Source organism: Enterobacter sp. 22499 (assembly GCF_052044815.1).
GTDB lineage: Bacteria > Pseudomonadota > Gammaproteobacteria > Enterobacterales > Enterobacteriaceae > Enterobacter > Enterobacter bugandensis.
The window spans coordinates 55,584-113,254 of the sequence record NZ_JBQENR010000004.1 but is presented as its reverse complement, the minus strand read 5'-3'; the positions used below and the strand labels follow the sequence as shown (position 1 = coordinate 113,254).

General features: G+C 56.8%; 49 protein-coding genes, 1 pseudogene and 1 riboswitch (2 of these 51 cut by a window edge). Of the genes and pseudogenes, 22 read left to right on the top strand and 28 right to left on the bottom strand.

Annotated features, from left to right (window positions below):
- Positions 1-1,312, top strand: the 3' portion of a protein-coding gene (gene leuC / locus ACTJI7_RS14040; protein WP_028015498.1) for a 3-isopropylmalate dehydratase large subunit. 89 nt of this gene lie to the left of the window's left edge; 1,312 of the gene's 1,401 nt are visible here — the last part of the coding sequence; the start codon falls outside the window, past its left edge; its stop codon occupies positions 1,310-1,312.
- Between the two features lie 10 nt (positions 1,313-1,322).
- Positions 1,323-1,928 (top strand): 3-isopropylmalate dehydratase small subunit, encoded by a 606-nt coding sequence (leuD, locus tag ACTJI7_RS14035; protein ID WP_028015497.1) that lies wholly within the window; start codon positions 1,323-1,325, stop codon positions 1,926-1,928.
- Between the two features lie 92 nt (positions 1,929-2,020).
- Here leuD and ACTJI7_RS14030 read toward each other — a convergent pair whose 3' ends face one another.
- The 3 genes from ACTJI7_RS14030 to sgrT form a co-directional block, all read right to left on the bottom strand.
- Positions 2,021-2,173: a Hok/Gef family protein gene (locus tag ACTJI7_RS14030; RefSeq protein ID WP_010427008.1), complete on the bottom strand. Its 153-nt coding sequence runs from the start codon at positions 2,171-2,173 to the stop codon at positions 2,021-2,023.
- Between the two features lie 216 nt (positions 2,174-2,389).
- Positions 2,390-3,568, bottom strand: coding sequence for a sugar efflux transporter (locus ACTJI7_RS14025; protein ID WP_440670631.1), 1,179 nt, complete (start codon positions 3,566-3,568; stop codon positions 2,390-2,392).
- A 120-nt stretch (positions 3,569-3,688) separates the two neighbouring features.
- On the bottom strand, positions 3,689-3,841 hold the full coding sequence (gene sgrT, locus ACTJI7_RS14020; RefSeq protein ID WP_045631150.1) for a glucose uptake inhibitor SgrT: 153 nt from the start codon (positions 3,839-3,841) through the stop codon (positions 3,689-3,691).
- An 88-nt stretch (positions 3,842-3,929) separates the two neighbouring features.
- On the opposite strand from sgrT, the gene sgrR reads away from it, so the two are divergent.
- The 4 genes from sgrR to thiQ all read left to right on the top strand — a co-directional run bounded on the left by sgrR (position 3,930) and on the right by thiQ (position 9,008).
- Positions 3,930-5,585 carry an HTH-type transcriptional regulator SgrR gene (gene sgrR, locus ACTJI7_RS14015; RefSeq protein WP_048957875.1) on the top strand — a complete coding sequence of 552 codons (1,656 nt, stop codon included), beginning with the start codon at positions 3,930-3,932 and terminating at the stop codon, positions 5,583-5,585.
- A gap of 36 nt (positions 5,586-5,621) precedes the next feature.
- Positions 5,622-5,722, top strand: a riboswitch (TPP riboswitch).
- A gap of 31 nt (positions 5,723-5,753) precedes the next feature.
- Entirely contained in the window at positions 5,754-6,737 is a 984-nt protein-coding gene (gene thiB / locus ACTJI7_RS14010; RefSeq protein ID WP_048960671.1) for a thiamine ABC transporter substrate binding subunit, read from the top strand.
- Positions 6,713-8,323 (top strand): thiamine/thiamine pyrophosphate ABC transporter permease ThiP, encoded by a 1,611-nt coding sequence (gene thiP / locus ACTJI7_RS14005; RefSeq protein ID WP_100171056.1) that lies wholly within the window; start codon positions 6,713-6,715, stop codon positions 8,321-8,323. The genes thiB and thiP overlap by 25 nt, the downstream gene beginning before the upstream one ends.
- Positions 8,307-9,008: a thiamine ABC transporter ATP-binding protein ThiQ gene (gene thiQ / locus ACTJI7_RS14000; protein ID WP_047367317.1), complete on the top strand. Its 702-nt coding sequence runs from the start codon at positions 8,307-8,309 to the stop codon at positions 9,006-9,008. Before thiP ends, thiQ begins: the two co-directional genes overlap by 17 nt.
- A gap of 37 nt (positions 9,009-9,045) precedes the next feature.
- Here thiQ and ACTJI7_RS13995 read toward each other — a convergent pair whose 3' ends face one another.
- Positions 9,046-9,813, bottom strand: coding sequence for a DedA family protein (locus tag ACTJI7_RS13995; RefSeq protein ID WP_047367316.1), 768 nt, complete (start codon positions 9,811-9,813; stop codon positions 9,046-9,048).
- Between the two features lie 118 nt (positions 9,814-9,931).
- Positions 9,932-10,777, bottom strand: a complete 846-nt coding sequence (araC, locus tag ACTJI7_RS13990; RefSeq protein ID WP_063154821.1) for an arabinose operon transcriptional regulator AraC — start codon at positions 10,775-10,777, stop codon at positions 9,932-9,934.
- Between the two features lie 335 nt (positions 10,778-11,112).
- Here araC and araB point away from each other — a divergent pair, with 335 nt between their 5' ends.
- The 6 genes from araB (at position 11,113) to rluA (ending at position 21,216) form a co-directional block, all read left to right on the top strand.
- Positions 11,113-12,822 carry a ribulokinase gene (araB, locus tag ACTJI7_RS13985; RefSeq protein WP_063154822.1) on the top strand — a complete coding sequence of 570 codons (1,710 nt, stop codon included), beginning with the start codon at positions 11,113-11,115 and terminating at the stop codon, positions 12,820-12,822.
- A gap of 10 nt (positions 12,823-12,832) precedes the next feature.
- Positions 12,833-14,335, top strand: coding sequence for an L-arabinose isomerase (gene araA, locus ACTJI7_RS13980; protein WP_063154823.1), 1,503 nt, complete (start codon positions 12,833-12,835; stop codon positions 14,333-14,335).
- 47 nt (positions 14,336-14,382) lie between these two features.
- Positions 14,383-15,078, top strand: coding sequence for an L-ribulose-5-phosphate 4-epimerase (gene araD / locus ACTJI7_RS13975; protein WP_047367313.1), 696 nt, complete (start codon positions 14,383-14,385; stop codon positions 15,076-15,078).
- A gap of 73 nt (positions 15,079-15,151) precedes the next feature.
- On the top strand, positions 15,152-17,509 hold the full coding sequence (polB, locus tag ACTJI7_RS13970) for a DNA polymerase II (RefSeq protein WP_063154824.1): 2,358 nt from the start codon (positions 15,152-15,154) through the stop codon (positions 17,507-17,509).
- A 128-nt stretch (positions 17,510-17,637) separates the two neighbouring features.
- Positions 17,638-20,544 (top strand): RNA polymerase-associated protein RapA, encoded by a 2,907-nt coding sequence (rapA, locus tag ACTJI7_RS13965; protein WP_440670626.1) that lies wholly within the window; start codon positions 17,638-17,640, stop codon positions 20,542-20,544.
- A gap of 12 nt (positions 20,545-20,556) precedes the next feature.
- On the top strand, positions 20,557-21,216 hold the full coding sequence (rluA, locus tag ACTJI7_RS13960) for a bifunctional tRNA pseudouridine(32) synthase/23S rRNA pseudouridine(746) synthase RluA (RefSeq protein WP_063154826.1): 660 nt from the start codon (positions 20,557-20,559) through the stop codon (positions 21,214-21,216).
- A 30-nt stretch (positions 21,217-21,246) separates the two neighbouring features.
- Here the strand turns inward: rluA and djlA are convergent, their stop codons facing one another.
- Positions 21,247-22,062 carry a co-chaperone DjlA gene (djlA, locus tag ACTJI7_RS13955; protein ID WP_028015483.1) on the bottom strand — a complete coding sequence of 272 codons (816 nt, stop codon included), beginning with the start codon at positions 22,060-22,062 and terminating at the stop codon, positions 21,247-21,249.
- A 239-nt stretch (positions 22,063-22,301) separates the two neighbouring features.
- Here djlA and lptD point away from each other — a divergent pair, with 239 nt between their 5' ends.
- Genes lptD through apaH form a run of 6 tightly spaced genes read left to right on the top strand, consistent with a single transcriptional unit; the run spans position 22,302 to position 29,031 of the window.
- Positions 22,302-24,653, top strand: coding sequence for an LPS assembly protein LptD (lptD, locus tag ACTJI7_RS13950; RefSeq protein WP_048999034.1), 2,352 nt, complete (start codon positions 22,302-22,304; stop codon positions 24,651-24,653).
- A gap of 53 nt (positions 24,654-24,706) precedes the next feature.
- Positions 24,707-25,993 (top strand): peptidylprolyl isomerase SurA, encoded by a 1,287-nt coding sequence (gene surA / locus ACTJI7_RS13945; RefSeq protein ID WP_028015481.1) that lies wholly within the window; start codon positions 24,707-24,709, stop codon positions 25,991-25,993.
- Positions 25,993-26,979, top strand: coding sequence for a 4-hydroxythreonine-4-phosphate dehydrogenase PdxA (gene pdxA / locus ACTJI7_RS13940; RefSeq protein WP_063154827.1), 987 nt, complete (start codon positions 25,993-25,995; stop codon positions 26,977-26,979). Before surA ends, pdxA begins: the two co-directional genes overlap by 1 nt.
- A complete protein-coding gene (gene rsmA, locus ACTJI7_RS13935) occupies positions 26,976-27,797 on the top strand; it encodes a 16S rRNA (adenine(1518)-N(6)/adenine(1519)-N(6))-dimethyltransferase RsmA (protein ID WP_028015479.1) in 822 nt (273 codons plus the stop codon). Before pdxA ends, rsmA begins: the two co-directional genes overlap by 4 nt.
- 3 nt (positions 27,798-27,800) lie before the next feature.
- Entirely contained in the window at positions 27,801-28,178 is a 378-nt protein-coding gene (gene apaG / locus ACTJI7_RS13930) for a Co2+/Mg2+ efflux protein ApaG (RefSeq protein WP_014882505.1), read from the top strand.
- A 4-nt stretch (positions 28,179-28,182) separates the two neighbouring features.
- Positions 28,183-29,031 (top strand): bis(5'-nucleosyl)-tetraphosphatase (symmetrical) ApaH, encoded by an 849-nt coding sequence (gene apaH, locus ACTJI7_RS13925; protein ID WP_047367308.1) that lies wholly within the window; start codon positions 28,183-28,185, stop codon positions 29,029-29,031.
- Positions 29,032-29,066: 35 nt separating this feature from the next.
- Here the strand turns inward: apaH and folA are convergent, their stop codons facing one another.
- The 13 genes and pseudogenes from folA to ACTJI7_RS13860 form a co-directional block, all read right to left on the bottom strand.
- Positions 29,067-29,546 carry a type 3 dihydrofolate reductase gene (gene folA, locus ACTJI7_RS13920; protein ID WP_006173915.1) on the bottom strand — a complete coding sequence of 160 codons (480 nt, stop codon included), beginning with the start codon at positions 29,544-29,546 and terminating at the stop codon, positions 29,067-29,069.
- Between the two features lie 114 nt (positions 29,547-29,660).
- Entirely contained in the window at positions 29,661-31,526 is a 1,866-nt protein-coding gene (gene kefC, locus ACTJI7_RS13915; RefSeq protein ID WP_192978874.1) for a glutathione-regulated potassium-efflux system protein KefC, read from the bottom strand.
- A complete protein-coding gene (gene kefF, locus ACTJI7_RS13910; RefSeq protein ID WP_136486655.1) occupies positions 31,519-32,049 on the bottom strand; it encodes a glutathione-regulated potassium-efflux system oxidoreductase KefF in 531 nt (176 codons plus the stop codon). The genes kefC and kefF overlap by 8 nt, the downstream gene beginning before the upstream one ends.
- Before the next feature lie 103 nt (positions 32,050-32,152).
- Complete coding sequence (locus tag ACTJI7_RS13905) at positions 32,153-32,386, bottom strand: YgdI/YgdR family lipoprotein (RefSeq protein ID WP_003856439.1); 234 nt, start codon at positions 32,384-32,386, stop codon at positions 32,153-32,155.
- Positions 32,387-32,526: 140 nt separating this feature from the next.
- Positions 32,527-35,751, bottom strand: coding sequence for a carbamoyl-phosphate synthase large subunit (carB, locus tag ACTJI7_RS13900; protein WP_192978882.1), 3,225 nt, complete (start codon positions 35,749-35,751; stop codon positions 32,527-32,529).
- Between the two features lie 18 nt (positions 35,752-35,769).
- Entirely contained in the window at positions 35,770-36,918 is a 1,149-nt protein-coding gene (gene carA / locus ACTJI7_RS13895) for a glutamine-hydrolyzing carbamoyl-phosphate synthase small subunit (RefSeq protein WP_063154830.1), read from the bottom strand.
- A 454-nt stretch (positions 36,919-37,372) separates the two neighbouring features.
- Positions 37,373-38,194 carry a 4-hydroxy-tetrahydrodipicolinate reductase gene (gene dapB / locus ACTJI7_RS13890; RefSeq protein ID WP_063154831.1) on the bottom strand — a complete coding sequence of 274 codons (822 nt, stop codon included), beginning with the start codon at positions 38,192-38,194 and terminating at the stop codon, positions 37,373-37,375.
- A 205-nt stretch (positions 38,195-38,399) separates the two neighbouring features.
- A complete protein-coding gene (gene ispH, locus ACTJI7_RS13885) occupies positions 38,400-39,350 on the bottom strand; it encodes a 4-hydroxy-3-methylbut-2-enyl diphosphate reductase (protein WP_028015471.1) in 951 nt (316 codons plus the stop codon).
- A 1-nt stretch (position 39,351) separates the two neighbouring features.
- The gene (fkpB, locus tag ACTJI7_RS13880) at positions 39,352-39,801 is read right to left on the bottom strand and encodes an FKBP-type peptidyl-prolyl cis-trans isomerase (RefSeq protein WP_003856450.1); all 450 of its coding nucleotides are present in this window, start codon (positions 39,799-39,801) and stop codon (positions 39,352-39,354) included.
- Between the two features lie 57 nt (positions 39,802-39,858).
- Entirely contained in the window at positions 39,859-40,359 is a 501-nt protein-coding gene (gene lspA / locus ACTJI7_RS13875) for a signal peptidase II (protein ID WP_028015470.1), read from the bottom strand.
- Complete coding sequence (gene ileS / locus ACTJI7_RS13870) at positions 40,359-43,175, bottom strand: isoleucine--tRNA ligase (RefSeq protein WP_045631133.1); 2,817 nt, start codon at positions 43,173-43,175, stop codon at positions 40,359-40,361. Before ileS ends, lspA begins: the two co-directional genes overlap by 1 nt.
- A 45-nt stretch (positions 43,176-43,220) precedes the next feature.
- A complete protein-coding gene (gene ribF, locus ACTJI7_RS13865; protein WP_028015468.1) occupies positions 43,221-44,147 on the bottom strand; it encodes a bifunctional riboflavin kinase/FAD synthetase in 927 nt (308 codons plus the stop codon).
- Between the two features lie 7 nt (positions 44,148-44,154).
- Positions 44,155-44,373, bottom strand: a pseudogene (locus ACTJI7_RS13860) (DUF2575 domain-containing protein).
- Between the two features lie 101 nt (positions 44,374-44,474).
- On the opposite strand from ACTJI7_RS13860, the gene rpsT reads away from it, so the two are divergent.
- Positions 44,475-44,738 carry a 30S ribosomal protein S20 gene (gene rpsT, locus ACTJI7_RS13855; protein ID WP_003856458.1) on the top strand — a complete coding sequence of 88 codons (264 nt, stop codon included), beginning with the start codon at positions 44,475-44,477 and terminating at the stop codon, positions 44,736-44,738.
- 57 nt (positions 44,739-44,795) lie between these two features.
- Here the strand turns inward: rpsT and nhaR are convergent, their stop codons facing one another.
- The 4 genes from nhaR to dnaK all read right to left on the bottom strand — a co-directional run bounded on the left by nhaR (position 44,796) and on the right by dnaK (position 50,246).
- On the bottom strand, positions 44,796-45,695 hold the full coding sequence (gene nhaR, locus ACTJI7_RS13850; RefSeq protein ID WP_028015467.1) for a transcriptional activator NhaR: 900 nt from the start codon (positions 45,693-45,695) through the stop codon (positions 44,796-44,798).
- Positions 45,696-45,753: 58 nt separating this feature from the next.
- Complete coding sequence (gene nhaA / locus ACTJI7_RS13845; RefSeq protein WP_063154832.1) at positions 45,754-46,929, bottom strand: Na+/H+ antiporter NhaA; 1,176 nt, start codon at positions 46,927-46,929, stop codon at positions 45,754-45,756.
- Between the two features lie 170 nt (positions 46,930-47,099).
- Positions 47,100-48,245, bottom strand: coding sequence for a molecular chaperone DnaJ (gene dnaJ / locus ACTJI7_RS13840; protein WP_008502040.1), 1,146 nt, complete (start codon positions 48,243-48,245; stop codon positions 47,100-47,102).
- Positions 48,246-48,332: 87 nt separating this feature from the next.
- Positions 48,333-50,246, bottom strand: coding sequence for a molecular chaperone DnaK (dnaK, locus tag ACTJI7_RS13835; protein WP_028015465.1), 1,914 nt, complete (start codon positions 50,244-50,246; stop codon positions 48,333-48,335).
- A gap of 299 nt (positions 50,247-50,545) precedes the next feature.
- On the opposite strand from dnaK, the gene satP reads away from it, so the two are divergent.
- Positions 50,546-51,112, top strand: a complete 567-nt coding sequence (satP, locus tag ACTJI7_RS13830; protein ID WP_063154833.1) for an acetate uptake transporter — start codon at positions 50,546-50,548, stop codon at positions 51,110-51,112.
- On the opposite strand, the gene ACTJI7_RS13825 is transcribed toward satP, so the two are convergent.
- The 3 genes from ACTJI7_RS13825 to tal form a co-directional block, all read right to left on the bottom strand.
- Entirely contained in the window at positions 51,093-52,409 is a 1,317-nt protein-coding gene (locus ACTJI7_RS13825) for an MFS transporter (RefSeq protein WP_440705159.1), read from the bottom strand. The two genes, satP and ACTJI7_RS13825, sit on opposite strands and share 20 nt — an antisense overlap.
- Positions 52,410-52,531: 122 nt before the next feature.
- Positions 52,532-53,119 carry a molybdopterin adenylyltransferase gene (gene mog, locus ACTJI7_RS13820; RefSeq protein WP_028015462.1) on the bottom strand — a complete coding sequence of 196 codons (588 nt, stop codon included), beginning with the start codon at positions 53,117-53,119 and terminating at the stop codon, positions 52,532-52,534.
- A 110-nt stretch (positions 53,120-53,229) separates the two neighbouring features.
- Positions 53,230-54,183, bottom strand: coding sequence for a transaldolase (tal, locus tag ACTJI7_RS13815; RefSeq protein ID WP_003856481.1), 954 nt, complete (start codon positions 54,181-54,183; stop codon positions 53,230-53,232).
- A gap of 262 nt (positions 54,184-54,445) precedes the next feature.
- Between tal and ACTJI7_RS13810 the strand changes: the two genes are divergently transcribed.
- Together ACTJI7_RS13810 and yaaA are read left to right on the top strand one after the other, a co-directional pair.
- Positions 54,446-55,876, top strand: coding sequence for an alanine/glycine:cation symporter family protein (locus ACTJI7_RS13810; protein ID WP_063154834.1), 1,431 nt, complete (start codon positions 54,446-54,448; stop codon positions 55,874-55,876).
- Positions 55,877-55,942: 66 nt separating this feature from the next.
- The gene (gene yaaA / locus ACTJI7_RS13805) at positions 55,943-56,716 is read left to right on the top strand and encodes a peroxide stress protein YaaA (RefSeq protein ID WP_045259426.1); all 774 of its coding nucleotides are present in this window, start codon (positions 55,943-55,945) and stop codon (positions 56,714-56,716) included.
- 32 nt (positions 56,717-56,748) lie between these two features.
- Here the strand turns inward: yaaA and ACTJI7_RS13800 are convergent, their stop codons facing one another.
- Complete coding sequence (locus ACTJI7_RS13800) at positions 56,749-57,042, bottom strand: DUF2502 domain-containing protein (RefSeq protein ID WP_028015459.1); 294 nt, start codon at positions 57,040-57,042, stop codon at positions 56,749-56,751.
- Positions 57,043-57,290: 248 nt separating this feature from the next.
- A protein-coding gene (gene thrC, locus ACTJI7_RS13795) for a threonine synthase (RefSeq protein ID WP_045259424.1) crosses the window boundary here: on the bottom strand, positions 57,291-57,671 show its end. Its footprint extends 906 nt past the window's final position; the window shows 381 of its 1,287 coding nt (coding positions 907-1,287); its start codon lies beyond the right edge, outside the window; its stop codon occupies positions 57,291-57,293.

Sequence of the window (57,671 nt, the reverse complement as noted above, 5' to 3'; positions counted from 1 at the left end):
CCTGGTGCACGAAGTGACCTCTCCGCAGGCCTTCGACGGCCTGCGCGCGCACAAGCGTCCGGTGCGCCAGCCGGGTAAAACCTTTGCCACGATGGATCACAACGTCTCTACCCAGACCAAAGACATCAATGCTTCCGGCGAGATGGCGCGCATCCAGATGCAGGAGCTGATCAAGAACTGCAACGAATTTGGCGTGGAGCTGTACGATCTGAACCACCCGTATCAGGGCATCGTCCACGTGATGGGACCTGAGCAGGGTATTACGCTGCCGGGCATGACCATCGTCTGCGGCGACTCCCATACCGCGACCCACGGCGCGTTTGGCGCGCTGGCGTTCGGCATCGGCACATCGGAAGTTGAGCACGTTCTGGCGACGCAAACTCTGAAACAGGGCCGCGCCAAAACCATGAAGATTGAGGTGAAGGGCAAAGCCGCGCCGGGTATCACTGCGAAAGATATCGTGCTGGCGATTATCGGCAAAACCGGCAGCGCAGGCGGTACCGGTCACGTGGTGGAATTCTGCGGTGAAGCCATTCAGGCGCTGAGCATGGAAGGCCGTATGACCCTGTGCAACATGGCGATTGAGATGGGTGCTAAAGCAGGCCTGGTCGCACCGGACGAAACCACCTTCAACTATGTGAAAGGCCGTCTGCACGCGCCGAAAGGTCAGGATTTTGACGACGCGGTCGCGTACTGGAAAACCCTGAAAACTGACGACGGTGCCACCTTTGATACCGTTGTCACGCTGCAGGCGGAAGAGATTGCGCCGCAAGTCACCTGGGGTACCAATCCTGGCCAGGTCATTTCTGTCAACGACAGCATTCCTGACCCGGCTTCCTTCGCCGATCCGGTCGAACGCGCCAGCGCGGAAAAAGCGCTGGCCTATATGGGGCTGAAACCCGGCGTACCGCTGACCGACGTGAACATTGATAAGGTGTTCATCGGCTCCTGCACCAACTCCCGTATCGAGGATTTACGCGCGGCGGCAGAGATTGCCAAAGGTCGCAAAGTGGCGCCGGGCGTGCAGGCGCTGGTGGTTCCAGGCTCCGGTCCGGTGAAAGCCCAGGCGGAAGCGGAAGGACTGGATAAGATCTTTATCGAAGCAGGCTTCGAATGGCGTCTGCCGGGCTGCTCAATGTGTCTGGCGATGAACAACGACCGTCTGAATCCGGGCGAGCGCTGCGCCTCCACCAGTAACCGTAATTTTGAAGGCCGTCAGGGCCGGGGTGGACGCACCCACCTGGTCAGCCCGGCAATGGCCGCCGCTGCGGCAGTCACCGGCCATTTCGCCGATATTCGCAGCCTGAAATAAGGAGACAATCATGGCAGAGAAATTTACCCAACATACGGGCCGTGTTGTCCCGCTGGACGCCGCTAACGTCGATACGGACGCGATCATTCCGAAGCAGTTTTTGCAGAAAGTGACCCGCACTGGTTTTGGCGCACACCTGTTCAACGACTGGCGTTTTCTGGACGACAAAGGCGAAGTGCCAAACCCGGAGTTCGTCCTGAACTTCCCGGAATACAAAGGTGCATCCATTCTTCTGGCGCGAGAAAACTTCGGCTGCGGCTCCTCGCGTGAGCATGCGCCCTGGGCGCTGACCGACTACGGCTTTAAGGTGGTTATCGCCCCGAGCTTCGCGGATATCTTCTACGGCAACAGCTTCAACAACCAGTTGCTGCCGGTGACGCTGAGCGACGAGCAGGTCGATGAACTGTTCGCGCTGGTTAAGGCAAATCCGGGGATGGCATTTGAGGTGGATCTGGAAGCGGAAGTGGTGAAAGCCGGGGATAAGACCTACAGCTTCAGCATTGATGCCTTCCGTCGCCACTGCATGTTGAACGGTCTGGACAGCATTGGCCTGACGCTCCAGCACGAGGATGCCATCTCAGCGTACGAGAAAAAACAGCCTGCGTTTATGGGCTAAAGGCAATGGCCCGCAGGGCGCGGGCCATTGATAAGGGTGCGTTGAGGCTCAACCACTCTGGAGAGGCGGGGACACTTCCCCCGCCAATACCGCTAACGTTTCGCTTCGTAAGCCAACACTGCCGCCAGCTCTGTTTTCTCCTGTCTGAAGTGCAACTCACACAGCGAATCACGCACCATCCAGGTGAAGATCAATAGCGTCGTACAGATCAGAAACAAACCTAACAGCAGAGTACGTTTTGGCATTCCAGCCTCCTTATTGCTTTTCGGCAATGAAGAGACTAACCTCGCAATGTTGGTTGTGAAGTTGGTCTCCCCATCAGTTTTTTGATGTGGGAATCTCCACTGTTTGCCTCTTGCGAAAGCCTGAGGCAAACAGCCTCAAGCACCCGTCACGCACTCTATGCGCCTTCTCTGTATCTGTCAGAAAATCGTTTCATTTCGTGAAGCCGCCTTCCAGAATCAAACATCCTTGACCCGGCAGGTCAGCCCAAGCGTTACCACCGAAATCGCCGCAATCATCCAGTAAACCGAGGCATGACCATAACTTTGCGCCAGCGCGCCCTGAATCACTCCCGCCAGAATAACGCCCGTCGAAATACTGTTGGTAAAAAGCGTAGTCGCAGAGCCGGCGCGGCCGGGCATGAGATCCTGGAACCAGAGCATGCCGATCCCGGCAACGATGCCAATGAACACGGCATTAAACAGCTGCAGCGCCAGCAACGCTTCACGCGAATGGAAAAGGAGCAGCCCCGCGTAGAACAGCACCCCAGCCGCCACGGCAACGATCATCATCCGACGCTTTCCGAAGCGCTTAACGTAATACCCCGCCAGAATCATCGCCGGAATTTCCAGCCCGGCGGCGGTCCCCATTAAGATCCCCGCAAGCTTGTCCGGTAGGTCTAGATCGCTGCTGATCCACAGCGGCATATCAATAATGTACATGGTGTTGCAGGTCCACATCAGCGTGGAGGCGATAAACAGCATCCGCACGTTTTTATCCTGCCAGCCGCTCACCTGAGTGATGGGCTTATCCGTCGTCTGCTCAACCCGGGCGACAGACGGCAGCGCAAAGGCAATCAGAGCCAGACTGATAATAAAAATGCCTGCCGCGATAGAAAACATGACCGTAAAGCCATAGTTCAGCGCCAGCATGAAGGCCAGCGGCGGGCCGATGACCCACGCCAGCGAGAGCTGTGCGCGCATCACCGAGCTGAACATCACTCCCTCTCGCGCCGAGCTGTCGGCGTATTCACGGGCCAGCGCGAACAGCTGCGGCATGGCGGTGTTCGCCAGAGAGGCCAGCAGCACGCCGCAGGTGATGAGCGTCAGGTAATGACGGTTAAAGGCAAAAAGCAGCGCGTTGCCCACGGCCATGGCGCAGCAAAAGAGGATCAGCCTGCGGCGATCGCCCTGGCTGTCGGATCGTTTCGCCAGCCCCAGGCTAACGAGGATCCCGGCAATCGCGTTAACGGTATAAAACAGGCCCACCCAAAACGGCTGCGCCCCCACCTCGCGGCTGAGAAACAGGCTCAGCGTCGGTGCCTGTAGCGCACCGGCCACGCCCATCATGAAGGCCACCAGCATAAAAGCAGCGTACACGCCATTCAGGCGGCGCCCCATCGTCATCAACCACAGCATGCGCAAGTCCTTGTGAAAGCGAATCGAAATTGGGTGAAAGAATAAACGAAAAAAGCCAGCAAAAACATTTTGCTGGCGGGTGATAAACACCAATACTCAGTCACACATGATCGAGGCGAGTTAGCGAGAAGAGGTCGGTTTCGTAACGTCCCACTGCATCAGATCTTCCAGGATTCTCAGCCGTTGCTCTGCACACTGGCGGGCCAGCCAGGACACTCCCTTTGTCGCTGAAAAGTACTGCTGATAAAACTGACGTGCGGTAGACCTCTTCATAATTTACCTCCTCACTTCATCGGGAAGCATTATTGGCTTAATATAGGGATTAATAAATTGCTGATTTTTTGTCAGGAGTTCCTCTTTTATGCCCTCCGGTCGACTGCAACAACAATTCATCCGCCTGTGGCAGTGCTGCGAGGGACAATCGCAGGAGACCACGCTTAACGAGCTGGCAGAACTCCTCAACTGCTCTCGCCGCCATATGCGCACGTTACTCAACACTATGCAGCAGCAGGGCTGGCTAAGCTGGGAGGCCGAGGCGGGACGCGGCAAGCGCTCACGCTTGACCTTCCTGTATACCGGCCTGGCGCTGCAGCAGCAGCGGGCGGAGGATCTGCTGGAGCAGGACCGTATCGATCAGCTGGTCCAGCTGGTGGGCGACAAAGCCGCCGTGCGCCAGATGCTGGTCTCACACCTGGGACGCAGCTTTCGTCAGGGACGCCACATTCTGCGGGTGCTATACTACCGCCCAATGAAAAATCTGTTGCCCGGTACGGCGCTGCGTCGCTCTGAAACCCACATGGCCCGGCAGATATTCAGCGGTCTGACGAAAATAAATGAGGAAAACGGGGAACTGGAAGCGGATATCGCGCACCACTGGCAGCAGCTTTCCCCCCTGCACTGGCGTTTCTTCTTACGCCCGGGCATTCACTTCCACCATGGCCGCGAACTGGAGATGCGTGACGTCATCGCTTCTTTAGAGCGCGCCCGCACGCTGCCGCTCTATTCGCATATCACGCGGATCCACTCCCCAACGGCCTGGACGCTGGATATTGAGCTGTCCCAGCCAGACAACTGGCTGCCGTGGCTTCTGGGCTACGTGCCCTCGATGATCCTGCCTGCCGAGTGGCGATCCCTGAACAATTTTTCCAGCCAGCCGATCGGTACAGGCCCCTACTCCGTTACGCGCAATAACAGCAATCAGCTGAAGATCCGCGCCTTTGATGACTATTTTGGCTATCGGGCGCTGATCGACGAAGTGAACGTCTGGGTGTTACCGGACCTCAACGAAGAACTGAGCGCAGGCCTCACCCTGGAGGGGCCCACAACCAGCGAAAAGGCGTTCGAGAGTCGCCTGGAGGAGGGCTGCTACTATCTTCTTTTTGACAGCCGCAGCCACCGCGGAGCAAACCACGATGTCCGCAAGTGGATCAGCCATATTCTGGCCCCGGCTAACCTGATTTATCACGCTGAAGAGCAATACCAGACCTGGTGGTTTCCGGCCTATGGCCTGCTTCCGCGCTGGCACCATGCTCAGCCGGTACGCAGTGAAAAACCCGCCGGGCTGGAGACCATCACCCTCAGCTACTATCGCGATCACATTGAGCACCGGTTTATCGCGAGGATCATGAGCAAGCTGCTGGCAGCCGAAGGCGTGACGCTGGCGATACAGGAAGTCGATTATGATGAATGGCACCGCGGGGATGTCGTCAGCGATATCTGGCTCAACAGCGCCAACTTTACGCTGCCGCTTGATTTCTCGCTCTTTTCACACCTGTATGAAGTGCCTCTCATTCAGCACTGCATCAGCCGGGACTGGCAGCAGGACGCCGCGAAGTGGCGGGCAGGAGAGATGGATCTGGCCGCGTGGTGCCAGGAGCTCCTGGCCGGGCAGACCATCGTACCGTTGATCCACCACTGGCTGCTGATCCAGGGACAGCGCAGCATGCGCGGCCTGCGGATGAACACCCTGGGCTGGTTTGATTTTAAATCCGCCTGGTTTGCGCCGCCGGAGCCATAACGCTTTCGTAATATTCACCAAATCATTACAATAGCGCCGTTCTCAACGGGGTGCTGCATCACAGATGTGCGCTGAGATAATACCCGTCGAACCTGATCCGGATAACGCCGGCGAAGGGATTTGAGGCTGTTTCTCAAAATCCTTTGCCACTCAACCCTGAGGTGCAAAGTGTTAAAAAACGTTCTTCCTCTGCTGGCGCTGGTTGCGCTGCCTGTTTTTGCTAAGCCTGTTCTGACGGTCTATACCTACGACTCCTTCTCCGCCGACTGGGGCCCCGGCCCGGTGGTTAAAAAAGCCTTTGAAGCCGACTGCAACTGCGAGCTGAAGTTCGTGGCGCTGGAAGATGGCGTGTCGCTGCTTAACCGCCTGCGCATGGAAGGGAAAAACAGCAAGGCCGACGTGGTGCTCGGGCTGGATAACAACCTGCTGGAAGCCGCCACGCAAACCAGACTGTTTGCCAAAAGCGGCGTAGCGGCAGATGCCGTCAACGTGCCGGGCGGCTGGAAAAACGACACCTTCGTTCCCTTCGATTACGGCTACTTTGCGTTCGTCTACGATAAAAACAAGCTGAAGAACCCGCCGAAGAGCCTGAAAGAGCTGGTCGAAAGCGACCAGAAATGGCGCGTGATATACGAAGATCCGCGCACCAGCACGCCGGGTCTGGGCCTGCTGCTGTGGATGCAGAAAGTCTACGGCGACAAAACGCCGGAGGCGTGGCAAAAGCTGGCTGCGAAAACCGTTACGGTCACTAAAGGCTGGAGCGAAGCCTACGGCCTGTTCCTGAAAGGCGAAAGCGATCTGGTGCTGAGCTACACCACCTCTCCGGCCTATCATATTATTGCCGAGAAGAAAGACAACTACGCGGCTGCGAATTTCGCTGAAGGTCACTACCTGCAGGTTGAAGTGGCTGCCCGCACCGCCGCCAGCAAACAGCCGGAACTGGCCGAGAAGTTCCTGAAATTTATGGTCTCCCCGGCATTCCAGAACGCCATTCCGACGGGCAACTGGATGTACCCGGTTACCGACGCGGCGCTGCCGGCAGGCTTTGAGCAGCTGAACAAACCGCAGACCGCGCTGGAATTTACGCCGCAGCAGGTTGCCGCGCAGCGTGCCGCATGGATAAGCGAATGGCAACGCGCCGTCAGCCGCTGATCCCCGGCTGGTTAGTTCCCGGACTGATTGCCGCCATACTGATGGTGGTCGTCAGTCTGGGAGCGTTTCTGGCGCTGTGGTTTAACGCGCCAGAGAGCGATCTGCTCGCGCTCTGGCACGATAGCTATCTCTGGCACGTTATCCGTTTCTCCTTCTGGCAGGCGTTTCTCTCCGCGCTGCTGTCAGTCATCCCGGCCATTTTTCTTGCGCGTGCCCTCTATCGCAGACGTTTCCCCGGCAGGCTGGCCCTGCTGCGCCTGTGCGCCATGACGCTGATCCTGCCCGTGCTGGTGGCCGTTTTTGGCATTCTGAGCGTATACGGTCGCCAGGGCTGGCTGGCCTCGCTCTTCGCGTCTTTAGGCCTGGAATGGACCTTCTCTCCCTACGGGCTGAAGGGCATCCTGCTGGCACACATTTTCTTCAATATGCCGATGGCGACGCGCCTCTTTTTGCAGGCGCTGGAGAACATACCCGGCGAGCAGCGCCAGATTGCGGCCCAGCTCGGCATGCGCGGATGGTCATTCTTCCGCTTTGTCGAATGGCCGTGGCTGCGACGCCAGATTGCCCCGGTGGCCGCGCTGATCTTTATGCTCTGTTTCGCCAGCTTTGCGACCGTGCTTTCTCTCGGCGGCGGCCCGCAGGCCACCACCATTGAGCTGGCGATCTATCAGGCATTAAGCTACGACTACGATCCGGGCCGCGCCGCGTTGCTGGCGATCGTACAGATGGTGTGCTGCCTGGCGCTGGTGTTACTCAGCCAGCGGCTGAGCAAAGCGATCCCCGCAGGAAGCAATAATCTTTCTGGCTGGCGCGATCCGCAGGACAGCCTGCACAGCCGCATCTCGGACGTGATGCTGATCGCGCTGGCGCTCCTGCTTCTGCTGCCGCCGCTGCTGGCCGTGATCGCCGATGGCCTCAACAGGAATGTGGTATCGGTACTTCAACAGCCGGTCCTGTGGCAAGCCACATGGACCTCATTGCGTATCGCGCTGGCAGCCGGGCTAATCTGCGTGACGCTCACCATGATGCTGCTCTGGAGCAGCCGCGAGCTGTACGCGCGACATGCCCGTAAAGCCGGACACGCGCTGGAACTGACGGGCATGCTGATCCTGGCGATGCCGGGCATTGTGCTGGCGACCGGCTTCTTTTTACTGTTTAACAGCACCATCGGCCTGCCGGAAAGCGCCGACGGCATCGTCATTTTTACCAACGCCTTAATGGCCATACCGTACGCGCTGAAGGTGCTGGAAAACCCGATGCGGGATATTAACAGCCGGTACAGCGCCCTGTGCCAGTCCCTTGGCATTATGGGCTGGCGGCGGCTGAAAGTGGTCGAACTACGTGCCCTGAAGCGGCCGCTCGCCCAGGCGATGGCCTTCGCCTGCGTGCTGTCGATTGGGGATTTTGGCGTGGTGGCCCTCTTTGGCAACGAGGATTTCCGCACGCTGCCTTTCTGGCTTTATCAGCAAATTGGCTCCTATCGCAGCCAGGACGGCGCGGTCACGGCACTTTTACTGCTGGTGCTGTGCTTTGCGTTATTTACCGTTATCGAAAAACTCCCGGGGCGTGATGTTAAAACTGACTGATGTAACCTGGCTTTACCAGCATCTGCCGATGCGTTTTACCCTCTCTGTTCGTCAGGGAGAGCGAATTGCGGTGCTTGGCCCAAGCGGGGCCGGTAAAAGTACCCTGCTCAATTTGATTGCCGGTTTTTTGCAGCCTGTCAGCGGGTCGATAGTCATTGATAATGGCGAGTATACCTACGCTCCGCCGTCTAAGCGCCCGGTGTCGATGCTGTTTCAGGAAAACAATCTGTTTAATCACCTTACGGTGTGGCAGAACATCGCGCTGGGAATCGATCCGGGGTTAAAACTCAATGCTGCGCAGCGTCAGAAGCTGGAGGCGATTGCCGAACAAATGGGCCTGTCCGCGTTGATTTCAAGACTGCCCGGTGAGCTTTCCGGCGGCCAGCGTCAGCGCGTGGCGCTGGCACGTTGTCTGGTGCGCGAACAGCCGCTGCTGCTGCTCGACGAACCCTTCTCGGCACTCGACCCGGCCCTGCGCCAGGAGATGCTCTCGCTGGTGGAAGAGGTTTGCCAGCGCCAGCAGATCACGATGCTGATGGTTTCGCACAGCATTGAAGATGCCGCACGCATTGCACCCCGATCGGTAGTGATCGCGGAGGGACGGATTTTGTGGGATGGAGAAACAGAAGAACTTCTGAGTGGTAACGCGGGGGCGTCTTCATTGTTGGGCATTCGTGCGGTCTGACGCCCTCGCCCTCTCCCACGGGGAGAGGGAAAACACCTTAACGGCTCACCACCTTCAGCAGGATCTCGCCGTACACCGGCATCAGCGGGTGACGAATCAGCGCGACCAGCGCCACCACCGCCACGCCCAGCGTCAGCGGGGCCAGCCAGAGCAGGCGCGCGCGGGGGAGATAGCGCGTCAGGCGATCGACGCTGGCTTTCGCGCTGCGCCATAGCCGCCAGCAGAGCCAGACCGCCAGCCACAGCAGCACCGCCGTTCCCAGCAGCAGCCACTTGAACTCACCGCTTTGCATACCGTCAGGGATATCAATGGCCGCACCCGCGAGGATCCCCGGCAGGAAGTAAAACGGCGGCCAGAATACGCAGCCGATAATATTCGGCACCACGAATTTTGCGACGGGGAGGTCCAGCATCCCCGCCACCATCGGCACCAGCGGACGCGTTGGCCCGACAAAGCGGCCTACCAGAATGGTGAACATGCTGTGCTGGTGCAGCGCATGTTCGGTTTTATCCAGCAGCGCTTTGTTCTTTTTCATGAACGACCAGCGGTGCAGCGGCTTCTTAAAGCGCCAGCCCAGCCAGAAGGAGATCCAGTCCCCCAGCAGGCAGCCGATAATCCCGGCCAGCCACGCCTGCCAGAAATTGACCTCACCGCTGCCAATAAGCGCCCCAAGCCCCGCCATCATCACGGTGCCAGGCAGGATCAGCCCGACCAGCGCCAGCGATTCCAGAAACGCCACCAGCGCCACAGCGATGAGCGAATACATAACGGACTGGGTAATAAAGTGTTCCAGCAATGCCTGCATAACTATTCCGGTCAGAAAACGAATCAGCGATTCTGCTTAGCGCCCCGCACCGCGTCAAGGCATCAATTGTCTGAATAGTTTACAGGATGCTCCTGAAGTTCACCTGAATGTTTACCGTTTATTCACATCCCGCGCGGAATTCACTGGGACTGGCGCCGGTGCACTTCTTAAACACGCGAGAGAAATAGAGCTGATCTTCAAAGCCCACGTTGCGTCCGACGGTCGCGATAGGCATCCGGGTGGTACTGAGTAACAGCTTTGCCTGGCTGATGCGCTGATCCTCACGCCAGCTCAGCACGCTCACGCCAAGCTGCTGGCGGAACAGGTGTGACAGGCGGGACGGCGAAAGACAGACGTGCTGGGCGACGCTGGCGATATCAAACTGGCTGTCGGCCAGATGGTCGCTGATGTACTGGCAGGCGTCGCGGACGCGGTTATCCAGCGGTGGGTTAAGCGACTCGTTGATTGCCTCCATGCGGCGCAGCAGCACCTGCTCAAGCAGGTTGATCGCCAGCAGTTCGGCATAGCGCCCGCCCGCCTGCCCCGCCTCAATAATTTGTGCGAACAGTTCACGAAACTGCGCCAGATGCGCCTCATCCGGACGAAAAAAACCGGTTTGCGCGAAAATAGCCGGCCATGAGAGCCACTCCTGCCAGTAGGCACGCGGGCGGAAATAGACCCACTGGTGATACCACTCTTTGGCGTCCGGGTGACGCCCGTAGTGGTGGATCTCCCCCGGCGGGAACAGCAGCATATCGCCCGGGCGGCAAACAAACTGCCGATCGCCGTTTTTGATCACCCCTTCCCCGCGTACGGTCAGGTTCAGAATATACCCTTTCATGCCGAGCGGCCGGTCGACGTAAAAATCGAGATACCCCTCGGCCTCAATTGGCGTCAGCCCCGCCACCAGATGGGCGTTAAATGAGTATCCCGGCAGCAGGGGATCGTTTTGCGGTTCGGCCATAGATTCAGTTCTCCCAAGGGTCCTGAAGGAAACCATTTGTCCATATCGTTAAAAGCAGTATAAAAATGGCCTGCGAAAAGATCCAAAAAGCATCACGCCTCTTTTACGTCCGCCATGTTTCAGCCTTTTCCCCTGATTTTTCTGCCGGCACGGGCAGAGAAGCAGTAACAAAAGTGTCTATAAGTGCGGCAGAAATGTCCACATTGAATATTTGCACGGCGTCACACTTTCCGTTGCTACAGCAATTTAGTCCATAAGATTAGCGGATCCTGCCTGACGATTTTTATCCCCAGTCTCTAATGTTCTTCCATACCTGTTTCGGATGGAGCAACACCATGGCAATTGCAATTGGCCTCGATTTTGGCAGCGACTCGGTTCGCGCGCTGGCAGTGGACTGTACGACTGGCCAGGAGATAGCAACCAGCGTTGAGTGGTATCCGCGCTGGCAAGAGGGGCGCTACTGCGACGCGCCAAACAACCAGTTCCGTCACCACCCGCGCGATTACATTGAATCGATGGAAGCGGCGATCAAAACCGTGCTGGCTGAACTGACTGACGCCCAGCGGGCCGACGTCGTGGGGATTGGTGTCGACAGCACCGGTTCAACGCCAGCCCCGGTGGACGCTGAAGGCCGCGTGCTGGCGCTGCGCCCGGAGTTTGCCGACAACCCGAACGCCATGTTCGTGCTTTGGAAAGACCATACTGCCGTGGAAGAGGCGGAAGCCATCACCCGCTTATGCCATCAGCCGGGAAAAACCGACTACTCGCGCTACATCGGCGGCATCTACTCCAGCGAATGGTTCTGGGCCAAAATCCTGCACGTTACCCGCGCGGACGCTTCGGTCGCCCAGGCCGCGGCATCCTGGATTGAGCTGTGCGACTGGGTTCCCGCCCTGCTCTCCGGCACCACTCGCCCGCAGGATATCCGCCGCGGCCGCTGCAGCGCCGGGCATAAATCCCTGTGGCATGAAGGCTGGGGCGGTCTTCCTCCGGCAGCGTTCTTCGATGAGCTTGACCCGATCATCAACAAAAATCTGAAATACCCGCTTTTTACCGACACCTTCACCGCCGATATTCCGGTCGGCACGCTCTGCGAAGAGTGGGCGACGCGTCTCGGCCTGCCGCAAAGCGTGACCATTTCCGGCGGCGCGTTCGACTGCCACATGGGTGCCGTGGGCGCGGGTGCGCAGCCTAACATGCTGGTGAAAGTGATTGGCACCTCCACCTGCGACATTCTGACGGCAGATAAAGCCAGCGTCGGCGACCGCGCGGTGAAAGGGATCTGCGGCCAGGTTGACGGCAGCGTGGTGCCAGATTTTATCGGCCTCGAAGCGGGGCAGTCCGCGTTTGGCGATATCTACGCCTGGTTTGGCCGGGTGCTCGGCTGGCCGCTGGATCAGCTGGCTGCCGCGCATCCTGAACTGAAAACGCAGATTACCGCGAGCAAAAAACAGCTCCTGCCGCAGCTCACCGAAGCCTGGGCAAAAAATCCGTCTCTCGACCACCTGCCGGTGGTGCTGGACTGGTTTAACGGTCGCCGCACGCCGTTTGCCAACCAGCGCCTGAAGGGGGTGATTACCGATCTCAACCTGGCGACCGATGCCCCGGCGCTGTTCGGCGGTCTGATTGCCGCCACCGCGTTCGGCGCGCGCGCAATTATGGAGTGCTTCACCGAACAGGGCATCGACGTGAACAACGTGATGGCGCTGGGCGGTATCGCCCGTAAAAACCCGGTGATTATGCAGGCCTGCTGCGACGTGCTGAACCGTCCGCTGCAGATTGTGGCCTCCGATCAGTGCTGCGCGCTGGGCGCCGCGATTTTCGCTGCCGTGGCCGCAGGCGTTCATGCGGATATCCCGACCGCGCAGCAGCACATGGCAAGCGCCGTCGAAAACACGCTCCAGCCGCGTGTCCAGCAGGCACAACGCTTTGAACAGCTTTATCAGCGCTACCAGCAATGGGCAAAAAGCGCCGAGCTTCACTATCTCCCTGTCGCCGCCCCGGCCAAAAGCACCGCGGACACTACGGCAACCCTGACCCATTAAGGACACGATGATGACCATTTTTAATAATTATGAAGTGTGGTTTGTGATTGGCAGCCAGCATCTGTACGGACCGGAAGCGCTGCAGCAGGTAACGAAACACGCGGAGCACGTGGTTAACGCGCTGAACGCGGAAGCCAAACTGCCGTGCAAACTGGTGCTAAAGCCGCTGGGGACGACGCCGGACGAAATCACCAACATCTGCCGCGATGCCAACTACGACGACAAATGCGCCGGCCTGGTCGTGTGGCTGCACACCTTCTCACCGGCCAAAATGTGGATCAACGGCCTGGCAATCCTCAACAAACCGCTGCTGCAGTTCCACACTCAGTTCAATGCCTCCCTGCCGTGGGACAGCATCGACATGGACTTCATGAACCTGAACCAGACCGCGCACGGCGGCCGCGAGTTCGGCTTCATCGGCGCGCGCATGCGCCAGCAGCACGCTGTGGTCACCGGCCACTGGCAGGACGGCAAGGCGCAACAGCGTATCGGCTCCTGGATGCGTCAGGCGGTCTCTAAGCAGGATACCCGCCACCTGAAAGTGGTGCGTTTCGGCGACAACATGCGTGAAGTGGCGGTGACCGACGGCGATAAAGTCGCGGCGCAGATCAAGTTCGGCTTCTCCGTGAATACCTGGGCGGTGGGCGACCTGGTGCAGGTGGTGAATGAAATCAGCGACGGCGACGTGAGCGCGCTGGTGGACGAGTACGAAAGCAGCTACCGCCTGACGCCTGCGGCGCAAGTTAACGGCGACAAGCGCCAGAACGTGCTGGATGCCGCACGCATTGAGCTGGGCATGAAGCGTTTTCTGGAACAGGGCGGCTTCCACGCCTTTACCACTACATTTGAAGACCTGCACGGCCTGAAACAGCTGCCGGGTCTGGCAGTACAACGTCTGATGCAGCAGGGTTACGGCTTTGCGGGTGAAGGCGACTGGAAAACTGCCGCTCTGCTTCGCATCATGAAGGTGATGTCGACCGGTCTGCAGGGCGGCACCTCCTTTATGGAGGACTACACCTACCACTTCGAGAACGGCAACGATCTGGTGCTCGGTTCGCACATGCTGGAAGTGTGTCCCTCCATCGCGGTTGAAGAGAAACCGATCCTTGACGTGCAGTACCTCGGCATCGGCGGCAAAGCGGATCCGGCCCGTCTGATCTTCAACACCCGTACCGGTCCGGCCATCAACGCCAGCCTGATCGACCTCGGCGACCGCTTCCGCCTGCTGGTGAACTGTGTCGATGCGGTTGAAACTCCGCACTCTCTGCCGAAGCTGCCGGTCGCCAATGCCCTGTGGAAAGCGCAGCCGGACCTGCCAACCGCGTCAGAGGCGTGGATCCTGGCGGGTGGCGCGCACCACACCGTCTTCAGCCACGCGCTGGACCTGAACGATATGCGCCAGTTTGCCGAGCTGCACGATATTGAGCTGACCGTGATTGATAACGACACCCGTCTGCCAGCCTTTAAAGACGCGCTGCGCTGGAACGAAGTCTATTACGGTTCAAAACGCTAAGTACGTAATGCCCGGTGGCGCTGCGCTCGCCGGGCAGGGAGACAACGATGTTAGAAGATCTCAAACGTCAGGTACTTGAAGCCAACCTGGCGCTGCCAAAACATAACCTGGTGACTCTGACCTGGGGCAACGTCAGCGCCGTTGACCGGGATAAAGGGGTATTCGTGATCAAGCCTTCGGGCGTGGATTACACGGTGATGACCGCAGAGGATATGGTCGTGGTCAGCATCGAAACGGGTGAAGTGGTGGAAGGTAACAAAAAACCGTCATCCGATACGCCCACCCACCGTCTGCTGTATCAGTCCTTCCCGACTATCGGCGGCATCGTGCATACCCACTCGCGTCACGCGACCATCTGGGCGCAGGCGGGCCAGTCCATTCCGGCCACCGGCACCACCCACGCGGACTACTTTTACGGCACCATTCCCTGCACGCGTCTGATGACCGATGCGGAGATTAACGGTGAGTACGAATGGGAAACCGGGAACGTGATCGTCGAAACCTTTGAAAAACAGGGGATCGACGCGGCGCAAATGCCCGGCGTACTGGTGCATTCTCACGGCCCGTTTGCCTGGGGTAAAAACGCGCAAGACGCGGTGCATAACGCAATAGTGCTGGAGGAAATCGCCTATATGGGGATCTTCTGCCGCCAGCTGGCACCGCAGTTGCCGGATATGCAGCAAACCCTGCTGGATAAACACTACCTGCGCAAGCACGGCGCGAAGGCCTATTACGGACAATAAACTGTATATATCCCCAGCATAAAACATTCAACCAGGCTATAATCAGGCCTGGTTTTGTTTTTGGGATAATGGCGTGGCACAGGCGCAAGAAGGCTTTTTACTGACCCGACACTGGCGGGATACCCCTCAGGGCACCGAGGTTGCGTTCTGGCTGGCGACAGATAACGGCCCGCTGCACGTTACGCTTCCTCCTCAGGAATCCGTGGCGTTTATCCCTGAACATTACGTCGAGAAGGTAAAACAACTGCTGCGCGATGAGAACGGCTGGCGCCTCACTCCTCTTGAGCTAAAAGATTTCCATCGTCAGCCGGTGTATGGCCTATACTGCCGCGCCCATCGCCAACTGATGCGCTACGAAAAATTACTACGCGAAGCGGGCGTGACGCTCTACGAAGCGGACATTCGTCCGCCGGAACGCTTTCTGATGGAGCGGTTTATTACCGCCCCCGTCTGGGTTGACGGCGCTGAGCAAAACGGCACCCTTATCAACGCTCGCCTGAAGCCTAATCCGCATTATCGCCCCCCGCTAAAGTGGGTTTCCCTGGATATCGAAACCACCCGTCACGGCGAGCTATACTGCATCGGCCTGGAAGGCTGCGGGCAGCGGGTTGTCTATATGCTCGGGCCGCCGAACGGCGATGCGTCCGCGCTCGATTTTCAGCTTGAGTACGTCAACAGCCGACCGCAGCTGCTGGAGAAGCTTAACCAGTGGTTTGCCGAGCACGACCCGGACGTGCTGATCGGCTGGAACGTGGTGCAGTTTGACCTGCGCGTACTGCAAAAACACGCAGAGCGGTATCGCATCCCACTGATGCTCGGGCGCGGAAATACGGAGCTGGAGTGGCGCGAGCACGGCTTTAAGAACGGCGTGTTCTTTGCGCAGGCCAACGGCCGCCTGATTATCGACGGCATCGAGGCGCTGAAATCCGCGTTCTGGAATTTCTCCTCCTTCTCTCTGGAAGCGGTAGCGCAGGAATTGCTCGGTGAAGGCAAATCCATCGACAATCCGTGGGACCGCATGGACGAGATTGACCGGCGCTTCAACGAAGACAAACCGGCGCTCGCCACCTATAACCTGAAAGACTGCGAGCTGGTGACGCAGATATTCCACAAAACCGAGATCATGCCGTTCCTGCTGGAGCGCGCGACGGTAAATGGCCTCGCGGCTGACAGGCACGGCGGCTCGGTAGCCGCCTTTAGCCACCTCTATTTCCCACGAATGCACCGTGCGGGCTATGTTGCGCCCAACCTCGGGGACGTACCGCCGCAGGCCAGCCCCGGCGGCTACGTGATGGACTCCCGCCCAGGACTGTATGACTCGGTTCTGGTGCTGGACTACAAAAGCCTCTACCCGTCAATTATCCGCACTTTCCTTATTGACCCGGTGGGGCTGGTGGAGGGGATGGCGCAGCCAGACGACGCGCACAGCACCGAAGGTTTTCTCGGAGCACGCTTCTCGCGCGAAAAACACTGTCTGCCGGAGATTGTGGGAAACATCTGGCACGGCCGCGACGAGGCGAAACGTCATGGCAACAAGCCGCTCTCGCAGGCCCTGAAAATTATTATGAACGCTTTCTACGGCGTGCTGGGTACCAGCGCCTGTCGCTTCTTCGATCCGCGTCTGGCGTCGTCCATCACCATGCGCGGACACGACATCATGCGTCAGACCAAAGCGCTGATTGAATCCCGGGACTATGACGTTATCTACGGCGACACGGATTCAACCTTTGTGTGGCTTAAGGGCGCACATTCAGAAGACGACGCCTCACGAATCGGCAAAGAACTGGTGGCCTTCGTAAACGACTGGTGGCAGGAACATTTGCAAAAAGAGCGGTTAACCAGCGCATTAGAACTGGAATTTGAAACCCATTTTGCCCGCTTTTTAATGCCCACCATCCGCGGTACTGACCAGGGCAGCAAGAAGCGCTACGCCGGGCTGATCCAGGAGGGTGAAAAGCAGAGAATGGTGTTTAAGGGGCTGGAGACGGTGCGCACTGACTGGACGCCGCTGGCCCAGCAGTTCCAGAAGACGCTCTATCTGCGGATCTTCCGCAACGAGCCCTATCAGGACTACATCCGCGAAACCATCGCCAGCCTGATGGCCGGCGAACTGGATGACCAGCTGGTATATCGCAAGCGCCTGCGCCGCCCGCTGGCGGAGTACCAGCGCAACGTCCCGCCCCACGTGCGCGCCGCGCGCCTGGCGGACGAAGAGAATGTACGCCGGGGCCGCGCGCCGCAGTATCAGAACCGGGGGACGATAAAATACGTCTGGACAACGAACGGGCCGGAGCCCGTTGATTACCAGCAGTCGCCTCTCGATTACGATCACTACCTGACCCGCCAGCTTCAGCCGGTTGCGGAGGGAATTTTACCGTTCATCGACGACGATTTTGCTACACTTGTGACAGGGCAACTTGGCCTATTTTGACGCGTGACGAAATGGCTGCCATCCAGTACCATAGCGCCCTTTCCATTCCCGGACCCATTTTTCGATGACCGTCTTTTTTGACGGGGGTCGAACTATTGCCTGCAATTAAAGATTAGAGCCGAACAACTATGCCTTTTACACTTGGTCAACGCTGGATCAGCGATACAGAAAGCGAACTTGGATTAGGAACCGTCGTTGCCGTTGATGCGCGCATGGTTACCCTCCTCTTCCCTGCTACCGGTGAAAACCGCCTGTACGCTCGCAATGACTCCCCTGTGACCCGCGTAATGTTCAATCCGGGCGACACCGTGACCAGCCACGAAGGCTGGCAGCTAAAGGTTGAAGACGTAAAAGAAGAGAATGGACTGCTCGCCTACATCGGAACGCGTCTTGATACCGACGAGACGAACGTCATCCTGCGTGAAGTGCTGCTCGACAGCAAACTGGTGTTCAGCAAGCCGCAGGACCGCCTGTTTGCCGGGCAAATCGACCGTATGGATCGCTTCTCCCTGCGCTACCGCGCGCGTAAGTTCCAGAGCGAACAGTACCGCATGCCGTGGAGTGGCCTGCGCGGCCAGCGCACCAGCCTGATCCCCCACCAGCTGAATATCGCCCATGACGTGGGCCGTCGTCATGCGCCCCGCGTGCTGCTTGCCGACGAAGTGGGCCTGGGTAAAACCATCGAAGCGGGCATGATCCTGCACCAGCAGCTGCTCTCCGGCGCTGCCGAGCGCGTGCTGATTGTCGTGCCGGAAACCCTCCAGCACCAGTGGCTGGTGGAGATGCTGCGCCGCTTTAACCTGCGCTTCTCCCTGTTCGACGACGAGCGCTATGCCGAAGCGCAGCACGACGCGGACAACCCGTTTGAAACCGAACAGCTGGTAATCTGCTCGCTGGATTTCGTGCGCCGCAGCAAGCAGCGTCTTGAGCATCTGTGCGATGCCGAATGGGACCTGATGGTCGTCGACGAAGCACACCACCTGGTGTGGAGCGAAGATGCCCCAAGCCGCGAATATATGGCGATTGAGCAGCTTGCCGAGCGCGTGCCCGGCGTCCTGCTGCTGACCGCAACGCCGGAGCAGCTCGGTCTGGAGAGTCACTTCGCCCGTCTGCGCCTGCTCGATCCAAACCGTTTCCACGACTTCGCTCAGTTCGTGGAAGAGCAGAACAACTACCGTCCGGTTGCGGATGCCGTCGCGCTGCTGCTGGCGGGTAAACGTCTCTCAAACGATGAACTCAACACCCTGAGCGATCTGATTGGCGAGCAGGATATCGAACCGCTTCTGCAGGCTGCGAACAGCGACAGCGAGAATGCGGGATCCGCGCGTAAAGAGCTGATCGACATGCTGATGGACCGTCACGGCACCAGCCGCGTGCTGTTCCGCAACACCCGTAACGGCGTGAAAGGGTTCCCGAAACGCGAACTGCACACCATCAAGCTCCCGCTGCCGACGCAGTATCAGACGGCGATTAAAGTCTCCGGCATTATGGGCGCGCGCAAAACTCAGGAAGAGCGCGCGCGTGACATGCTCTACCCGGAACAGATTTATCAGGAATTTGAAGGCGATACCGGCACCTGGTGGAACTTCGACCCGCGCGTGGAGTGGCTGATGGGCTACCTGACCGCGCACCGCTCCCAGAAAGTGCTGGTGATCTGCGCCAAAGCCGCCACCGCTCTGCAGCTGGAACAGGTTCTGCGCGAGCGCGAAGGCATTCGTGCCGCCGTGTTCCACGAAGGCATGTCCATCGTCGAGCGCGACCGCGCGGCGGCGTGGTTCAGTGAAGAGGACAGCGGCGCGCAGGTGATGCTGTGCTCCGAAATCGGTTCTGAAGGTCGTAACTTCCAGTTCGCCAGCAATCTGGTGATGTTCGATCTGCCGTTCAACCCGGATCTGCTGGAGCAGCGTATCGGCCGTCTGGATCGTATCGGCCAGGCGCATGATATTCAGATCCACGTGCCGTACCTGGAAAAAACCGCTCAGTCGGTACTGGTGCGCTGGTTCCACGAAGGTCTGGATGCGTTTGAGCATACCTGCCCAACGGGCCGCACCATTTATGACCAGGTACACGGCGATCTGATCGGTTACCTGGCCGCGCCGGAAAATACCGACGGTTTTGACGATCTGATTAAATCCTGCCGCGAGAAATATGAAGCGCTGAAGGCGCAGCTTGAACAGGGGCGCGACCGCCTGCTGGAGATCCACTCCAACGGTGGCGAAAAAGCGCAGGCGCTTGCCGAGAGCATTGAAGAACAAGATGACGACACCAGCCTGATCGGCTTCTCCATGAACCTGTTCGACATTGTCGGGATTAACCAGGACGATCGTGGCGAGAACCTGATCGTGTTAACCCCATCAGACCACATGCTGGTGCCCGATTTCCCAGGCCTGCCGGAAGATGGCTGTACCATCACCTTCGAGCGTGACGTGGCGCTGTCCCGCGAAGATGCTCAGTTCATCACCTGGGAACACCCGCTGATCCGCAACGGGCTGGATCTGATCCTCTCCGGAGATACCGGCAGCAGCACCATCTCCCTGCTGAAAAACAAGGCGCTGCCCGTAGGCACGCTGCTGCTGGAGCTGATCTATGTTGTGGAAGCGCAGGCGCCGAAACAGCTGCAGCTCAACCGCTTCCTGCCGCCAACGCCGGTGCGTTTGCTGCTGGATAAAAACGGTACGAACCTGGCAGGACAGGTGGAGTTCGAAAGCTTCAACCGCCAGCTGAGCGCGGTGAACCGCCATACCGGCAGCAAGCTGGTGAACGCGGTGCAGCAGGACGTGCACGCCATTCTCCAGCAGGGCGAAATCCAGATTGAAAAAGCGGCCCGAGACCTGATTGACGCCGCGCGCAATGAAGCCGACGAGAAACTGTCTGCCGAACTGTCCCGTCTGGAAGCGTTAAAATCGGTCAACCCGAACATCCGCGACGACGAACTGGCGGCAATTGAAAGCAACCGTCAGCAGGTGCTGGAAAGCCTGAATCAGGCAGGCTGGCGTCTGGATGCCCTGCGTCTTATCGTTGTGACGCATCAGTAAACGGAGCGCAAGATGGTGATGGAGCCGTATAATCCGCCGCAGGATCCCTGGCTGGTCATTCTGTATCAGGATGAACACATTATGGTGGTCAACAAGCCCAGCGGGCTGTTGTCCGTGCCGGGCCGTCTGGATGAGCACAAGGACAGCGTGATGACGCGCATTCAGCGCGATTATCCGCAGTCCGAGTCCGTCCATCGCCTGGACATGGCCACCAGCGGCGTGATTGTGGTGGCGCTGAATAAAGCGGCGGAGCGCGAGCTGAAGCGTCAGTTCCGCGAGCGCGAGCCGAAGAAGCAGTATGTTGCCCGCGTCTGGGGCCACCCGGCGCAGGCGGAAGGGCTGGTGGATTTACCGCTGATTTGCGACTGGCCGAACAGGCCAAAGCAGAAGGTGTGTTATGAAACCGGCAAGGCCGCGCAAACCGAATATGAAGTGCTGGATTACGCGCCGGATAACACCGCGCGCGTCCTGCTTAAGCCAATTACCGGACGTTCACACCAGCTGCGCGTGCATATGCTTGCGCTGGGTCACCCGATTCTGGGTGACCGCTTCTACGCCCCGCCAGAGGCCCTGGCGTTAGCGCCACGCCTGCAGCTCCATGCGCAGACGCTCACCATCACCCACCCTACTTTCGGTAACGCGATGACGTTTAAAGCCCCGGTGGACTTCTGAAAAAAAAGCCCGACATTGTCGGGCTTTTTTTTATTTGAAACCTTTCTTCTCTTTAATGAGCTCGTACGCCTTCTGGATTTCCTGCGCTTTTTGCTTCGCCATCTCCATCATTTCCGGCGGTAAACCTTTCGCCACCAGCTTGTCAGGATGATGCTCGCTCATCAGCTTACGGTAGGCACGTTTAATCGTGGTTTGATCGTCCGTGGGCTTCACGCCAAGCACGTTGCAGGCATCTTCCAGCGTCGGGCCACGCTGCGCCTGCTGCCATGCACCGCCGGAAGACTGCTGGTGATAGCCGCCGCCAAACTGGGCACCGCCCTGCATCATGCGCAGGAACTGGTCAAACTGCATACGGGAGATACCCAGCTCTTCCGCAATAACGTACAGGACATCACGTTCATTGGGATGAAGCGAGCCGTCGGCAAACGCCGCCTGGATTTGGATTTCCAGAAACATCCGAATTAAATCAAAACGTCCGAAGCAGATGCTGCGGAACTGGCGCATCTTTTCACGCAGCGGATAGTTATCCGATTTACCGATGCGAAACGCATTCTGCGCCGCCAGGCGGGACTCACCATGCAGGTTCATGCGATCCATAAAAACGCTGGCAATCTGAATATCCGCTTCGGTCACGCGGCCTTTGGATTTGGTTAAGTGCCCCATGACCTCAAAGGTGGTGGAGAAAAAGAGCGACTGGCGCTCGCGCTGATTGGCAAACCAGGCCATTTTGCGGCTGCGTGCTTTATCAAACATATGGCCAATGATAAGCCCAAGCACAATTCCCCAGAACCCGGCACCCATGATGATGGCGAACGCAACGCCGATTATTTTACCCCAATACTGCATATACTCCCCGGATAGTCATATTCCCTGCCGACGCAACGTCATCATCACAGTGTTCAAGCCACGGTCAATTGAAGGACATCGCCTATAATTTGCTTTATCATACTCGTCATTCGATAGCGAGCCTAACACTCTGGCGCGCAAACGGGCAGGATTAACGCTGGTACTGCGCTGATGAGTAAGATAGTCTCTGAGCGTTTGTAAGCCGTAGCCACTGATGACGGAACAATAAAATATAACGTATGAAAAAACGTATCCCCACCCTCCTGGCCACAATGATTGGCTCCGCCCTGTACAGTCAACAGGGGCTGGCGGCCGATCTCGCCTCGCAGTGTATGCTTGGCGTCCCAAGTTATAATCGCCCGCTGGTGGAGGGCGATACAAATAGCTTGCCGGTAACCATTACTGCCGATAGCTCCAAAGGTACTTATCCTGACAATGCCACGTTTACGGGCAATGTGGATATTAACCAGGGCAATAGCCGCCTGCAGGCTGATGAAGTGCAGTTGCACCAGAAGCAGCCGGAAGGCGCGGTCGAGCCGGTACGAACGGTGGATGCGCTGGGTAATGTGCACTATGACGACAATCAGGTCATCCTGAAAGGTCCGAAAGCCTGGTCAAACCTGAATACCAAAGATACTAACGTCTGGGAAGGTGATTACCAGATGGTGGGTCGCCAGGGACGCGGTAAAGCGGACCTGATGAAACAGCGCGGTGAAAACCGCTATACGATTCTGGAGAATGGCTCCTTTACATCATGTCTGCCGGGTTCAAATACCTGGAGCGTGGTCGGGAGCGAAGTTATCCATGACCGTGAAGAGCAGGTCGCAGAGATCTGGAACGCACGCTTTAAGCTGGGTCCGGTGCCGGTATTCTACAGCCCTTATCTCCAGCTTCCCGTAGGTGACAAGCGTCGCTCGGGCTTCCTGATCCCGAATGCCAAATACAGCACCACGAACTACTTTGAGTTCTACCTGCCGTATTACTGGAACATCGCGCCCAACATGGACGCCACGATCACGCCGCACTATATCCACAAGCGCGGCAACATCATGTGGGAGAACGAGTTCCGCTATCTGACTCAGGCCGGTGCTGGCCTGATGGAGCTGGATTATCTGCCGTCGGATAAGGTCTTCCAGGATGAGCACCCTACAGAAGGCGATAAACACCGCTGGCTATTCTACTGGCAGCATGCCGGAGTGATGGATCAGGTGTGGCGCTTTAACGTTGACTATACCAAAGTTAGCGACTCATCTTATTTTAACGACTTTTCGTCTAAATACGGTTCGAGCACGGATGGCTATGCCACGCAGAAGTTCAGCGTAGGCTATGCGGTGCAGAACTTTGATGCAACCGTCTCAACCAAACAGTTCCAGGTATTCTCTGACCAGTCCACGCCTACCTATGGTGCAGAGCCGCAGCTGGACGTTAACTGGTATCAGAATAATGTAGGTCCATTCGACACCCGGGTTTACGCTCAGGCGGTACATTTCGTGAACACGGATTCGGACATGCCGGAAGCTACGCGTGTTCACCTGGAGCCGACGATCAATCTGCCGTGGTCTAACAACTGGGCAAGCCTGAATACCGAAGCCAAGCTGATGGCGACGCACTATCAGCAAAAAAATGTTGATAATTACAACACCACGAACAATGCGCATCTGGAAGAGTCGGTTAACCGAACGCTCCCGCAGTTCAAAATGGACGGGAAGCTGATCTTCGAGCGTGATATGGGCCTGCTGGCGGATGGTTATACCCAGACGCTTGAGCCGCGTATGCAGTATTTGTACGTGCCATATCGCGATCAGAGCAAGATTCAGAACTACGACTCGTCTTTACTGCAGTCTGACTACAGCGGCCTGTTCCGCGATCGTACTTACGGCGGTCTGGACCGTATCGCATCCGCTAACCAGTTAACGACCGGCGTCACAACACGCGTTTATGATGATGCCGCCGTTGAACGTTTTAACGTTTCTGTTGGTCAAATCTACTATTTCACCGAGTCACGTACCGGTGATGACAACATTCAGTGGGAGAAAGACAACAAAACTGGATCGCTGGTATGGGCGGGAGACACGTACTGGCGCATGACTGACCGTTGGGGCCTGCGCGGTGGTGTGCAATATGACACTCGCCTCGATAATATCGCCACAAGCAGTGCCGCTATTGAGTACCGTCGCGATGAAGACCGCATGGTACAGTTGACGTATCGTTATGCCAGCCCGGAATATATTCAGGCAACATTGCCTTCTTATGCAGGCGCAGAACAGTATAAAGACGGCATCTCGCAGGTTGGTGGTGCAGCAAGCTGGCCTATCGCCGACCGCTGGTCAATCGTAGGCGCTTACTACTTTGACACCAACGCGAATAAGCCAGCGGACCAGATGGTAGGTCTGCAATATAACTCCTGCTGTTACGCGCTGCGCGTCGGTTACGAGCGTAAGCTTAACGGCTGGGACACTGTAAACAATCAGAGCAAATACGATAACGTGATTGGCTTTAATGTCGAACTGCGCGGCCTGAGCTCCAACTACGGCCTGGGCACGCATCAGATGCTGCGTTCGAACATTCTGCCGTACAGTAGTTCTTTGTAATGTGCTTGATTTACAACGTAATCCGCTTTGCGGTTAATTGAAATGGAAAAAGTATGAAGAACTGGAAAACGCTGCTGCTTGGTGTCGCTATGGTTGCGAATACCAGCTTCGCGGCCCCCCAGGTTGTTGATAAGGTCGCCGCTGTCGTTAACAACGGCGTCGTGCTCGAAAGTGACGTTGATGGTCTGATGAAATCCGTGAAGCTCAATTCGGGCGAAGCGGGTCAGCAACTTCCGGATGACGCCACGCTGCGCCACCAGATCCTGGAGCGTCTGATCATGGATCAGATTATCCTGCAGATGGGTCAGAAAATGGGCGTGAAGGTGACCGACGAGCAGCTTGATCAGGCTATCGCTAACATTGCAAAGCAGAACAACATGTCGCCGGACCAGATGCGCAGCCGTCTGGCCTATGACGGCATCAGCTACGCTACCTACCGTAACCAGATCCGTAAAGAGATGCTGATTTCAGAAGTGCGTAATAATGAAGTCCGTCGCCGCGTCACCATCCTGCCTCAGGAAGTGGATGCGCTGGCAAAACAGGTGGGCAACCAGAACGATGCGAGCACAGAGCTGAACCTGAGCCACATTCTGATCCCACTGCCAGAGAACCCAACGTCAGATCAGGCTGCTGAAGCAGAAAGTCAGGCACGTTCAATTGTCGACCAGGCGCGTAACGGCGGCGACTTTGGCAAGCTGGCTATCACCTACTCTGCTGACCAACAGGCCCTGAAAGGCGGTCAGATGGGCTGGGGACGTATCCAGGAGCTGCCATCTATCTTTGCTCAGGCGCTGAGCACGGCGAAGAAAGGCGATATCGTCGGTCCAATCCGTTCAGGGGTGGGCTTCCACATTCTGAAAGTGAACGATCTGCGCGGTCAGAGCCAGAATATCTCCGTGACTGAAGTTCACGCCCGCCACATTCTGCTGAAGCCGTCACCGATCATGACTGACGATCAGGCGCGTGCGAAGCTGGAGCAAATTGCCGCAGATATTAAGAGCGGTAAAACGTCGTTTGCCAATGCAGCGAAAGAGTTCTCTCAGGATCCTGGCTCTGCGAACCAGGGCGGCGATCTGGGCTGGGCGGCTGCGGACATTTACGATCCTGCCTTCCGCGATGCGCTGATGAAGCTGAATAAAGGCCAGATCAGTGCCCCGGTTCACTCTTCATTTGGCTGGCATCTGATCGAGCTGATGGACACCCGCAACGTGGACAAAACGGATGCGGCGCAGAAAGACAGAGCCTATCGTATGCTGTTTAACCGTAAGTTCTCCGAAGAAGCGGCAACCTGGATGCAGGAACAGCGCGCCAGTGCTTACGTGAAAGTCCTGAGCAACTAATGAAACAGCATCGTGTTGTTATCACTCCCGGCGAACCTGCCGGGATTGGGCCTGACCTCGTTGTCCAGCTCGCCCAGCGCAGCTGGCCAGTAGAATTGGTTGTCTGCGCGGATGCAACACTGTTACAAGACCGGGCGAATCTGCTCGGTCTGCCCTTAACGCTCATCCCTTACGTTGAAGGCCAACAGCCCGCACCACAGCAGGCCGGTACGCTCACTCTTCTTTCTGTTCCCCTTCGTACACCCGTTGTTCCAGGCCAGCTCAGCACGGAAAATGGCCACTACGTCGTGGAAACCCTTGCCCGCGCCTGCGACGGTTGCCTGAAGGGCGAATTTGCCGCTCTGATCACCGGCCCCGTGCATAAGGGCGTCATCAACGAAGCGGGCATCCCTTTTACCGGGCATACGGAGTTCTTCGAAGAGCGCTCGCACAGCCCGAAAGTGGTGATGATGCTGGCGACGGAAGCGATGCGCGTTGCTCTCGTGACCACCCATTTACCGATCAAGGCCATTCCTGATGCCATCACCCCGGAACTGCTGCGGGAGATCATCGGGATCCTGCATCACGACCTGCAAACGAAGTTCGGCATCAAGCGGCCGCACGTTCTGGTCTGCGGCCTAAATCCGCACGCGGGTGAAGGGGGTCATATGGGCACCGAAGAGATCGACACCATTATTCCGGTGCTTGAAGAAATGCGCGCCAAAGGGATGAATCTCAGCGGGCCGCTGCCTGCGGACACCCTTTTCCAGCCAAAATACCTGGATAATGCCGACGCCGTCCTCGCGATGTACCACGATCAGGGTCTGCCCGTGCTAAAATACCAGGGCTTTGGCCGCGGGGTGAATATCACCCTCGGTTTACCCTTTATTCGAACGTCCGTTGACCACGGCACTGCGCTGGATCTGGCAGGCCAGGGGAAAGCGGATGTCGGCAGTTTTATTACGGCGCTTAATCTCGCCATCAAAATGATTGTTAATACTCAATGACTAATCGAGTCCATCAGGGCCACTTAGCCCGTAAACGCTTCGGGCAAAACTTTCTCAACGATCAATTCGTGATCGACAGCATCGTCTCTGCTATTAATCCGCAGAAGGGTCAGGCTATGGTCGAAATCGGCCCGGGCCTTGCCGCACTGACCGAGCCGGTAGGCGAACGCCTCGACGAGCTGACCGTTATCGAACTGGACCGCGACCTTGCCGCACGCCTGCAAACGCACCCGTTCCTCGGACCAAAGCTGACCATCTATCAGCAGGATGCCATGACCATGAATTTTGGCGAACTGTCGGAAAAAATGGGCCAGCCGCTGCGCGTGTTCGGCAACCTGCCGTATAACATCTCCACGCCGCTAATGTTCCACCTCTTTAGCTATACTGATGCCATTGCCGACATGCACTTCATGTTGCAAAAAGAGGTTGTTAACCGTCTGGTTGCAGGGCCGAACAGTAAAGCGTATGGTCGTTTAAGCGTGATGGCACAATATTACTGCAACGTGATCCCGGTACTCGAAGTACCGCCATCAGCGTTCACGCCGCCACCGAAAGTAGATTCTGCGGTTGTGCGCCTTGTGCCGCACAAAACGAAACCGTATCCGGTTAAAGATCTGCGTGTACTCAGCCGCATCACCACGGAAGCCTTTAACCAGCGCCGTAAAACGATCCGTAACAGTCTGAGCAATTCGTTTACCGTTGAGGTGTTAGCAGAGCTGGGGATCGACCCGGCAATGCGTGCGGAAAACATTTCCGTAGAGCAGTACTGCAAGCTGGCTAATTACATCAGCGAAAATGCGCCGCCGAAGGAGAGTTAAGCCATGATTGATTCGCCCCGCGTATGTGTCCATGTACAAAGCGTCTATGTTGAATCGCAATCCTCGCCGGATGAAGAGCGTTTTGTCTTTGCTTACACCGTGACCATTCGCAATCTGGGGCGGATGCCCGTGCAGCTGCGCGGGCGCTACTGGCTTATCACCAACGGCAATGGCCGCGAAATTGAAGTTCAGGGTGAAGGAGTGGTCGGTGAACAGCCCCACATCGCCCCTGGCGAAGAGTATCAGTACACCAGCGGCGCGGTAATTGAAACGCCGCTGGGTACCATGCAAGGCCATTATGAAATGGTCGACGTCGATGGCAATGTGTTCCGCGTTGCTATTCCTGTGTTCCGTCTCGCCGTAACCACACTCATTCATTAATCTAATGTCTACATATCTGATTGGCGACGTTCACGGTTGCTACGATGAACTGATCGCATTGTTAAAACAGGTCGACTTTACGCCAGGACAGGACACGCTCTGGCTGACGGGCGATTTAGTCGCGCGTGGTCCGGGCTCGCTTGAGGTTTTACGTTTCGTCAAATCTCTGGGCGACAGCGTGCGCATGGTGCTGGGCAATCACGATCTTCACCTGTTGGCCGTATTTGCCGGGATCAGCCGCAACAAACCTAAAGATCGCCTCTCTCCCCTGCTGGATGCGCCAGACGCGGACGACCTGATTAACTGGCTGCGCCGCCAGCCTTTACTGCAGGTCGATGAGGAGAAAAAGCTGGTCATGGCTCATGCCGGGATCACCCCGCAATGGGATCTTGAGACGGCTAAAACCTGCGCGCGTGACGTTGAGGCGGTGCTGGCGAGCGACTCGTACCCCTTCTTCCTTGATGCCATGTACGGCGATATGCCGAATCACTGGAGCGAGGATCTCAGCGGTCTGGCCCGCCTGCGCTTTATTACCAACGCTTTTACGCGCATGCGTTTCTGCTTCCCGAACGGGCAGCTGGACATGTATTCCAAAGAGACGCCGGAAAGCGCGCCTGCCCCGCTCAAACCGTGGTTTGCCATTCCTGGACCCGTGACAAGCGAGTACAACGTCGTCTTTGGCCACTGGGCTGCGCTGGAAGGAAAAGGCACGCCGGACGGGATCTACGGTCTGGATACCGGATGCTGCTGGGGCGGAGAGTTGACCTGCTTACGCTGGGAAGATAAAACTTACTTTGTTCAGCCGTCCAACCGACAGCTGGACTTAGGGGGAAGTGAGGCCGTTGCCTCCTGAATCATTCCCTCTCCCGGGCGGGAGAGGGACATCACTTAACGACGTTCCAGAATCTCGAAGCAGTAGCTGTGGGAGTTCTGTGCATCCGCGTCGTGGAACTCGCTGAATACCGATTCCCACTCGTCCGGATCGTAATCCGGGAAATGGGTGTCCCCTTCCACTTCCGCATCAATGTGGGTCAGATACAGCTTCTGCGCCTTAGGCAGGAACTGCTCATACACGCGGCCGCCGCCGATCACCATGATCTCTTCGGCGTCACCGCAGGCGGCAATCGCTTCATCAACGGACTTAACCCATTCGACGCGATCGTCAGTGCCCGGCTGGCTACTGATAACGATATTCTTACGGCCCGGCAATGGACGACCAATCGACTCCCAGGTCAGGCGGCCCATCACTACCGGCTTGTTTAACGTAGTACGTTTAAACCATGCGAGATCGGCAGGCAGGTTCCACGGCATGGCATTTTCCATACCGATAACGCGGTCCACCGCCAGCGCTGCAATCAGACTGATCATTGAAAATTTCCCGGATGCAAAAAATTGCCGCCACTATACGGAAAGCTTAATCTTTCGTCGACTGGCGGCAGAGTAAAGATACAGAAATTTTTTATTATTGCTGGCAACTCCACTTCACGCGGAAGGTTTACTCTCGGGCTCGTCAGCTGGATCGCCGGTATGTTTGCCCTCTTCCGTGCCCTGCCAGCCATGGCGCTGGATCAGCGACAGGTGGTTACGGTCCTCGTTAATGATTTCCGTCAGCATGGCGCTGGTGCGTTTAAACACCGCCGCACGCTCCGTGGCCGTACTGCCGGCCATCGCCGCCATCTCTTCCACCATCCCGGTGTTAAAGCGGCGGAACAGGTCCGCACGTTCGCGCGCTTCATACGCGCCGAGCCCCAGATTCTCCAGCGCCATGCGGCCAGACTTCAGCGCGCCTTCGAACGTTTCACGCTCCGGCGCCTCTACGCCCGCCTGACGCAGCCGGATGTAATGATCCACATCGCGCGCGCGGGAGATAATGGTCAGCCCTGGAAAATGCTCTTTTACCAGCTCCACCATCTGCATGCTGGTCTCAGGATCGTCAATGGCGTTAATCAATACCTCAGCTTTTGCCGCCCCGGCGGATTCCAGCAGATCGACGCGAGTCGCATCGCCGTAAAACACCTTCATATCAAATTTACGCAGGGTATCGACATGGTCAGGATCGTGATCGAGAATCACCATTTTCACCCCGCTTGACAGCAGTAAACGCCCGACGATCTGCCCGTAGCGACCAAATCCGGCGATGATGACGCGCGGCTGCTCCTCATCGATCTCGTCGGCTTCGCGCTCCTGCTCGCTGCCTGATTTTTCCAGACGCGTCAGCACCACCAGTAGAACAGGCGTTGCCGCCATCGACAGCGCGACCGCCAGCGTCAGCGCTTTCGCCCACTCGGGATCGAGCACGTTTGCCATCTGCGCGGCACCAAAGACCACGAATGCAAATTCGCTCCCCTGACCCAGCAGTACGGCAAACCAGCGGCGCTGCTTGTTCGGCACCTTCAATGGACGCGCAATCAGCCACAGCATCACCATTTTAATCACCAGGAAACCGACGAGCAGGATGACGATCCGCAGCGGGTGCGTGACCAGCGTGCCGAAGTCGACGGACATCCCCACGCCGATGAAAAACAGCCCCAGCAGCAGCCCTTTGAACGGCTCGATATCGCTTTCCAGCGCGTGGCGATATTCAGAGCTCGCCAGCAGAACGCCTGCAAGGAACGCCCCCATCGCCATCGACAGCCCGGCTTCCTCCAGCAGCAAACCAAAGCCAAACACCAGGAACAGCGCCACGGCGCTGAACACTTCGCGCAGGCCTGAACGGGCAACAAACCGCAGTAACGGGCGGGTCACGTAGCGGCCAAGCAGGACCACCAGCGCCAGCGCCCCCACGACTTTTAATGCCGACAGCGCAAACGCCCCCAGCGTCGTGGATGAGCCGCTTGCCGCCAGCAACGGGATCATCGCCACCAGCGGAATAGCGGCGATATCCTGGAACAGCAGCACCGAGAACGCGCTGCGTCCCATCTGCGAGACCGTCAGATTTCGCTCGTTCATCGCCTGCATGGCGATGGCCGTCGAGGAGAGCGCAAGCGTCATGCCGATAAGCTCCGCCACTTTCCAGTTCATGCCCAACAGGATGCAGAACCCACCGATCAGCAGGCCGCAGGCCACCATCTGCAGCGCGCCTCCGCCAAATACCGAGGCGCGAAGTTTCCATAACCTCTGCGGATCCAGCTCCAGACCAATCACAAACAGCATCAGCACGACGCCAATTTCAGCGAAATGGAGGATCGCCTCCGCATCCGTTACCAGTCGAAAGCCCCAGGGCCCAATGACGCAGCCCGCAATCAGGTAGCCGAGAACCGACCCCAGCCCCAGACGTACCGCCACCGGCACAATCAGCGCCGCCGCGCCGAGATAAATCAGCGCCTGTATCAGCGTATGGCTATCCATGATGCGTCTCCTGCCACTCGAGTAAGCGTTGTTTATAATGGCGAGCCTGCGCCTGCAGCGTTTCATCGTCGCAAACAAAGGTGCAATGCATCGCAAAAGGCGGGAGCCAGTTCAGCCCGCAGTAAAGCGCCGTAGCCTGCAGCGGCTGCGCCAGGACGTCAAACCCCGGGAAGGAACCGATATCAAAGTGACTTTCTCCTCCGCCCGTAGTGACCGCCCACATCAGACTTTTGCCTTTTAGCGCATGGCCGTTGTGGCCATACGCCCAGCCGTGAGAGAAGACCTTATCGATCCACAGTTTCAGGAGCGGGGGCGTACTGTACCACTGCATAGGATGTTGCCAGATAATCAGATCGGCACGGGTGAGCGCCTCCTGTTCGGCGGCGATATCGATATTAAAATCGGGATAGAGTTGATAGAGGGAACGTATCTCTACGTTATCCAGCGTCCTTACCTGCTCAAGCATCCGCTTATTCGCATGCGAGTGCTGCGGATAGGGATGGGCATAAATTATAAGAATCATTGATTAGCCTGTTGTTACTGCCTTCTTTTAACAAAAGAGTGTAGTCAGTAATTCAACAGGCTAATAGTGAATATTATTGACGGGCTTACGTCAGAATTCTGAATTAGTTATCCAGCTCGCCCATGGATTTCACCTGGTCGCGATTAATCTGTTCAGTTTGACCGGTTTCGGCGTTTTTGTACGACACCAGGCCGGTATCGTCATCCACCTGCGGTTTCCCGTCGGTGACAATCGTTTTGCCATCGGTGGTTTTTACGGCCTGATTGGACGAACAGCCCGCGACGGTAAACATTGCGGTGGCAGCCAGAACGGAAGCGATCAGTAATTTATTTTGCATGGTGTTTTCCCCTGCTCTCAGTTGAATTTTCGTTATCGACCTAACTATTTTAGGCTAACTGACTGAAAGCGGATGAAAAACCAGAAGGTTCTTAAGATGGGAAAATTGCCCGGTAACCGAACGGTACCGGGCAATGGGGGTTACTTGCTAATCTGCGCGTGCATTTCCTGCACCGAAATCACCTTCTCGGTAGCATCCGCATTCAGCGCCATCGCTGTTGCGAAACCGCCGTTCAGGGTGGTGTCGTAGTGCACTTTGTATTGCAGCGCGCTGCGGCGAATCAGCTTGGAGTCTTCAATCGCCTGGCGTCCTGCGGTGGTGTTGATGATGTAGGTATATTCGCCATTCTTGATACGATCCTGAATGTGCGGACGACCTTCATGCACCTTGTTCACCAGACGCGGGTTAATACCGGCTTCACCCAGCACAATCGCCGTACCGTGGGTTGCGTCCAGCTCAAAGCCTTGTTTCAGCAGCTTGGCGGCCAGGTCAACCACGCGCTCTTTATCGCCTTCGCGAACGGAGAGCAGCGCACGGCCCGATTTTCTCATGGTAGAGCTGCTGCCCAGCTGCGCCTTGGCAAACGCTTCTGCGAAGGTGCGGCCCACGCCCATTACTTCCCCGGTCGAGCGCATCTCTGGCCCTAACAGCGGGTCAACGCCCGGGAATTTGTTGAACGGCAGCACCACCTCTTTCACCGAGTAATACGGCGGGATGATCTCTTTTGTCACGCCCTGGTGAGCCAGCGTCTGGCCAGCCATCACGCGCGCCGCCACTTTCGCCAGCGGAATACCGGTCGCTTTAGAGACGAACGGGACGGTACGCGCCGCACGCGGGTTGACTTCAATCAGATAAACTTCGTTGTCTTTCACCGCGAACTGAACGTTCATCAGGCCACGAACCTGCAGCTCAAAGGCCAGCTTCTGCACCTGCTGGCGCATCACGTCCTGAATTTCCTGGCTCAGCGTGTAGGCTGGCAGAGAACAGGCGGAGTCGCCGGAGTGCACGCCCGCCTGCTCGATGTGCTCCATGATGCCGCCAATCAGCACCATTTCGCCGTCGCAGATGGCGTCAACGTCCACCTCAACCGCGTCGTCGAGGAAGCGGTCAAGCAGTACTGGCGCATCGTTGGAAACGCTCACCGCCGTCTGGAAGTAGCGGCGCAGGTCGGCTTCGTCGTAGACGATTTCCATCGCGCGGCCGCCCAGCACGTAGGAAGGGCGCACCACCAGCGGGTAGCCAATCTCCTTCGCCTTCTCAACGGCCATTTCAATGGCGGTCACCGTGGCGTTCGCCGGCTGCTTCAGCTTCAGACGGTCAACCGCCTGCTGGAAACGCTCACGGTCTTCCGCGCGGTCAATCGCGTCCGGGCTGGTACCGATAACCGGTACGCCTGCCGCTTCCAGCGCGCGCGCCAGCTTCAGCGGGGTCTGACCGCCGTACTGCACGATAACGCCTTTTGGCTTCTCGATGCGCACGATTTCCAGCACGTCTTCCAGGGTAACCGGCTCGAAGTAGAGGCGATCGGAGGTGTCGTAGTCGGTAGAAACGGTTTCCGGGTTACAGTTGACCATGATGGTCTCGTACCCGTCTTCGCGCAGCGCCAGCGAGGCGTGCACGCAGCAGTAGTCGAACTCAATGCCCTGGCCGATACGGTTTGGACCGCCGCCCAGCACCATAATCTTGTCGCGGTCGACGGACGGATTCGCTTCGCACTCGTCTTCATAGGTGGAGTACATGTACGCGGTATCGGTCGAGAACTCGGCCGCGCAGGTGTCCACGCGCTTGTATACCGGGTGCAGGTCATACTGGTCGCGCAGCTTGCGGATTTCCGCTTCGCGCACGCCCGCCAGCTTAGCCAGACGCGCATCGGCGAAGCCTTTACGCTTCAGCATGCGCAGGAAATCTGCGTCCAGGCCGTTGATGCCCAGCTCCGCCACTTTCTCTTCCAGACGCACCAGCTCTTCAATCTGCACCAGGAACCAGCGGTCGATGTTGGTCAGGTTAAATACGCCGTCGACGGACAGGCCCGCGCGGAAGGCATCGGCGATGTACCAGATACGCTCTGCGCCCGCGTCTTTCAGCTCGCGGCGGATTTTGGTCAGCGCTTCCGGGTCGTCCAGGCTCACTTTCGGGTCAAAGCCGGTGGCGCCCACTTCCAGACCGCGCAGCGCTTTTTGCAGGGATTCCTGCTGCGTGCGGCCAATCGCCATCACTTCACCCACAGATTTCATCTGGGTCGTCAGACGGTCGTTCGCGCCCGCGAATTTCTCGAAGTTAAAGCGAGGAATTTTAGTCACAACGTAGTCGATGGACGGCTCGAAGGACGCAGGCGTGCGGCCACCGGTGATGTCGTTCATCAGCTCGTCGAGGGTGTAACCCACTGCCAGCTTCGCCGCCACTTTCGCAATCGGGAAGCCGGTGGCTTTGGAGGCCAGCGCGGAGGAGCGGGACACGCGCGGGTTCATTTCGATAACAATCAGACGGCCGGTTTTCGGGTTCACCGAGAACTGCACGTTAGAACCGCCGGTTTCCACGCCGATTTCACGCAGTACCGCCATCGAGGCGTTACGCATGATTTGATACTCTTTGTCGGTCAGCGTCTGGGCTGGCGCAACGGTGATGGAGTCGCCGGTGTGTATACCCATCGCATCGAAGTTTTCGATGGAGCAGACGATGATGCAGTTGTCGTTTTTATCACGCACCACTTCCATCTCGTACTCTTTCCAGCCAATCAGCGATTCATCAATCAGCAGCTCTTTGGTTGGGGATAGATCCAGACCGCGCTCGCAAATCTCTTCGAACTCTTCGCGGTTGTAGGCGATACCGCCACCGGTGCCGCCCATGGTGAACGATGGACGGATGATGCACGGATAGCCCACTTCTGCCGCAACGGCCAGCGCCTCTTCCATGTTATGCGCAATACCGGAGCGCGCGGTGTCGAGGCCGATTTTCTTCATCGCCACGTCGAAGCGGCGACGGTCTTCTGCTTTATCAATCGCGTCGGCGGTGGCACCAATCATGGTGACGCCAAATTCAGCCAGCACGCCCTGACGCTCCAGCTCCAGCGCACAGTTCAGCGCCGTCTGGCCGCCCATGGTTGGCAGCACCGCGTCCGGGCGCTCTTTTTCGATGATTTTACGCACCACTTCCCAGTGAATCGGCTCGATGTAGGTGGCATCCGCCATTTCCGGGTCGGTCATGATGGTCGCCGGGTTAGAGTTCACCAGGATAACGCGGTAACCCTCTTCGCGCAGCGCTTTACACGCCTGCGCGCCGGAGTAGTCGAATTCGCAGGCCTGGCCGATGACGATCGGGCCAGCGCCAAGGATCAGGATGCTTTTTATGTCTGTACGTTTTGGCATGGTCTTCTCGGCTCCTGATTATTTAGCGGTCTTACGGTATTGCTCGATAAGTTCGATGAAGTGATCGAACAGCGGCGCGGCGTCGTGCGGGCCCGGGCTGGCTTCCGGGTGGCCCTGGAAGCTGAACGCTGGCTTATCGGTACGGTGGATACCCTGCAGGGTGCCATCGAACAGTGATTTGTGCGTCACGCGCAGGTTAGCCGGCATTGAGGCTTCATCGACGGCGAAACCGTGGTTCTGCGCGGTAATCATCACCGTATTGTTATCAATGTCTTTCACCGGGTGGTTACCACCGTGGTGGCCGAACTTCATCTTGACGGTGTTCGCACCGCTCGCCAGCGCCAGCAGCTGATGGCCGAGGCAGATGCCGAATACCGGGATGTCGGTTTCCAGGAAGGACTTGATGGCGTCGATAGCGTAATCGCACGGTGCCGGGTCGCCTGGGCCGTTAGAGAGGAAGATGCCGTCCGGGTTCATCTTCAGTACGTCTTCAGCGGAGGTTTTCGCCGGTACCACCGTCAGGCGGCAGCCACGGTCAACCAGCATGCGCAGGATGTTGCGCTTGGCACCAAAATCATAGGCCACCACGTGGAACGGCAGTTCGCTCTCTTTTTTCGCTTCCGGCAGGTCGCCTTCCAGCGTCCAGCTCCCCTGCGTCCAGCTGTAGGCTTCGGCGGTAGTCACTTCTTTCGCGAGGTCCATACCGTTCAGGCCCGGGAAGGCTTTCGCTTTTTCCAGCGCCAGGGCCGCATCGAGGTTATCCCCTGCGATGATGCAGCCGTTCTGTGCGCCCTTCTCGCGCAGCAGACGCGTCAGCTTACGGGTATCGATATCGGCAATCGCCACGATGTTATGGCGCTTCAGATAAGAAGAGAGGTCTTCAGTGTTGCGGAAGTTGCTGGCAATTAGCGGCAGGTCGCGAATGACCAGGCCTTGCGCATGTACCTGAGAGGATTCTTCGTCAGCCGCATTGGTGCCGACATTGCCGATATGAGGATAAGTAAGAGTAACGATTTGGCGAGAATAGGAAGGATCAGTGAGGATTTCTTGATAACCGGTCATTGAAGTATTGAAAACGACTTCCCCAACCGCCGAACCCGTTGCCCCTATGGCCCGACCGATAAACTGGGTTCCGTCTTCCAGAACCAATAGCGCTGACTTAATCAAAACACCCTCCAGAGAATATTCACTCACTTTATTTGCATATTAATTCATGACTATGTCATAGATCAATGCAAATGTGTTGCCAGCGGATTTTTGGCAAACGGCGGCATTCTGGAGATTTGGTGGGTAAAAGTCAACTTAAAACGGATATTTTGTTTATTCTTTTGCGGGACTGGCGGCTTGAATGGGATTTAATGGGCAAAAAGATCAGGTAAATAATCCTGGAAAACGCTTGCGCGGTAGGTTTTATGGAATTTAAGAGATGCGAGCGACAAAAAGTGGACCAAATGGTCAAAATTTACATTCAATTCACATAATAATGGCATAAAACTCAGATTTATGACCATTAACAATCAAAATCCATCTAAAACAAATAAAATAAGAGGGCAATAAATTATTGCCCTATGCAATCAATACATTACGACTGCAATAACCACATCACGATGGGTAATAAAGCTTACAAATTGTTGAGATCCAGCACATCTCGCATATCAAAAAGACCCTTTTCTTTCGATTTCAGCCACAATGCGGAGCGTACTGCGCCATTGGCGAACGTCATGCGGCTTGACGCTTTGTGCGTAATCTCAACACGTTCGCCAATATCGGCGAACATCGCCGTGTGTTCGCCGACGATATCGCCCGCCCGGACGGTTGCGAAACCAATGGTGCCCGGCACGCGTTCTCCGGTATGCCCTTCACGGGAATAGACCGCGATGTCTTTTAAATCTTTATCCATTGCATAAGCAATCGCTTCGCCCATCGCCAGCGCCGTGCCTGATGGAGCATCAACTTTATGGCGGTGGTGCGCTTCAATAATCTCAATGTCGGTGTAGTCGCCCATCACCTTCGCCGCTTTTTCCAGCAGCTTCAGCATGACGTTAACGCCTACGCTAAAGTTCGCGGCAAAGACAATCGCAATGTCGGTGGCTGCATCCTGAATGGCCTGTTTACCCGCATCATCGAAGCCGGTAGTGCCAATCACCATCCCTTTACCGTGCTGGCGGCAAAACGCCAGGTGAGACAGGGTGCCTTCGGGACGGGTAAAGTCGATGAACACGTCAAAGTCATCTTTCACCGCATCAAGGCAGCTCTGAACGGTAACACCTGTCTTGCCCGCGCCGGCCAGTTCACCCGCATCGGATCCCAGCAGGGATGAACCTTCACGCTCCAGCGCCGCGCCGAGTGCCACGCCATCCATTTGTATTGCCGCCTGAATCAGCTGGCGACCCATACGTCCACCCGCGCCCGCAATGGCGACACGGATCTGTGCATCATGCATAGTTATTCTCTTACGTTAAAATGATGTAAACCGTTTTCAGATTAACCAGCCTTCGTAAAGGCTGCCAACTGAAAACACCAATAATTAGAATTTAACGTGAAACCGACTCAGATATCAGTAAAAGACATGATTTTGTCGTCACGATAAAGTCCGGGGCAAAAAAAAGGCCAGCACAGGAGGTGCTGGCCTTTCATCAGAAAAGAAATTATTCAACTTCGCGGGCGTCGATACGCAGCTCTTTCGGCACTTCGAAGACGATATTCTCTTCGCGTCCTTCCAGCGGAACCGCTTCGCCCCCGCCCAGCTCCTGCAGACGAGCAATCACGTTCTGCACCAGGATATCCGGCGCGGAAGCGCCTGCGGTAACGCCAACGCAGGCCGCATTTTTCACCCACGCTTCCTGGATGTCCGTCGCGTCGTCGATTAAAAACGCCGCTTTCCCCATACGCTGCGCCAGTTCGGCCAGACGGTTGGAGTTAGAGGAGTTTTTAGAGCCGACAACCAGCACCACGTCCGCCTGTTCAGCCAGCGCGCGCACCGCTTCCTGACGGTTAGTGGTGGCGTAGCAGATATCATCCTTACGCGGCCCGACGATTTTCGGGAAGCGCTGGCGCAGGGCGTCAATCACGTCTGAGGTGTCGTCTACGGAGAGCGTGGTCTGGGTCATAAACGACAGACGCGCTTCGTTTTTCACGTTCAGCGTCAGGACATCTTCCGGCGACTCCACCAGGTACATTCCCCCTTCCGGGTTGCTGTACTGGCCCATGGTGCCTTCAACTTCCGGGTGACCGGCGTGGCCAATCAGAATCGACTCTTCACCACGGCGGCTGGCGCGCGCCACTTCCATATGCACTTTTGTCACTAATGGGCAGGTGGCATCGAATACGGTCAGATCGCGGCTTTTCGCTTCGTTACGGACCGCCTGAGAGACGCCGTGCGCGGAGAAGATCAGGATCGCACCGTCCGGCACTTCGCTGATCTGCTCGATGAAAATAGCACCGCGCTCGCGCAGGCTGTCGACCACGTAGCGGTTATGCACCACTTCGTGACGCACGTAAATCGGCGCGCCGTAAATCTCCAGCGCGTTTTCAACAATGCTGATAGCGCGGTCTACACCGGCGCAGAAGCCGCGCGGGTTAGCCAACAGGATCTGCATTTCAGGCCTCCAGTGCCGGATCGATCTCCAGCACTTCAACATCAAAATGAACGGTACGCCCGGCAAGCGGATGGTTGAAGTCAACGGTGATAGAGTCGCCGTTAATCTCGCGGATCACGCCAGGCATTTCGCTGCCGTCCATAGCGGTAAAGAGCATAATCGCCCCGATTTCCGGTTCGCCCGCGTCCATAAACTCGCGGCGCGAGAAATACTGAATCAGGTCCGGGCTTGGCACGCCAAACGCGGCATCCGGCTCCAGCGAGAACGCTTTTTTCTCACCCTCTTTCAGGCCCAGGAGCTGCTGCTCAAGACCTTCAGACAGGGAGGTATCGCCGAGACGAAACAGGGCAGGTTTGCCGTTATTGCGGGTGGATTCAGCCGTGGAGCCGTCATCCAGCTTCAGCGTGAAGTGAACGAGAACCGCGCTGTTGCTCTGTACGGATTTAGACATACACATTGCTCTTTAATGTTGTGCCGGGTGGCGCAGCGCATCACCCGGCATTGACAATTACGCCTGCTCTTTCGCTGCGGGTTTAGGCAAGAAGCCTTCCAGCACGATTAACGCCGCACCGATGCAGATGGCGGTGTCGGCCAGGTTAAAGGTCGCGAAGTGCCAGTCGCCGACGTAGAAGTCGATCATATCGACCACAAAGCCGTGCCACAGGCGGTCAAACAGGTTGCCCAGCGCGCCGCCAATGATCAGCGCGTAGGCGATGTTATTCAGCTTTTGCGTGGCCTTCGAGCGGTACATCAGCACAGCCAGTACCACGCAGATACCGAGAGCGATACCCGCGAAGAACCAGCGCTGCCAGCCACCGCTGTCGGCAAGGAAGCTAAACGCCGCGCCGTAGTTGCGCGCATAGTGCAGGTTAAGCGACGGGAACAGCGAAACCGTCTCCCCCAGAGCGAAATTCTGGAGGATCAGGAACTTGCTGCCCAGATCGATAATCAGCACCACCACAACCAGCCACAGCCAGCGCAGTCCTGTTGAACAGAGAGTTTTACTCATCAGGCAAACTTACGTTTTTCGCCGTCACCGGCGACGTTGCTTACACAGCGTCCGCAGATGTCTGCGTGTTCCGCCACCTGGCCGATATCGGTAGTGTAATGCCAGCAGCGCGGGCACTTCTCACCTTCGGCTTTGCTCAGTGCGACTTTCAGGCCTTTGAGCAACTCGCTCTGCTGAGCATCAGCAGAAGCCTCGGCATAATCCGCAACTTTTGCACCAGAGGTCAACAGGACAAATCGCAATTCATCGCCCAGCGCGGTCAGCTTCGCCGCCAGCTCCGGTTCGGCGTACAGGGTCACTGCCGCTTCCAGAGAGCCACCAACTTTCTTATCCGCACGCGCCTGCTCGATAACCTTGTTCACTTCGCCACGCACTTTCAGCAGCTCGTCCCAGAAGGCATCGTTCATTGCTTCGGTGCTGGAGAGATCGAACAGACCTTCATACCACTCGCCGGTGAAGACATACTTCTCACGGTCGCCCGGCAGATAACCCCAGATTTCATCCGCGGTGAAGGACATGATCGGCGCCATCCAGCGTACCAGCGCTTCTGCGATGTGGAACAGCGCGGACTGGCAGCTACGGCGCGCCACGCTGTCCGCCTTCGCGGTGTACTGGCGATCTTTGATGATGTCGAGGTAGAACGAGCCCATCTCGATGGAGCAGAAGCGCATCAGGCGCTGCACCACTTCGTGGAAGTCGTAAGACTCATAGGCTTTCAGGATATCTTCCTGCGCCGCTTTCGCGCAGCCTACCGCCCAGCGGTCCAGCACGACCATCTCTTCCGGTTTCACCATGTCTTTCACTGGATCGAACCCGTTCAGGTTCGCCAGCAGGAAGCGCGCGGTGTTACGGATACGACGATAGCTGTCGGCAGCACGCTTCAGGATCTCGTCAGACACCGCCATTTCGCCAGTGTAGTCGGTTGAGGCTACCCACAGACGCAGGATGTCCGCGCCCAGCTTGTTCATCACGTCCTGCGGCGAAACGGTGTTGCCGATAGATTTAGACATCTTACGGCCCTGACCATCCACGGTGAAGCCGTGGGTCAGTACCTGACGGTAAGGCGCTTTACCTTTCATCGCGGTGGAAATCATCAGAGATGACATGAACCAGCCGCGGTGTTGGTCGGAACCTTCCAGATACATGTCGGCAGCGTGACCGGCAAACTCCGGACGCACGTCAACTACGGAGGCGTGAGTCGACCCGGAGTCAAACCACACGTCCAGGGTGTCTGGCACTTTCTCATAGTTGTCCGCGTCCGCGCCCAGGATGTCGCGGGCGTCGAGATCCCACCACGCCTGAATGCCGTCAACTTCGACGCGCTTCGCCACTTCTTCCATCAGTTCCAGGGTGTTCGGGTGCAGCTCATGCGTCTCTTTATGCACGAACAGCGACATCGGCACGCCCCAGGTACGCTGACGAGAGATACACCAGTCAGGACGGTTAGCCACCATGGATTCGATACGCGCCTGGCCCCAGTCCGGGATCCACTGCACGCCTTTGATCTCTTTCAGAGACTGCTCGCGCAGGCCTTTCTGATCCATGCTGACGAACCACTGCGGGGTCGCACGGAAGATGATCGGCGTCTTGTGGCGCCAGCAGCACGGATAGCTGTGCTGCATTTTCTCAACGTGAAGCAGCGCGCCGCTGGTGCGCAGCATGTCAACGATGATGTCGTTGGCTTTGAAGACGTTGATACCATCCAGCGCCGGATAGGTGCCAGGCAGGTAAGACCCGTCCGGGCCTACCGGGTTGGCAATTTCCAGGCCGTATTTAAGGCTGATGTTGTAGTCGTCAGGACCGTGGCCACCGGCGGTATGTACCGCACCGGTACCCGCGTCCAGCGTGACGTGGTCGCCCAGGATCGCCGGAACGTCAAAGTCCAGGAACGGGTGTTTGAAGCGCATCAGCTCCAGCGCGTCGCCTTTTACGGTGCCCAGCACGGTGTAGTCGGTGATATTCGCGCGTTTCAGCACGCTTTCAACCAGATCTTTCGCCAGGATAACCGCGCGGCCATCAATCTGCACCAGCGCATATTCGAACTCGCCGGAGAGAGAGATTGCACGGTTGGCTGGCAGCGTCCAAGGGGTAGTAGTCCAGATCACCAGAGAGATCGGGCCGCTAACGCCAGGCAGACCGAATTTACCTTTAATGGCATCCTGATCGACCGCTTCGAAGGCCACGTCGATTGAAGGTGAAGTTTTGTCGTAATATTCCACTTCCGCTTCTGCCAGCGCAGAACGGCAGTCCACGCACCAGTGCACAGGCTTTGCGCCTTTATGCAGGTGGCCGTTACCGATGATTTTGCCCAGCGCACGGATGATGTTGGCTTCGGTTTTGAAGTCCATGGTCAGGTACGGGTGCGACCAGTCGCCCAGCACGCCCAGACGGATAAAGTCAGCGCGCTGGCCTTCAACCTGGGTGGCCGCGTATTCGCGGCACTTCGCGCGGAACTCTGCAGCGGTGAACTTCTCACCAGGCTTGCCAAACTCTTGCTCCACTTTCAGCTCGATCGGCAGACCGTGGCAGTCCCAGCCCGGCACGTAAGGCGAGTCAAATCCCGCGAGTCCTTTGGACTTCACGATAATATCTTTCAGAATCTTGTTTACAGAGTGACCAATATGAATGCTGCCATTCGCATATGGAGGGCCATCATGCAGAATGAAGGTTTTTTTACCTTTTTTGGCTGCACGAATGATGCCGTACAGGTCATCATCGGTCCAACGCGCCAGCATTCCCGGTTCACGCTTGGCGAGATCGCCGCGCATCGGGAACCCTGTTTCCGGCAAATTCAGGGTTGATTTATAGTCACTCATCAGATTCTCGGTTCCGTATTTATCACGTAGGCAGTTAAGCCGGTTCTAAAGCCCAAAAAACTCGCGGGCCGTTAATTCATCTCGCGCGATTTGCGCCTTAAGTTCATCCAGCGAAGCAAATCGCTGCTCGTTGCGTATTTTTTTACGCAGTATTACATCTATATGGCGACCATAAAGGTCCATTACAACGTCCAGCAGGTGCACTTCTAGCTGTTGACGCACACCGGCAACGGTAGGACGCGTGCCAATGTTGGCAACGCCGTAAAACGACTTATCGCCCAGTCCTGCCACTTCCACCGCATAGACCCCTTTAACCGGGGAAACCTGACGACGCAGCGGTATATTCGCCGTCGGGAAACCAATCGTGCGGCCCAGCGCATCGCCATGAACCACGCGGCCAGAGATGGTGAACGGATGGCCCAGCAAATTTTCTGCCGTCTCCAGTTCATCATTAGCCAGCGCCTGCCGCACCGCCGTGCTGCTGACGCGCACGCCGCCTTCACAGAAGGTCATCGCGCTGGTGACGTCAAAACCGTACTCCAGACCAGCCTTCTGTAATAGCAAGAAATCGCCCTGACGACCAGCGCCAAAGCGGAAATCATCCCCCACGGCGAGAAACTGAACGCCAAGACGCTTAACCAGCAGGTCGCTGACAAAATTTTGTGCTGTCAGTGCGGCAAAGCGGCGATCGAAACGCACACACAATACGTAGTCCACGCCGGACTCCGCCAGGTAGCGCAACTTTTCGCGCAGGCGAGTGAGGCGAGCGGGAGATTTATCGCCCGCGAACAGCTCCAGCGGCTGTGGCTCGAAAATCATCACCACAACGGGCAGGCCACGGGCCTCCCCTTCTTTACGCAATCCCTGCAACAGCGCCTGATGACCACGATGCACGCCGTCGAAATTACCAATGGTCAGCACGCACCCGTGTGGCGCTCTGCTGAGATTATGTATGCCGCGTATCAGCTTCATGTCTGGCTCAAAACAGTGAAAATCGCCAAAGTATACCTTGTACAGCGGTTAAGGTTAACCGGCGATTGTTCGCGCAAAACAGAAAGCCGTAATGATTTCATCAGGCTGACCTTTCACAGCGAAAAAATCTGCCCGTGAACTGCGATTTTTACGCCGAAAGGCTGTATTCACGAAAGACAAGCTGGTAGAATCCTGCGCCATCACTACGTAACGTAGCGTCGCTAATTAACGGCGCTTATTTGCACAAATCCATTGACAAAAGAAGGCAAAGAGGGCATATTCCTCGGCCTTTGAATTGTCCACATAGAACATATTTGGGAGTTGGACTTGGCTAATATCAAATCAGCTAAGAAACGTGCCGTTCAGTCTGAAAAGGCTCGTAAGCACAACGCAAGCCGTCGCTCTATGATGCGTACTTTCATCAAGAAAGTATACGCAGCAATCGAAGCTGGCGACAAAGCTGCAGCGCAGAACGCATTTAACGAAATGCAACCAATCGTGGATCGTCAGGCTGCTAAAGGTCTGATCCACAAAAACAAAGCAGCGCGTCATAAAGCAAACCTGACCGCGCAGATCAACAAACTGGCTTAATCGCTACTTGTTGTTGCTTGTTTAAAGAACCCGCTTAACGCGGGTTTTTTTATGTCTTCAGAATGCCGGTGGCGTAAACAGCGCCGAGTAGTCACGGTTGCAGATTCGCTGCACCGCCGGGTGTTGAATCATCCTTTCGGCGAATATGGCGTGGTACTCCTCCATCACGTTATCTACTCTGCCAATCTCCGTAATCTTATCGTCTGAATAGAGATCGTGCGCGTAGAGCGTTGGCGCCACGAAGATCGCATTATGCGCTTCGCCAAAGGCTTTCATCAGCGCCGCATCGTCGAACTCACCGAGGATCTCCACGTTCAGCCCCTGCGAATTAAACCAGTTCAGCAGCTTGCGTCCGAGCATGGAACGCCTGCCCGGCACCAGCAGGCGACGCTCTTCCAGACAGGCCGGGAAAGGTTTCTCCGGCGGTGGATTGATGCACCAGAAGCTCACGCCACATTCGCCAATTTTCACCGAGAACAGCCCCTCCTGCTGCGTGGAGTCGATGGGGCAATCCGAGATAATCATGTCCAGCTTGTGCTGGCTCAGTTGCTCCAGCAGCATCTCGTGGGTGGATTCAAAGCAGCGCAGATGGATTTGTTCATCCTCTACCACAGCGGCATCCAGCACGCCGCTTACCAGCCGTTTGGATAGTGCATCCGCCACCCCCACATCAAAGAGCAGGTTCGACTCTTTGCGGTAGTTGACGATATCCAGCATCTCCTGGCTCAGGGTAAACATTTTGTCCGCATAGCGGAAAACCAGTTCCCCCAGCTCGCTCGGCTCGATCCCACGGCCCTTGCGCTTGAAGAGCTTACCCTGCAGCCGTTCTTCAAGGGCTTTGATTTGCCCGGTGATGGTTTGCGGCGTCAGGTAAAGCGCCTCTGCCGCCCCCACGACCGAGCCCTGTTTGTAAACGTGCCAGAAGTAGTAAAGATGGTTGTAATTCAAATGAGGCATCGCGTCTTCGCTCCCTGAGTGTGTATCGGGAGAAGAGTGACCTTCTCCCGGTGTTCCGTTATGCCTGGACGGCCTGTCCGGACAACTTCACCTTCAACAAAGTATACCCAATCACTGCCGCCAGTAATGACCCGATGAGAATGCCGAGCTTCGCCCAGACGATGAGCTCTGGCGCGTTTGCACCAAACGCCAGCGTCGAGATAAAGATCGACATGGTGAATCCAATACCGCACAGTATGCCGACGGCCATGATCTGACTAAAGGTTGTACCGTTCGGCAACGATGCCAGCTTCATCTTCAGCGCCAACCAGCAGAAGAGGCTGATCCCCAGCGGCTTACCGATAAACAGCCCGGCAATAATGCCCAGCGGCAGGACAGACGTCAGCCCGCCCAGCGTAACGCCCTGCAGGGAAACGCCCGCGTTGGCAAACGCAAACAGCGGCAGGATCATAAAGGCGACCCACGGGTGCAGCACGTGTTCCAGCTGTTTAGCAGGTGACTTACCGTCCTGCGGCTTAAGCGGCACGAAGAAGCCCACAATCACGCCGGCCAGCGTGGCGTGCACGCCGGATTTCAGCACCGCCGTCCACAGCACCATCCCCACCAGGATATAGATACCGATGCGGCGAACGTTGAAGATGTTCAGCACCGCCAACACCGCAATCGCCCCTGCGGCTACACTCAGGGACAGGATCGACAGATCGCTGGTGTAGAACAGCGCGATAATCACAATGGCGCCCAGGTCATCAATGATCGCCAGCGCCATCAGGAAGATTTTCAGCGCAACCGGCACGCGGCTGCCGAGCAGAGCTAAGACACCGAGCGCAAAGGCGATATCCGTTGCGGCCGGGATCGCCCAGCCGTCACGCGCGACAGGATCCTGCCAGGTAAATGCGAGAAAGAGCAGCGCTGGAACGACCATCCCACCGAGCGCGGCAATAACCGGGAACGCCGCGCGCTGGCGGCTGGCTAGCGAACCTAGCACCAGCTCGCGCTTAACCTCAAGACCAACGAGCAGGAAGAACACCGCCATTAGCGCATCGTTGATCCACAGCAGCATGTTCTTGTTAATTTCCAGCGCTCCGACCTTCAGCTCGACGGGCGTTTCCAGAAATGCGTGATAGAGATCGCGGGTCATGCCCAGGTTAGCCAGCACCATCGCGGCGGCCGCGGCAATAATCAGGATCACACCACCGGACGCCTCACTGCTAAAGAAACGGTGTAGTAATTTCATTTATGTTCTCTCTTTTACAACGATACCTCGATAAAACCATAATACCAAGCCAAATAGCTCGGCAAAAACAGATTAATATTGGGTATAGACTCAGTTTTACCGATCTATAACTGCAAAAAAAAGCCCGGAATCGCTTCCGGGCTTTTTGAAGTTAGACACCAGCTAACGAATTAGCGGGTCAAATCATCGAAGAATTTTTTGACGCCATCAAAGAAGCTTTTGGAGCGCGGGCTGTTTTTCTCACCCGTTGGGCCGCCAAAGCTCTCCTGAAGCTCTTTCAACAGCTGTTTCTGCTTGTCGTTCAGGCCAACCGGCGTTTCCACGACGACACGGCACAGCAGGTCGCCCTGCGCACCACCGCGAACGGATTTCACGCCTTTGCCGCGCATGCGGAACAGCTTGCCGGTCTGGGTTTCACCAGGGATTTTCAGATTGACGCGACCGTCCAGCGTCGGCACTTCGATTTCACCGCCGAGAGCCGCCATCGCGAAGTTGATCGGCACTTCACAGTACAGGTTATTGCCTTCACGCTCGAAGATGGCGTGCTGCTTCACCTGAACCTGAACGTACAGATCGCCTGCCGGCGCGCCGTGCTCGCCTGCTTCGCCCTCACCCGCCAGACGGATGCGGTCGCCCGTATCAACGCCAGCCGGGATCTTAACGGACAGGGTTTTGGTTTTCTCAACGCGACCGTGGCCGTGACACTTGGTGCACGGATCTTTAATCAGCGTACCGCGACCGTGACAGTGCGGACAGGCCTGCTGTACCGCGAAGAAGCCCTGGCGCATCTGTACCTGGCCGGAGCCGTGACAGGTTGGACAGGTCTGTGGCTGGGTACCCGCTTTCGCGCCGCTGCCGTGGCAAACGTCACACTCTTCCAGCGTCGGGATACGGATCTCTTTCGTGACGCCACGAACGGCCTCTTCAAGAGTGAGATCCATGTTGTAGCGCAGGTCTGCGCCGCGCGCTGCGCGCTGACGACCACGACCGCCGCCGAAGATATCGCCGAACACGTCGCCAAAGATGTCGCTGAAATCCGCACCGCCGCCAAAGCCGCCGCCACCGAATCCACCGCCGCCCATGCCGCCCTGTTCAAAGGCCGCGTGGCCGTACTGGTCATAGGCCGCACGTTTTTGTGCATCGGTCAGGACTTCGTAGGCTTCTTTGATCTCTTTAAATTTTGCTTCAGCCTCTTTGTCACCCTGATTACGGTCCGGGTGGAATTTCATGGCCAGGCGCTTATACGCCTTTTTGATTTCACGCTCTTCCGCAGTTTTCGGAACGCCTAAAATCTCGTAATAGTCTTGCTTTGCCATTGGTTTTTTTAAGCCCCTTAACATGCGAGCACGGGCGTGGAGAGTTCTCCTACGCCCGTGCCGATTAATTACCCTGCATCAGGGCGATTATTTTTTGTCTTTAACTTCTTCGAACTCAGCGTCGACAACGTCGTCGTCTTTCGCGTTGTTCGCAGAAGCGTCAGCGCCTGCCTGCTGCTGTGCGTGCTGCTGCTGAGCGATTTCCATCAGCTTCTGGGAAGCCTGTGCCAGCTCCTGCATCTTCGCTTCGATATCCGCTTTGTCTTCGCCTTTCAGAGACGTTTCCAGCGCGGTCAGTGCAGCTTCGATAGCAGTTTTGTCTTCCGCTGGCAGTTTATCGCCCGCTTCTTCAACCTGCTTACGGGTGCTGTGCAGCAGATGGTCACCCTGGTTACGGGTCTGAACCAGCTCTTCGAACTTACGGTCGGATTCCGCGTTAGCTTCGGCATCGCGAACCATTTTTTCGATTTCCGCTTCATTCAGGCCAGAAGATGCCTTGATGGTGATCTTCTGCTCTTTACCGCTGTTTTTGTCTTTCGCAGACACGTGCAGGATACCGTCAGCATCGATGTCGAAGGTAACTTCGATTTGCGGCATGCCGCGCGGTGCCGGGTTGATGCCGTCCAGGTTAAACTGCCCCAGAGACTTGTTATCAGACGCACGCTTACGCTCACCCTGCAGCACATGGATGGTTACCGCAGACTGGTTGTCTTCAGCGGTAGAGAACACCTGGCTGTGCTTGGTTGGGATGGTGGTGTTTTTGTTGATGAGCGCAGTCATCACACCGCCCATAGTTTCGATACCCAGAGACAGCGGGGTAACGTCCAGCAACAGTACGTCTTTCACTTCACCGGTCAATACACCACCCTGAACCGCCGCACCGATAGCTACCGCTTCGTCCGGGTTCACGTCTTTACGTGGCTCTTTACCAAAGAATTCAGCCACTTTCTTCTGAACCATTGGCATACGGGTCTGACCACCCACCAGGATAACGTCCTGGATGTCAGATACGGACAGGCCAGCATCCTGCAGTGCAACTTTCAGCGGCTCGATAGAACGGTTCACCAGGTCTTCTACCAGGCTTTCCAGTTTCGCACGGGTCACTTTGATGTTCATGTGTTTAGGACCGGTCGCGTCTGCGGTGATGTACGGCAGGTTCACGTCGGTCTGCTGAGCAGAAGACAGTTCGATCTTCGCTTTCTCAGCGGCTTCTTTCAGGCGCTGCATCGCCAGCGGGTCGTTACGCAGGTCAATGCCCTGATCTTTCTTGAACTCGTCAACGAGGTAGTTGATCAGACGGGTATCGAAGTCTTCACCACCCAGGTGGGTATCACCGTTGGTTGCCAGAACTTCGAAGGTTTTTTCGCCGTCAACTTCGTCGATTTCGATAATAGAGATATCGAAGGTACCACCACCCAGGTCGTAAACCGCGATAGTACGGTTGCCGACTTCTTTATCCAGACCGTAAGCCAGTGCAGCCGCGGTTGGTTCGTTGATGATACGTTTTACTTCCAGACCTGCGATACGGCCAGCATCTTTGGTTGCCTGACGCTGAGCATCGTTGAAGTAAGCAGGAACGGTGATAACAGCTTCAGTTACCGGCTCACCCAGGTAATCTTCAGCGGTTTTCTTCATTTTTTTCAGCACTTCAGCAGAGATCTGCGGTGGTGCCGTTTTGGTGCCTTTCACATCAAGCCACGCATCGCCGTTATCTGCTGCGATGATTTTGTAAGGCATGATAGAAACGTCACGCTGAACTTCTTCGTCCTGGAAGCGGCGGCCAATCAGGCGTTTGATCGCAAACAGGGTGTTTTGCGGGTTTGTCACTGCCTGACGTTTAGCCGGCTGACCAACCAGAGTTTCACCATCCTGGGTATAAGCAATGATAGAAGGCGTGGTGCGATCGCCCTCGGCGTTCTCCAGCACGCGTGCAGTAGTGCCGTCCATAATCGCTACACAAGAGTTGGTAGTACCCAGGTCGATACCAATAATTTTACCCATCTAAACGTCTCCACTAAAAATTCAGTCAACATGTGGTTGTGTACCTGTAATAAGGGCAGAACGTGCTTTTTCAACTGCCCAGATTTGATTTTTTTTTCAGGTCCACACACTGCGGTTGACTACAAGATGGGGTCGCGACGGCATCCATCAAGGGGCAAGCATAAAAAAAATTTTAATTTCACCCTGATGAGATCATAGACGGCGTCGATGCCGCCCATTATGATGCCGCGCCCCGTCAGGGAGTATTGACGCGGGTTTAACCATTTCACCATTTTAATGATGATTTTTTTTGAGGACTTATGGGCAACACTAAGTTGGCTAATCCGGCTCCGCTGGGCCTGATGGGGTTTGGCATGACCACCATTCTGCTGAACCTGCACAACATCGGGATGTTCCCGATGGACGGCGTAATCCTGGCGATGGGCATTTTTTACGGCGGTATCGCGCAAATCTTCGCGGGCCTGCTGGAATATAAGAAAGGCAACACCTTCGGCTTAACCGCCTTCACCTCTTACGGCTCGTTCTGGCTGACCCTGGTCGCCATCCTGCTGATGCCTAAAATGGGCCTGGCAGACGCGGCAAACGCCCACTTCCTGGGCGTCTATCTGGGCCTGTGGGGCGTCTTTACCCTGTTCATGTTCTTCGGCACCCTGACAGGCAACCGCGCGCTGCAGTTCGTCTTCCTGAGTCTGACCGTGCTGTTCGCCCTGCTGGCGATTGGCCACCTGGCGGATAACGAAGGCATCGTTCACGTAGCAGGCTGGATTGGCCTGGTGTGCGGCGCAAGCGCTATCTACCTGGCAATGGGTGAAGTGCTGAACGAACAGTTTGACCGCACCATTTTACCTATTGGTGAAAAACACTGATCCCTCTGTCGTGCCCGCNGCGGGCACGATATTCCCCCGCCTGCCGAAGCCAAACGCCTAATCCCAGCCCCATCAGCGAGAGCGCGAGTACATACCAGGCAGGCGCCATCGGCGACACCCCCATCATGACCGTGACCACTATCGGCGTCAGCCCGCCGAAAATGGCATACGCGACGTTATAAGAGAACGATATCCCGGTGAAGCGAACCTCCGGCGGGAAGGCGCGCACCATGACGTAAGGCACAGCCCCCACGACGCCCACGCACAGTCCGACCACGCCGTAAAGCAGGAACAGCTGTTCAGGATGACTGCCCGCAAGATGGTAAAACGCCCAGCTCGACGCGGCCAGCAGCAGGCTGCCGACAATAAAGGTCAGGCTGGCACCGAAACGATCCGCCGCCAGCCCGGCGGCCAGACAGCCAAAGCAGAGCATAATTGTCGCAATACTGTTTGCCTGTAAGGTCACGGCAGGGGCGAAACCGTACTGTTTCTGCAGCCACACCGGCGACATCAAAATCACCACCACGATGCCCGCCGACAGCAGCCAGGTGAGCAGCATCGACACCACCACCGCTTTTTTATGACGCACCACAACGGCTTTGACCGGCAACTCCTGCGCCAGCGCTTTACGCTGCTGCATTTCGAGGAAAATCGGCGTCTCCTGCAGCCAGCGGCGCAGGTACATTGCCACCAGGCCAAACGCCCCGCCCAGCAGGAACGGAATACGCCAGCCCCAGTCGTGCACGGCCTGCTGCGTCATGCTGGTGTTGACTATCGTCGCCACCACCGACCCCAACAGGATCCCGACGGTCAGCCCCGCCGTTAACGTTCCGCAGGCGATCCCGATGCGGCGGGCAGGAACGTGCTCCGCCACAAACACCCAGGCCCCCGGCACTTCCCCGCCGATGGCCGCGCCCTGAAGAATGCGCATCAGCAGCAGCAATAGCGGGGCGAGAATGCCCATGGAGGCATAGGTGGGCAGCAGGCCGATGGCCAGCGTCGGCACCGCCATCAGCAGGATGCTCAGGGTAAACATCTTCTTACGCCCGACAAGATCGCCAAAGTGGGCCATGACGATGCCGCCCAGCGGACGTGCCAGATACCCGGCAGCAAAGATGCCGAAGGTTTGCACCTGACGCAGCCATTCCGGAATATCCGCCGGGAAGAAGAGCGCCCCCACCACGGCGGCGAAGAAGACAAAGATGATGAAGTCGTAAAACTCCAGCGCGCCACCTAAGGCGGCGAGCGTAAGCGTTTTGTAGTCCTGTCGATTCAGAGGTCGGGTGTTATGTGACATAGCGAACCATTGTGCATGTGTTGTGGATTATTTTTTACAGCAATCGTAAAGAAAAAATTACTATATCGTAAATCCATTTACACGCTACTGCGGCTGGCGCTAATGTCACATTTTAGTAAATTTCAGGAGATTGTCTCGCGGCGTGCGCTTTTAGGACGAAATGCTGCTACCACTTTGTCGTCAGTTTCCACGTACGGCCCGTCAAGCAGCTGTATACAATACGGTACACTTGCAAATATGCCGTGCACGATGACGCGACCGTCCTCGGCTTTTAATCCTTCCAGCGTCTCTTTGATCGACTTTGGCTGCCCCGGCAGGTTCAGTATCAGCGCCTGTTTGCGGATCACCCCCACCTGGCGGGAAAGGATTGCCGTCGGGACAAAGTGTAGACTGATCTGGCGCATCTGTTCGCCGAAGCCCGGCATTTCCCGGTCGGCGATAGCCAGCGTCGCGTCCGGCGTCACGTCGCGACGCGCGGGGCCGGTTCCACCCGTGGTGAGCACAAGGTGACAGCTCATCTCATCCACCAGCTCACACAGGGTCTGCTCAATGATCGGCTGTTCGTCAGGGATAAGGCGAGTCTGGATCTCAAACGGGGTGGTCAGCGCGCTTGCCAGCCACTCTTCCAGAGCGGGGATGCCTTTATCCTGGTAAACGCCGCTGGAGGCGCGGTCAGAAATCGACACTAAGCCGATGCGTAAGGTATTCATATTCATTCCATTCAAAAAGTACTGATTAAAGGGAATGATACACGCAGAGGGAAAATTCAGACAGAGGACAGAAGAAGACGCGTGACCGGGAGCCCGGTCACGCAGAATGATTACAGCAGGTCGCCGATCATTTTTTCCAGTTTTTCCTGGTCGATAGCAAACTTACGGATACCGTCCGCCAGTTTGTCTACAGCCATTGGATCCTGGTTGTGCTGCCACAGGAACTCGGATTCGGTGATGCGCTCCGGGCGCGCCTTCACTTCGCCGGTGTAAGACAGCTTACGCTCGATAGCACCTTCGCTTTCTGCCAGCTCTTTCAGCAGCGCAGGGGCGATGGTCAGACGGTCACAGCCAGCCAGCTCAATGATTTCGCCCACGTTACGGAAGCTTGCACCCATAACCACGGTCTCATAGCCATGCTGTTTGTAGTATTCGTAGATTTCAGTCACGGAAATCACGCCTGGATCTTCAGACGCCGCGTACTCTTTCTTGTCGGTGTTGGCTTTGTACCAGTCCAGAATACGGCCCACGAACGGAGAAATCAGGTACACGCCTGCTTCCGCACATGCACGCGCCTGCGCGAAGGAGAACAGCAGGGTTAGGTTACAGTTGATGCCTTCTTTTTCCAGCTGCTCGGCAGCGCGAATGCCCTGCCAGGTCGACGCCAGTTTGATCAGGATACGGTCGTTGCTGATGCCCGCATCGTTGTACAGTTTGATCAGGCGTTTTGCTTTCGCGATTGACGCTTCGGTGTCGTAGGAGAGACGTGCATCCACTTCGGTAGAGATACGGCCCGGAACCAGCTTCAGGATTTCCAGACCGATGTTCACTGCCAGTTTATCGGTAGCATCCACAACCTGCTGCGCACGGTCATTGCTCTGTGCTTTCGCCCAGGTCACAGCCTCGTCAATCAGTTTGCGATACTCAGGGATCTGTGCGGCGTTAAGGATCAGAGAAGGGTTAGTTGTGGCATCCTGCGGCTGGTACAGCTTCATTGCCGCGATATCTCCGGTGTCAGCTACGACAGTGGTGAACTGACGAAGGGAGGTCAATTTATCCGTCATGATAGTGTTTCTCTTTTAACGTGCCCTGGATAATTCACGCTACCGACAGCATGCCTGCAGCGGAAAAATGACAGGTTTACTTGTTAGGGGGATGTAACCGGTCTGCCCTGATGATAACACGACGGAGGGGTAGCGCAACCGCAGACAGTGCGCTTAGGCAGAGTATGATAAACTCAAAATATTAACAGGCTGCTAAGCAACAGCATGCCCAATCAGTGGTAGCGCTTACATATTCACGTTGGCATCAACAAGAGGGACGTTAATGCCTGATTTCCTTTTCTTTATTAACGAAGTCCTCTGGGGTTCGATAATGATCTACCTGCTTCTGGGAGCAGGTATCTGGTTTACGCTACGCAGTGGGTTTATCCAGTTTCGCTATATTCGTAAGTTTGGCAGAAGTCTGAAAAACAGCGTCACGCCCCAGCCGGGCGGATTAACGTCGTTTCAGGCGCTGTGTACCAGCCTGGCTGCCCGCCTCGGTAGCGGAAACCTGGCGGGCGTTGCGCTGGCCATCAGCGCCGGTGGGCCAGGCGCGGTGTTCTGGATGTGGGTCACGGCGCTTCTCGGAATGGCTACCTCTTTTGCCGAAAGTTCGCTGGCGCAGCTCTACAAAGAGAAAGACAGAAACGGGCAGTTTCGCGGCGGTCCGGCCTGGTATATGGCGCGTGGCTTAGGAATGCGCTGGATGGGCATTCTGTTCTCGCTTTTTTTACTGCTCGCGTACGGTCTAATTTTTAATACCGTGCAGTCAAACTCCGTCGCCCATGCCCTGCGCTATACCTTCTCCTGCCCGGAGTGGATCACTGGCATCGGTTTAGCCCTCTTTGTTTTGCTCACCATTTCTGCCGGCCTGAAAGGCGTTGCCCGCATGATGCAGTGGCTGGTTCCCATCATGGCGCTGCTCTGGGTTGCCGCGAGCCTGGTCGTCGCTGCGCTACATGCCGACCAGGTTCCGGACGTGATTGCGACCATCTTTAAAAGCGCCTTTGGCTGGCGTGAGGTGGCGTCAGGCGCGCTGGGTTACACCCTGAGCCAGGCGCTGATGGCAGGTTTTCAGCGAGGCATGTTCTCCAATGAAGCCGGGATGGGCTCCACTCCCAATGCCGCCGCGGCCGCCTCTTCCTGGCCGCCGCACCCGGCAGCGCAGGGTATAGTGCAGATGATAGGCGTATTTATGGATACCGTTATTATCTGTTCCGCCAGCGCCATGATCCTCCTGCTGGCCGGTCCTGTCGCGCATGAGTCGGATATCGACGGAATACAGCTTCTTCAGCAGGCGCTGGTGAACCTGACCGGCGGCTGGGGTTCGGGATTTGTCTCGTTCATTCTGATGCTGTTCGCCTTCAGTTCGATTGTGGTGAATTACCTGTATGCCGAAAATAACCTTATCTTCCTGAAATACGACTCTCGTCCGGCCATCCTCCTGCTTCGCCTGGGCGTAGTACTGATGGTGATCGCGGGCTCCCTTCTGAATATGCCGCTGGTCTGGCAGCTAGCGGATGTCATTATGGCGCTAATGGCAATCACTAACCTGACGGCGATCCTGCTGCTCTCGCCCGTTGTGAACCTTATTGCCAGGGATTATCTTCGCCAGCGCAAGCTGGGCGTTCCCCCGGTATTTGATGCCGCACGCTATCCCGAAATTCAGTCACAGCTTGCCCCCGGCACCTGGGATGATTTGCCCCGGCGATAACAGCTATCGATCAATTCAGGGCGATTTTTTGTTAAAGTCGCTCTAAATTTCCTGCAAGGACTGGATATGCTGATTCTGATTTCACCTGCAAAAACGCTCGACTACCAGAGCCCGCTCGCCACCGAGCGTTATACCCAGCCAGAACTGCTGGACTATTCGCAACAGCTGATCCGCGAAGCGCGCAAGCTCTCTGCGCCGCAAATCGCCTCGCTGATGAGCATCAGCGACAAGCTGGCAGACCTGAACGCGACCCGGTTCCACGAGTGGCACCCGGATTTCACCCCCGCCAACGCGCGCCAGGCGATCCTGGCGTTTAAGGGCGATGTTTACACCGGCCTGCAGGCGGAAGATTTTAGTGAAGCCGACTTTGATTTTGCCCAGCAGCATCTGCGCATGCTGTCGGGCCTGTATGGCGTACTGCGCCCGCTGGATCTGATGCAGCCATATCGTCTGGAGATGGGGATTCGCCTGGAAAACGCCAAAGGCAAAGACCTTTACCATTTCTGGGGCGACATCATCACCGACAAGCTGAACGCGGCGCTGCATGCTCAGGGTGATAACGTGGTGGTTAACCTGGCATCCGATGAGTACTACAAGTCGGTGAAGCCGAAAAAGCTGAACGCGGAGATCGTTAAGCCGGTCTTCCTTGATGAGAAGAACGGCAAGTTCAAGGTCATCAGCTTCTATGCGAAAAAAGCGCGTGGCCTGATGAGCCGCTACATCATTCAGAACCGCCTGACGAAGCCGGAGCAGTTAATGGGATTCAACACCGACGGCTATTTCTTTGACGAGGCGTCGTCAGGGAAAGGTGAGCTGGTATTTAAGCGCCACGAGCAGTAAAACTAAACCCCGCCATCTGGCGGGGTTTTGCGTTAATGGTGCTTCCAGTCCGGGCCCGGACGGTGGTCGTCGTGATGATGGTCGTGTCGGTCATCACGATCGCGATGCTCGTCATGCGGACGCCAATGGTTATCGCGCCAGTCATAATGCGCCTTCCACCAGTCGTGGTCGCGCCAGCGGCCGCCATCCCAGTAATGCCCGCTATTGTCCCGATCGCCAATCTGCAGTTTTACCGCAGGTACGAGAGTAATTTCAGATGCCTGTACCGCCATGGGGGCGACCAGCACCAGAGAAAGCGCAATGAGTGCAGGTTTTAGTGTAGACACAGGTGACTCCTTATTCTTCTTGCCCAACGTGGGCCGATGTAAGGAGAGTACGCGAGGGGAACGGTGGATGTTATTCTCTGCAATCCTAAACGCTAAGTGACCGCATTTATTGGGAATTTCTGCTTTTTTCCTGCAATTTTTCTCCTTAATTTCTTCATAAAAAAGCCGGGTGGCGCTGCGCTTACCCGGCCTACGGTCATCTCGTCGTTGTAGGCCCGGTAAGGCGTAGCCGCCACCGGGCAACAAAATCACGCGCGCGTCATCATCAGATTCCGCAGTGCCGCGAAATCCGCCGGCAGCTCATGAGACAGCAGCGGCAGGTCGGCGCGCTCGGCCAGCTCTTTTGGCAGCGGCAGCGTTTCGCCCAGAATATCTTCCACGCTCTCTTTGAACTTCGCTGGATGCGCGGTGCCCAGGAACAGGCCATATTCACCCGGGTTAAGCTGGTCGCGCAGCGCGCGGTAAGCAATTGCCGCGTGCGGCTCAGAGGTGTAGCCCACCGCTTTCAGCTCGCGCATGGTGGCTTTGGTGGTTTCGTCCGTCACCGCAGCGTAGCCCAGGTCACCCAGACGCCACACCTTGCGGCGGAACAGCTCTTCCACGCGCGGCCAGTTGTTCGGCTGCGACAC

What these genes read in the sequence shown, in the direction of transcription:
- tal (WP_003856481.1), bottom strand. Translation starts at nt 54,183, where the DNA reads ATGACGGATAAATTGACCTCCCTTCGTCAGTTCACCACTGTCGTAGCT.
- ACTJI7_RS14030 (WP_010427008.1), bottom strand. Translation starts at nt 2,173, where the DNA reads ATGCCAAAACGTACTCTGCTGTTAGGTTTGTTTCTGATCTGTACGACG.
- dapB (WP_063154831.1), bottom strand. Translation starts at nt 38,194, where the DNA reads ATGCATGATGCACAGATCCGTGTCGCCATTGCGGGCGCGGGTGGACGT.
- leuD (WP_028015497.1), top strand. Translation starts at nt 1,323, where the DNA reads ATGGCAGAGAAATTTACCCAACATACGGGCCGTGTTGTCCCGCTGGAC.
- nhaR (WP_028015467.1), bottom strand. Translation starts at nt 45,695, where the DNA reads ATGCCTCATTTGAATTACAACCATCTTTACTACTTCTGGCACGTTTAC.
- ACTJI7_RS13995 (WP_047367316.1), bottom strand. Translation starts at nt 9,813, where the DNA reads ATGCAGGCATTGCTGGAACACTTTATTACCCAGTCCGTTATGTATTCG.
- rapA (WP_440670626.1), top strand. Translation starts at nt 17,638, where the DNA reads ATGCCTTTTACACTTGGTCAACGCTGGATCAGCGATACAGAAAGCGAA.
- sgrT (WP_045631150.1), bottom strand. Translation starts at nt 3,841, where the DNA reads ATGAAGAGGTCTACCGCACGTCAGTTTTATCAGCAGTACTTTTCAGCG.
- ribF (WP_028015468.1), bottom strand. Translation starts at nt 44,147, where the DNA reads ATGAAGCTGATACGCGGCATACATAATCTCAGCAGAGCGCCACACGGG.
- surA (WP_028015481.1), top strand. Translation starts at nt 24,707, where the DNA reads ATGAAGAACTGGAAAACGCTGCTGCTTGGTGTCGCTATGGTTGCGAAT.
- carB (WP_192978882.1), bottom strand. Translation starts at nt 35,751, where the DNA reads ATGCCAAAACGTACAGACATAAAAAGCATCCTGATCCTTGGCGCTGGC.
- rsmA (WP_028015479.1), top strand. Translation starts at nt 26,976, where the DNA reads ATGACTAATCGAGTCCATCAGGGCCACTTAGCCCGTAAACGCTTCGGG.
- apaH (WP_047367308.1), top strand. Translation starts at nt 28,183, where the DNA reads ATGTCTACATATCTGATTGGCGACGTTCACGGTTGCTACGATGAACTG.
- araD (WP_047367313.1), top strand. Translation starts at nt 14,383, where the DNA reads ATGTTAGAAGATCTCAAACGTCAGGTACTTGAAGCCAACCTGGCGCTG.
- djlA (WP_028015483.1), bottom strand. Translation starts at nt 22,062, where the DNA reads ATGCAGTATTGGGGTAAAATAATCGGCGTTGCGTTCGCCATCATCATG.
- kefC (WP_192978874.1), bottom strand. Translation starts at nt 31,526, where the DNA reads ATGGATAGCCATACGCTGATACAGGCGCTGATTTATCTCGGCGCGGCG.
- dnaJ (WP_008502040.1), bottom strand. Translation starts at nt 48,245, where the DNA reads ATGGCAAAGCAAGACTATTACGAGATTTTAGGCGTTCCGAAAACTGCG.
- araC (WP_063154821.1), bottom strand. Translation starts at nt 10,777, where the DNA reads ATGGCCGAACCGCAAAACGATCCCCTGCTGCCGGGATACTCATTTAAC.
- dnaK (WP_028015465.1), bottom strand. Translation starts at nt 50,246, where the DNA reads ATGGGTAAAATTATTGGTATCGACCTGGGTACTACCAACTCTTGTGTA.
- ispH (WP_028015471.1), bottom strand. Translation starts at nt 39,350, where the DNA reads ATGCAGATCCTGTTGGCTAACCCGCGCGGCTTCTGCGCCGGTGTAGAC.
- araB (WP_063154822.1), top strand. Translation starts at nt 11,113, where the DNA reads ATGGCAATTGCAATTGGCCTCGATTTTGGCAGCGACTCGGTTCGCGCG.
- nhaA (WP_063154832.1), bottom strand. Translation starts at nt 46,929, where the DNA reads ATGAAATTACTACACCGTTTCTTTAGCAGTGAGGCGTCCGGTGGTGTG.
- rluA (WP_063154826.1), top strand. Translation starts at nt 20,557, where the DNA reads ATGGTGATGGAGCCGTATAATCCGCCGCAGGATCCCTGGCTGGTCATT.
- satP (WP_063154833.1), top strand. Translation starts at nt 50,546, where the DNA reads ATGGGCAACACTAAGTTGGCTAATCCGGCTCCGCTGGGCCTGATGGGG.
- ACTJI7_RS14025 (WP_440670631.1), bottom strand. Translation starts at nt 3,568, where the DNA reads ATGCTGTGGTTGATGACGATGGGGCGCCGCCTGAATGGCGTGTACGCT.
- ACTJI7_RS13905 (WP_003856439.1), bottom strand. Translation starts at nt 32,386, where the DNA reads ATGCAAAATAAATTACTGATCGCTTCCGTTCTGGCTGCCACCGCAATG.
- fkpB (WP_003856450.1), bottom strand. Translation starts at nt 39,801, where the DNA reads ATGTCTAAATCCGTACAGAGCAACAGCGCGGTTCTCGTTCACTTCACG.
- kefF (WP_136486655.1), bottom strand. Translation starts at nt 32,049, where the DNA reads ATGATTCTTATAATTTATGCCCATCCCTATCCGCAGCACTCGCATGCG.
- folA (WP_006173915.1), bottom strand. Translation starts at nt 29,546, where the DNA reads ATGATCAGTCTGATTGCAGCGCTGGCGGTGGACCGCGTTATCGGTATG.
- ileS (WP_045631133.1), bottom strand. Translation starts at nt 43,175, where the DNA reads ATGAGTGACTATAAATCAACCCTGAATTTGCCGGAAACAGGGTTCCCG.
- araA (WP_063154823.1), top strand. Translation starts at nt 12,833, where the DNA reads ATGACCATTTTTAATAATTATGAAGTGTGGTTTGTGATTGGCAGCCAG.
- apaG (WP_014882505.1), top strand. Translation starts at nt 27,801, where the DNA reads ATGATTGATTCGCCCCGCGTATGTGTCCATGTACAAAGCGTCTATGTT.
- yaaA (WP_045259426.1), top strand. Translation starts at nt 55,943, where the DNA reads ATGCTGATTCTGATTTCACCTGCAAAAACGCTCGACTACCAGAGCCCG.
- mog (WP_028015462.1), bottom strand. Translation starts at nt 53,119, where the DNA reads ATGAATACCTTACGCATCGGCTTAGTGTCGATTTCTGACCGCGCCTCC.
- sgrR (WP_048957875.1), top strand. Translation starts at nt 3,930, where the DNA reads ATGCCCTCCGGTCGACTGCAACAACAATTCATCCGCCTGTGGCAGTGC.
- thiQ (WP_047367317.1), top strand. Translation starts at nt 8,307, where the DNA reads ATGTTAAAACTGACTGATGTAACCTGGCTTTACCAGCATCTGCCGATG.
- ACTJI7_RS13810 (WP_063154834.1), top strand. Translation starts at nt 54,446, where the DNA reads ATGCCTGATTTCCTTTTCTTTATTAACGAAGTCCTCTGGGGTTCGATA.
- pdxA (WP_063154827.1), top strand. Translation starts at nt 25,993, where the DNA reads ATGAAACAGCATCGTGTTGTTATCACTCCCGGCGAACCTGCCGGGATT.
- thiP (WP_100171056.1), top strand. Translation starts at nt 6,713, where the DNA reads ATGGCAACGCGCCGTCAGCCGCTGATCCCCGGCTGGTTAGTTCCCGGA.
- lptD (WP_048999034.1), top strand. Translation starts at nt 22,302, where the DNA reads ATGAAAAAACGTATCCCCACCCTCCTGGCCACAATGATTGGCTCCGCC.
- lspA (WP_028015470.1), bottom strand. Translation starts at nt 40,359, where the DNA reads ATGAGTAAAACTCTCTGTTCAACAGGACTGCGCTGGCTGTGGCTGGTT.